The sequence below is a fragment of the Desulfosporosinus sp. genome (genome assembly GCF_014237355.1).
Taxonomy (GTDB): Bacteria; Bacillota; Desulfitobacteriia; order Desulfitobacteriales; family Desulfitobacteriaceae; genus Desulfosporosinus.
This window is the reverse complement of record NZ_JABZFS010000010.1, coordinates 1-57671: the sequence shown is the minus strand read 5'-3', so window position 1 is coordinate 57671 and position 57671 is coordinate 1. Positions and strand designations below refer to the sequence as shown.

The following is a 57671-nucleotide window of genomic DNA, read 5'->3' as shown; positions in this document are numbered from 1 at the left end:
GAGAATTACTATCATTGACCCAAATTTTGGGAAGTAGTTTGATTTTATTGGGAGTAGCCTTGCTTCAAATGAACGCCCTGAAGCGGAGTGGTGATCAAATCTATCCCCCTAAGCCAGAATTAGCCCTTCGTCAAAGTGGGAACTAGATATCAACAGTGTTAAAATTTAGAGGTTCTTAGAGCCTTATATAGTATAAAAAAGAGAGTTCTTGCGGTTAGAAAAAACGGCAGGAACTCTCTTTTGTCATAATAGTATTTCTTAGGACCATTTTTTAATTCCTTGCATATGCTGTCAATACACACTAAGAAGAAGCATGAATATACACGAAAGTTGTCAGTAAATATTTTCCAAAAAATGAAAGGAAATGTCGTTAGCTAAGAGAATAATTAAGCTATAAGGAGTGGGACCAGAGTGAAGTAGGTGTAAAGTTATTTATGAAGGATACGAAGTTCTTTCTTGAATTGGATGAACTATATCTGTTTAATCGAGGGGAACTGTACCACAGTTACTTAAAAATGGGTGCACATATCCTGGAACAGGGCGGAATCCGTGGAACAAATTTTACTGTTTGGGTGCCTGATGCTGAGCGGGTTTGCCTCGTAGGAGAGTTTAATGATTGGTGTTCCACAGGAAGTTCGATGATTGAAACAGGGAGTAGCGGGGTTTGGTCACTCTTTGTGCCTAAGGATCTCGAAGGACAGTTCTATAAATATGAAGTTCATACCAAGGACGGACGAGTGTTTCTTAAATCTGACCCGTTTGCCTTCTTTACAGAATTAAGACCGGCAACTGCTTCGATCGTTTGGTCACTAGAAGGGATTAAATGGCAGGATCAAGCTTGGATGAAGCATCGAAAAGAGATTAAGGTTAAGGAAATGCCGCTTTTGATATATGAAGTTCACCTGGGTTCCTGGAGAAGGAAAAAGGATGGATCCTTCTATAATTGGAGAACGTTAGCGGTTGAGTTACTAGACTATGTTCTTAAGATGGGGTATACACATATTGAGCTAATGCCTATTGCGGAACATCCCTTCGATGGTTCGTGGGGATATCAAATAACAGGGTATTACTCCTGTACGAGTCGCTTCGGCACCCCAAAAGATTTTATGTTTTTTGTCAATCAATGTCACCTAGCGGGCATAGGGGTTATTCTCGATTGGGTGCCTGGTCATTTTTGTAAGGATGCTCATGGACTAGGGGAGATTAACGGATCACCTGTGTATGAAAATGATAGAAATGAACAATGGGGAACTTACAACTTCAATTTTGAGAAAACTGAGGTTTGGAGCTATTTAATTTCTAATGCAGTGTTTTGGTTTGATAGATTTCACGTTGATGGGTTACGCGTGGATGGAGTCAGTAGTATGCTCTATGCTGACTACGGAAAGCCTGATACATGGAGACGGAACATTCATGGGGGCAGAGAGAATCTTCAGGCAGTTGCTTTTTTGCAGCGCTTAAATGAAGTCGTCTTTCAATATTTCCCCGATGTCCTTATGATTGCCGAAGAATCGACTGAGTGGCCACTTGTATCCTATCCCACAGACGTAAATGGACTGGGTTTTAATTATAAATGGAATATGGGTTGGATGAACGATACCTTGCGATATATAAGTCTCGATTTTCCTTTGCGTAAAGCAAATCATCGATTGTTGACCTTTTCAATGACTTATGCGTTTTCTGAATGTTTCATTTTGCCTCTATCCCATGATGAGGTTGTCCATGGAAAAAAATCGTTAATTGATAGAATGCCGGGGGATTACCTGCAAAAATTTGCTGGACTAAGAGGTTTATTGGGATATTGGATGTGCCATCCGGGTAAAAAACTATTGTTTATGGGTGGGGAATTTGCCCAGTTTATTGAGTGGAATGAAGGGGCGGAACTAGATTGGTTCCTTTTAGACTATGAGATGCACAGAAACCATCAGACCTTTGTAAGGGATCTAAACAAACTTTACATTAATGAAAAGGCCCTCTGGGAAAATGACCAAGATTGGTCAGGTTTTGAATGGATTGATGTGCAAAACCATGAACAGAGCATTTTGATCTTCTGCCGAAAAACACGAAATACCGAGGATTTTCTAATTATCTTAATCAATTTCCAAACCAACTGTTATGAGAATTTTCGTCTTGGTGTCCCCAAGCAAGGAAACTATCAGGAACTATTCAATTCTGATCAAGAGATTTATGGAGGGAACAATTACACTAATCAGTCGTTGCTCAAAGCTGAAAAGGTTTCTTGGCATGGGCAAGGATTTTCAATAATCATTAAGGTTGCTCCCTTAGGATTCATTGTTTTAAAACCAATCTCAAATAGTCAAGAATTGGAGGGACATAATGCATGTTTACCGACAAAGAAAGCTTCAAACAAGCCTATCTGATGAAGTTGATTGAGGGGGAGGGAATCACTGCTGATGAAGCGACCCCTTGGGATAAATTTGTAGCCTTAGTCATGTTGCTCAAAGAAAAAATGAGCTATTACCGAGCTATTAACAAAAATTCTATCTCCCAAGGAAAACAAATCTACTACTTTTCAATGGAGTTCTTAATTGGCAAACTTCTGCATAACTATCTGGTTAACTTTAAGATAGAGAATCTTGTACGAGAGGGTTTGTTAGAGCTGGGTATTAATCTTGATGAACTCTTAGAGCAAGAATCTGATCCTGGTTTGGGTAACGGAGGATTAGGGAGACTGGCGGCGTGTTTTCTAGATTCCATGGCTTTCTTAGGAATAGATGGACATGGCAACGGAATTCGCTATAAGTATGGATTATTTGAACAAAAGATTGTCTCAGGCAATCAAGTAGAAATAGCTGACAATTGGTTAAAAAATGGTTTCCCTTGGGAAATTAGAAAGCCGGATAAAGCGGTTATTGTTAAATTCAAAGGAACGGTGCGACCCGAACTTAAAGATGGGCGGGTTGTGTTTAATCACGAGAACTATGAACCGGTTTTGGCGGTGCCTTATGATGTACCCATTATGAGCTATAATAATCCCAGCTATATAAACAATTTAAGGTTATGGAGTGCAGAAACAATTTGCAGTGAACTTGATTTGGCCTGCTTCAACCGTGGGGAATTTAATCAGGCTACAAGTTTTAAGTCAGAAGTTGAAGCGATTTCATATATCCTCTATCCGGATGATAGTAGTCGTGCGGGAAGAGAGTTAAGGCTAAAACAAGAATACTTTTTTGTGGCAGCAGGGTTAGGGACTATTGTACGAAGCTATAAGAAAAAGAACGGTTTAAGTTCCTTACATGACTTCTCAAGGCGTGTTTCAGTTCATATCAATGATACTCATCCAGTTTTATGTATCCCCGAATTAATGCGTATATTAATCGATGAAGAAGGTATGGGATGGGATGAGGCTTGGAATATAACCGTCAACACCATGTCCTTTACCAATCACACGATCATGCCTGAAGCCATGGAAAAATGGCCCATCGATATGGTCAAAACTCTTTTGCCTCGGATCTTTATGATTATTGAAGAGATTGATCGAAGATTCAAAGAAGATTTAGTTGAACGTTTTATGGATGATGAGGAAGTAGTAAGTAACACCCATATATTAAAAGATGGGTATATCTTGATGGCTAACTTAGCCATTATCGGCAGCTCATCTGTCAACGGGGTTGCGCAATTGCACACTAAAATTCTTAAAAATGAAGTGTTTAAAGACTACTTTAGAGTTTTTGGGTATAAATTTAATAATAAGACCAATGGGGTTAATCACAGGCGATTTCTTTTGGCCGCTAATCCTAAACTGTCTCATCTAATCTCAGAAGCAATCGGACCAAATTGGAAGGAAGATGCTGGGGAACTCAAGAAACTTCAGGCCTTCAAGGAGGACCAGAGTTTTTTGGAACAGCTCGCCAAAGTGAAGTACGAAAACAAATGCCGATTGGCCGACAGGGTCAATTCTAACTATGGGATTATTCTCGACCCTGAGTCAATTTTTGATGTTCAAGTAAAACGAATTCATGCTTATAAACGGCAATTGCTCAACGTCCTAAAGATCATGCATTTATACAATAAGGGTGTGAATGAACCTCAGGGGTTGTCGGGGTCCCAAACGTTTATCTTCGGTGGAAAAGCAGCTCCAGGCTATCACTATGCTAAAACCATTATTAAATTAATAAATTGTCTTAGCAAAAAAATCGAGCAGGATTCAAGGGTTTGTCAGAACTTAAAAGTTGTTTTTTTGGAGAATTTCAATGTATCCCAAGGGGAGTTGATTTATCCAGCAGCAGACATTAGTGAACAGATATCCACTGCCAGCAAAGAAGCCTCAGGAACTGGAAATATGAAATTCATGATGAACGGGGCTCTTACCTTAGGTACGTTAGATGGGGCTAATGTGGAAATTAAAGAGGCAGTTGGAGAGGAGAATATTTTCATCTTTGGGCTTACTGCTGAACAAGTATTAGATTACACCCGTAATGGTGGGTATAAACCCTGGGATGAATACCACGAGCACTCTGATATACGAAGGTGTGTTGATCAATTGAACGCTGGTTTTTTCGATAATATGGGGGATGAATTCAGGACATTATACGATTCTCTAATGATCTATAATGATGAATTTTTTATCCTAAAAGATTTCCCCTCATACATCCAAACCCATGATAAACTCCAATCTCTATATTTGAGTCAAAAGGATTGGAATAAGATTTCCTTGCTGAATATTGCAAATTCTGGAGTATTCTCCAGTGATAGAACGATAAGAGAGTACGCGGATTGGATATGGAAAATTCGCTACCGTACCATTAATAGAATTTCTTCGACCTGAACACTATTAGCTAATAGTTCTAGATTCTTAAGGGGGAGGGATAATGTATGAAAAGGCAGGAATGTATTGCCATGCTATTGGCTGGTGGGCAAGGAAGTCGATTAGGAGGTTTAACAAAAAATCGTGCAAAACCAGCGGTTTCTTTCTGTGGTAAGTATCGTATTATAGACTTCACTTTGAGTAATTGCACAAATTCAAACATTAACACAGTTGGTGTTCTCATTCAGTATAAGCCATTTCTGCTCAATTCATATATTGGCTTGGGTTCAGCCTGGGACTTAGATAACCCTTTTGGCGGAGTCCATATCCTTCCCCCTTTTCTCGGAGAAACTGAAGGAAGTTGGTATAACGGAACAGCTAATGCCGTGTACCAGAATTACGAGTTCATCGATTATTATGATCCGGAATATGTGATTATCCTTTCAGGAGATCATGTCTATAAAATGGACTATACGGATATGTTGAGGTTTCATAAAGAGAAGAAATCGGAAATAACTCTCGCCACGATTCAAGTGCCATGGGAGGAGGCTTCCCGGTTTGGGATTTTAACGATAGATACAGATGCCAGGATTACTAAATTTACGGAAAAGCCAGCTGAACCAGACAGTAATCTGGCTTCGATGGGGGTTTATATCTTTAACGGTTCAACACTTAAACAAGCGTTAATTGCCGATAAGGGAGATTACCTATCGCAAAACGATTTCGGAAAAAACATCATTCCCCATCAACTCAAACAGAAGAAACGAGTCTATGCCTATAAATTTAATGGGTATTGGCGAGATGTCGGTACTATTGAAAGCTATTACCAGGCTAATATGGAGTCCTTAAGAGATGGACACTTCCTTAACATTTTTGATCCCAAGTTTAGGATCTTTTCTAATGAAGATATTTTCCCTCCACACTTTGTGGGGGAAACAGCTAAGATAGAGAATAGTTTAATTTGTAATGGGTGCATTGTGCATGGGAACATCATTAATTCAATCTTAGCCCCGGGGGTTTATGTGGGTGAAGGGGTAGAAATTAAGGATTCAATTGTATTACCTTATGTAAAAGTGCACAAAGGATCAAAGATTTATCGGACGATTGTTGGAGAAAATGCGGAGATTATGAGTCACTGTATTATTGGTGCGGAGGGAAACATCTCTCCTGCGCAAGAAGGGATAGCAGTTATCGAAGATTTTCATCAGGTTCCTGAAGGAACTGTTATAGATGCTGGTATGAATGTCTACAGGAGTCGGTAGATTTAAAGGGGGAAATTTGATGTCAAACGCTATAGGGATAATTTTTGCTAATAGCGGATCTGACAACTTGCAAGGGCTTGCCTTAGAACGACCAATAGCGGCTGTTCCCTTTGGAGGCAGATACCGTATTCTCGATTTTGCCTTATCGAGCATGGTCAATTCTGGGATCAGGACGATTGGATTAGTTACACCTCACCAATATCGACCGCTTTTAGATCATTTAGGGGCTGGAAAGGACTGGTTTCTAGAACGTAAAGACGGAGGTTTGTTTATCTTACCGGGAGTTATGCATGCCTTGACAGGAAACAAACATACATTTTGCATTAAAGACTTAGAGAATAACTTGGAATACTTACAGAAGGATTTTGTTGAAAATGTGCTCATTAGCAGTGGGGATCAAATCTTTAATATAAATTTTAGAGATACCCTAGAAGAGCACAAGGACAAGCATGCAGATGTTACCCTGATTTACAAAGATAATAATAACTCTGACAACGACCCTAATAGTGAAATTTTCCTAGAGTTAGACGAAGATAGAAGAGTCTCAAATATTCAAGATAAAAACGGAGTCGAAGGAAATGACCTTAGCCCTTCTCAATTTGTGAATATTTTACTCATACGTCGTGAACTATTGTTAGAAATTATTAAGAAATACAGTTCTTTTGGGTGTATAGACTTAATGACGATTATTGCTGTCAATCGAGGAGTTCTCAAAGTCTTTGGCAGTCCTACAAGTTCACTAATAAGTACAATTCGTACGATAAAGGATTACTATGACCGAAGTATGGATCTATTAAACTTAAACGTTCGTGAACAATTATGGTTGGGTGTGGATCGCACCCATACTAAAATTGTGGACAATCCCCCTACTAAATACACATCTAAGGCAAAGGTACAGAATTCTTTGATTGCCAGTGGATGTACCATAGCAGGAGAAGTCATAAACTCCATTGTTTTTCGTGGGGTAATTCTTGAGCAAGGATGTAGAATTCAAAATAGTATCATCATGCCGAAATGTCATATTTATGCCAATGCACAAACAAACTTTACAATTCTTGATAAATCAGTAAGAGTCCATGGAGAAAATGTCTTAAAAGGAAGTGAGTCTCACCCTTTGGTGATTCTCAAAAAAACAGTGATCTGAAAGGTGGGAGAGTATGCAACTGGTTTTTGTAACTGCAGAGGCAGATCCGTTTGCTAAAACCGGTGGTTTAGGAGAAGTTGCTGGTTCATTACCAGCTTTCTTGCATAAACAGGGTATTGATGTACGGGTTATTATGCCGAAGTATAGTAATATCTCCGCAGAATTTAAAAAGGAGTTCAATCATCTTGCTCATTTTGATGTCCCGGTCGCTTGGCGTAAACAATACTGCGGCCTGGAGGAGATGGTCTACAATGGAGTTCCTTACTATTTTATTGACAACGAGTACTACTTTACACGCCCTCAAGTCTATGGAGAATATGACGATGCAGAGCGATTTGCCTTTTTCTCACGGGCTGCTCTTGAGAGCTTAATACACATCCCAGGGTTTAAACCTGATATCCTGCATTGCCATGATTGGCATACAGCATTAATTCCGCTTATGCTGAAAGAGTTCTATAATCGGCAGCCCCTCTACTATCCCATAAAAACAGTCTTTACGATTCATAACCTGAAATATCAGGGGGTTTTTCCTAAGGATGTACTGGGAGATGTTGTAGGACTTGGAATGGACTTTTATAAGGAAAATGGCTTAGAATTTCATGGGGCGATCAATTTCATGAAGGGTGCGCTATTGTATGCAGATCAGATTACGACGGTAAGCCCGACCTATGCTGAGGAAATTCAAAATCCTTTTTATGGGGAAAACCTGGATGGTCTGTTAAGAAAACGAAGAGAATTCCTAACGGGTATTCTGAACGGCATTGACTATGAGGCCTATAATCCATTGAATGATTCTCATCTTGTAATGCCTTTTCATGACTTGGATGTTGCTAAGAAAGAAAACAAAAAACATATCCAAACTCTTATGGGACTGCCGGTTAGAGAAGATAGTGCTGTACTAGGGATGGTAAGCCGACTCGTCGACCAAAAAGGCTTGGATCTCTTGGCCCATGTTCTTGAGGAACTACTGGAACTGGACATTCAAATGGTAATCTTGGGTACAGGGGAACATAAATACGAAGAAATGTTAAAATCTTATGCTTCAAACTATCCAGAGAAACTTGCTATACGATTGGAATTTTCCGATCAACTAGCCCATCAAATCTATGCTGGAGCGGATATGTTTCTTATGCCCTCACGATTTGAACCCTGCGGTATAGCGCAAATGATAGCTATGCGTTATGGTACCATACCAATTGTACGTGAAACCGGAGGATTAAAAGATACAGTCTTTGCGTATAACGATATTACTGGAACAGGAAATGGATTTAGCTTTATGAATTATAACGCCCATGAATTACTATTCACAGTGCAACGTGCCTTGAGTATCTATCAAGAAAACAAGTCTATCTGGAACAATCTACGCCTAAGGGGCATGGAACGTGATTTCAGTTGGAACCGATCAGCCGAAGCTTACGTCGAAATCTACAAGTCCTTATTGCACATTTCCTAACGCCCAAAAATGACAAGGTATAGGTGAGAAAGTATGGATTTTAAGGCGTTTCATGATTCTCATGATTTGTTTTACCGTGAACCATTTGGTGCAGTTAACTGTGATCAGCGAGTCACCATTCGCTTAAGCACCTTTTCCCCAGAACCTATTGAAGCTTGCATTCTTCGGCTCTGGGAAACAGACCATGAAATGACTAATCTCATGCATCAAACTGTCGAGAAGAGTATTCATAAATCTGCATATAAATTAGTTGAAGACTCTACTGAGGAAGAAACCTATGAGGTTGAGTATAGAGTGCCTTACACCCCTGGACTAATCTGGTACTACTTTATTATTAAAACAGGCTCTCGAACCTATTATTATGGAAATAACCTAAATAGTCTGGGTGGGGAAGGAAGTCTCTGGGAACAAGAACCACCGGCCTATCAAATTACAGTTCATAAGCCGATTGAAGTCCCTGAGTGGTATAAGCGAGGGGTAATGTATCAGGTTTTTGTGGATAGGTTTTTTAATCCTCACCAAACCAGGTTCAACGACTGCCCCAAAAGGAATGCTCTGCTGCATGCCAATTGGTCTGATCAACCAATCTATATTAAGGACGAACAGGGCAGAGTAACTGATTGGGACTTTTTTGGAGGCAACCTGCAAGGAATCCTTGAAAAGTTGCCCTACTTTCAAGAATTAGGGATTAGTATTCTTTACTTTAACCCTATTTTTGAAGCCTCTAGTAATCATAAATATGACACAGCTAATTATCTCAATATCGATCCGATGTATGGAAACGATTTAGTGTTCAAAGACTTGCTCAATACAGCGAAACAATATGGAATTGCTATTATTCTTGATGGGGTCTTTAGTCATACAGGTAGTGATAGTATCTATTTCAATAAATACGGCAACTATCCAGGCGTCGGTGCCTATCAATCGACAGATTCTCCCTACTTTACCTGGTACAAATTCAAAGGGAACCGTGACGTGTATGAATCCTGGTGGGGGGTTGATGCCCTTCCAGAAGTGAATGAAATGGACGCTTCCTACAGACAATTTATTTATGGTTCGGAAAATAGTGTTATTCGCAAGTGGCAAAGCCTAGGTGTTGCCGGTTGGAGGTTAGATGTCGCTGATGAACTCCCTGATGAATTTATTCAGGAACTTCGGCAAGCCATTAAAGGCATTAACCCCGATGCTGTGTTAATTGGGGAAGTGTGGGAAGACGCTTCAAATAAAATTAGCTATGCTAAACCTCGTCAGTATTTTCTCGGAGATGAACTAGATGGGACGATGAACTATCCTTTCCGGGATAGCTTCTTGCGCTTTATTCTCGGTCAGAGTGATTCCAAAGATCTTCATCAAGAAGTGATGAGCTTATTCGAAAACTATCCACGAGAAAATTTCTATGCTGCCATGAACTTGATTGGTACTCATGATACCATACGTATTTTAACCCTTTTAGGAGAAGCACCACCAGAACAGAGCTTGACAAAGTCAGAGCAGAGGACCTTTAGGCTTTCATCAACTGCACGGCAATTAGCTGTCCAGAGGCTCAAACTCTTAAGTTTAGTTCAAATGACCTTTCCTGGAGTTCCCAGTATATATTATGGAGATGAAGCAGGTGTGGAAGGATACGCCGATCCATATAACCGGGGAACCTATCCCTGGGGCAGGGAAGATAATGAAATTATTGCTTGGTATCGGCGATTACTGCGCATGCATGCAGAATATGAGGTGCTCCAAACGGGTGATTTTAAATCACTGTCTTTGGATGCTGATGTTTATGCTTTTAAGCGTGTAGGGGATGATGAAGAGATTTGTGTCCTTATTAATCGCCATCGAGAGGAATCAAAAACCGTTGACCTCAGTCAAAGACTTAAACTTCCGTCTTCTACGTTTGTTATTGACTTAATCGATGGCGAAGAGCTCGATGCGGAAACGCTTCGTGCTTTGCCTATCAATGCTCTAAATGGAAGGGCGCTGCTTATCAAAAAGAATCCGCCTCAGGATCTGCAGCTTCAACCTTCATGTGGAGTTTTATTACATATAAGTTCCTTGCCCTCTGATTGGGGGTTGGGGGATTTAGGAAAAGAAGCCTATGACTTTGTCGATTTCTTAGCAGAATCAGGGCAATCAATGTGGCAGATCCTACCACTAAATCCTGCGGGAGTAGGGGATTGTCCTTATCAAAGTGAGTCAGTGTTAGCAGGAAACTCGATGTTTATCAGTCTTGATCATTTGATTCAGGAGGGTCTCTTAGATCTAACTGAGACTCGAGATAAATACAATCATTTAATAGAAATTGGACTCAGAGAAAGTTTATTAAACGAAGCGCTTAAAGAATTAAAGAGCTCTTTACTCAAAGAAGCTTACCGAATATTTTTAGAGCAAATTACAAACAGAGACAATTCTTCAATCTATGAAAGTTCGGAACATCTATTTCCTAAAGACTCAGACTATTTATCGCGAGAAAACTATGCGAAGTTTAAAAGGAAACATCAAGAGTGGCTTGAGGATTATGCTCATTTTCGTGCACTAAAGGTTCATTTCAATAATACCCCCTGGTTTGAATGGGACTCGGAGATTGCTTTGCGCGAAACCGAGGCCTTAGCTAAGTATTCTTTGCTGCTCTGTGAAGAGATCGGATTTATAGAATTTATTCAATATACGTTCTTTTATCAATGGGATAAGCTTAAAACTTACGCTAAGAGTAAGGGTATTAAAATGATTGGGGACATACCTCATTTTGTAGCTGCTGATAGTTGCGATGTTTGGGTTAATCGCAAGCTGTTCATACTCGATGAACAGGGGAGAATTGCTAAAACCGCAGGGGTACCTCCCGACTATTTCAGCAAGACAGGACAATTATGGGGGAACCCAGTTTATAATTGGGGTGCTCATGAAATAACGGAGTATGCTTGGTGGAAAATGCGCTTAAAGTTAGGGCAAGAGCAATTTGACTACATTCGCTTGGATCATTTTCGTGGTTTTGAAGCTTTTTGGGCGGTGGATACTAGTGAAGAGACAGCAGAAAAGGGACGTTGGATCAAAGGACCGGGGAAACGTTTTTTTGAAAGTATTTATACCACCTTTAGGAACTGTCCATTTATTGTTGAAGACTTGGGGGTTATAACTACTGAGGTTAATATTCTCAAACAATTGTTTGGCTTTCCCGGAATTAAGGTCCTTCAGTTTACTCCACTCAAAGAAGTATCAAAAACGGAGACAAATTTCGTTTACTATACAGGTACCCATGATAATAATACCTTGTTAGGCTGGTATGAGAAGAAGAATTCCTCAGGTGAAGGCAAGTTTGACAGAACTCACTTGCAGAATCAAACAATCGACCAACAAGTTATCCGACAAGCCTGCAGACGGTCCATTGAGGAGGTCTATCTGAGTCAAGCGGTGTGGGTTATCTTACCAATGCAAGATATTTTGGGCCTGGGTGAAGATGCCCGTATGAATGTACCAGGAACGATCTATGGAAATTGGAAGTGGCAGATGGCTAAAGAATATAATAGCGGTGAACTAAAGATTTGGCTGCGAACCTTAGCGGAAAAAGCTAAGAGATAAAGTGACAACTGAAATTTGACATTAAAGGTATTTCATAGAATAATGTGTAGTAGGATTTAATTGCATAAATTTAACATACTAGTAAAGATAGTATGGAAAAATGGAGAGAAGAATTTGAAACACTTTATCGGAATTTTCCTAAAAGGCTTACTTGTAATAGCTCCTATAGCACTAACCTTCTATATTCTCTATAAAATGTTTTTAGTAACGGATGGATTATTTAAGGGTGTACTAGAGAAGGCAGGACTATATTTTCCCGGATTTGGAGTGATCGTAACACTTACTGCAATTTTTCTAGTGGGTTTACTGGCCTCAAACTGGCTTACGAATCGCTTATTAGATTACTTGGATAAAGTTCTCATTAAAGTTCCCTTACTTGGTACTATTTATGGAGTTATAAAAGACACTGTTAATTCCTTTTCTGCAAATAAAAAAGGCTTTTCCCGTTTAGTCATGGTTCATATGTCTAATGAACTTAAACTCTTAGGATTTCTTACAAATGATGAAGAAAGCGCATTTATTCCTAAAGACTATGTGGCGGTCTACTTAATGCAGTCAATGCAATGGGCCGGGAATCTGATTGTTGTGCCCAAAGATCAGGTTCAACTTCTGGATGTCTCCTCTGAAGAAGCCTTGAAGTTTATAGCCTCTGCGGGGCTTTTAAGTAAAAAAGCCGGTGTAGACTAAACTCTGAACGATAGATGGACGAAAACATAGTGTTAGAGATAATAGGGAAGAGGTCACATCTAAAAGGCTTGCCTAATAAATAGACAAGCCTTTATTTCTTGCTTAAAGATTTAGATAAGAATGTTATTTTTTATTCAGGAAGAAATGTTGCACAGTCTGTCATTTCAGTGGTACTAGCATTAGGAGACTGGACTTCGATTTTCTCTGCATAGCAGTGATCTCCGGAACCATAATAATGGCAGGTATTGACTACGCATTTAATCCCATTGTTTGGCTGAGACATTTTGTTAACTCTTTCTGGCATCTGTAGCCCTCCTTAAAGTAAATTCCTAGTCTAATATCTCCGAAAAAATATGTTTTTATGTAGCGAAATTTAGAAATCGTTATAAAGGGTAAGCTAATAGAGATTAGAATATATAAATTAACATGCACTTTCGCCTATAGTTCGAATAAAAGGAGAGGAAACTAAAATGGACATAAACAAACTCACTCATAATAAATTAGGACCTTTTCAAGAGATTGCTAAGGAGTATATGAACGATAAGAAAAAATCTATAGGTCTTCTTAATGAAGCTCTGAGAAAGGCTAACACAAAGCGAGGTGCACTAGGTGAAGCATGGGAGAAATTCCAGCTTTTATTCGGAGTGTTTAAAGACTGGATAAATGGCAACTATAAGGAAATGCCTACACGCTCGCTTCTCATGATTGTCCTTGGCATCGTCTATTTTGTGTCCCCCATCGACGGGGTATTCGATTATATCCCTTTTGCAGGCTTGGTTGATGACGCCGCCGTAGCCGGCTTTGTTATATCCCAAATAAGTGCTGATCTTGAACGATATAAGCTCTGGAAAGGACAAGTCGAATCTGCCTCTCGTGTTAACCCTGATCAAAAACAATAATTGACATTTGGCATAGAAATGTAATAAACTATATTATACCTAAAAATGAGAGGATGGTTTTTTTGTTAAATGTGTCTGTAATGGTGATTTTCAACTAAACAGTTGAGAGAGGTTACTTTATAAAACGTAGGTGTTAAACCTGCTTTTTTAAGTGCACCTTTCTGAAAGCGCAAACCTTTGCGTTTTTGGATAACGCCTTACAGATTACGTCCTACAATAACCATTTGAGTTATAGCAGTGTCACCCTTTGTCGATAAGGTCAACAAAGCTGACATTGAAACTATGGCGATTATTATCGTATAGTTTTGTAGAGTGTAACAGGCATGTCCTGTTGCACTCTATTTATTTTTCTCAATAGCGTTATGTGATTTTATACGTCAGTTGAAAATCACTGCCCACAGGAGTATTCTGCGTATTTTTGGGAATCAAATGAATCCTAAAAATAAGGTAATCTCTCTTGTGGGCATTTTAATTGTTATAGGGAGGATTTTTGATGAACGCAAACAATACATTGGAATTTAATATTATACTTGAAACTTTAGCCCAACACGCACTTTCTCAAAAGGCAATGGAAAAATTGCTCTTACTAAAGCCATTTTTAAATGAACGAGAGTGCAAATCCAAAATTCAGGAAACAACAGAGGCCCGCAAAATTTTAGAGGGTATAGGTACGCCGCCCCTAGCCTCAATGAAAGAGCTGGATAAAATTCTGGACCTAACAGTAAAAGGAGCTATGCTGATCCCGGAACAGCTCACAAGTATCTGTGGGTTTATTTCTTCCTGCAAAAGAATGAAGAAATATCTTGAAAAGGCTGAAGCTTTCGATACGGATATAGGGTTTTATGGTCATTCTTTCAGTCCGCTGAATATGCTTTTTGAGGAAATTGAGCGCTGTATAAGAAATGAAGCGGTTGATGATGGTGCTTCTCCAGTCCTTCGTGATATACGAAGAAAAATAGAAAACACAAAATCTGCCGTTAAACTAAAGCTTGAAGGTATACTTCGCAGTAAAAAGGAATGGTTTACAGATGGATACGTTACCATCCGTAATGGTCGGTTTGTCTTGCCGGTTAAAAAGGGCTATAAAAATCAGTTAAGCGGAACAGTCATTGATACTTCAAGTACTGGCAGCACCTGTTTTATTGAGCCCACTGCAGTGAGAAAGCTGCAGGAGGAATTAGCGGTTTTGCAAATTGACGAAGATAATGAGATTCGAAAAATATTATACACCCTTACAGTACTTGTTGAAGAGCATATTAATGAGTTGAGAATAAACAAGGACTGCATGGAAGCATTAGACTTTATATTTGCCAAAGCAAAGCTGTCTATCGAGATGAAAGCAGTTCCTGTGTCCATCACAACGGAACGAGAAATCATCATAAAGCAAGGAAGGCACCCTTTATTAAAGCCAGATCTATGCGTTCCCCTTGACTTTGAAATCAGAGGGGGGATGGGTGATGACGCTATTAACGGTGTAGTGATTACTGGGCCAAATACCGGGGGTAAAACCGTTGCCTTAAAAACCATTGGCTTACTGTCAATGATGGCCCAAAGTGGACTTCATGTTCCTGTGTCGGACGGCAGCGTATTTTGTATGCACAATAACATTTTTTGCGATATCGGGGATGGGCAAAGTATTTCCGAAAATCTATCTACTTTTTCGTCCCATATCCAAACTATTGTAAGTATTTTAAAAGGGGTATCAAGGGAAAGTCTCGTTTTGCTTGATGAATTAGGCTCCGGTACAGACCCTGCTGAGGGAATGGGGCTGGCAATCGCAATTTTAGCGGAATTAAATCAAAGAGGCTGTCTTTTTGTTGCCACTACTCATTACCCCGAAATAAAGGACTTTGCCAAGAACACCAAAGGACTTATGAATGCCCGAATGGAGTTTGATCGAGAAAACTTACAGCCGTTATACAAGCTGCAAATTGGCGAGGCAGGAGAAAGCTGTGCCTTATACATTGCCCAAAGATTGGGTTTTCCGGGGCATATGCTGAAGCGAGCCCAAATGGAAGCCTATGGCGGCAGATCCTCTGGGTCAAACGATGTACCAATAATTCTGTTAGATGGGGATAACCCCAGGTTAGATACTGTTTCCTACAGCAAAATTCAAAAAGAAATTCTGAAGAAAAAGTCACCCTCACGGAGCGAAAGCTTCAATATAGGCGACTGTGTGAGGGTTTACCCTCAAAAATGCCTGGGCATTATTTACAAGAGGACCAATGAAAAAGGCGAGCTTGGCGTGCAGATCAAAGATAAGAAGCAACTGATTAATCACAAGCGGCTTAAGCTTTTTCTTCCTGCCAGCGAACTCTATCCGGAGGATTATGATTTTTCGATTATTTTCGATACAGTGGCAATCCGCAAGGCCAGACACCAATTAGAAAAAGGGCACGATGTAGTGCTAGAATATGAGGAGGATTAAAATTTCAACAGGATTATTATGTAGCTTCTGATGCGGAAAGTTGACGTAGGGTATGACTGCTGTGTGAATTCTAATAAGGTAAGTCGAGGTACTATATACTTCGGCTTACCTTTTTGAATTGTAAAGAAGAGCAATGTTTGTTCAGGGGATCTATAAATTAGAAAAGTCAAAATATTTAATTATTAAACAAGGATATTACTAACCGTTATAGAATAATATGTAGACTGAAAAATATAGGAATTAAGTTAGAATGTGGGTGAAAGTAAGAGGATGTCAGTATCTAAATTATCGTCACCGATGTCTGAATTAAAGATTAATCAATCCTATGTCCAAAAAATTGCTGAAGTTATTGCAGCAGTCATTGAATTTGAAGTTGCTATTATTGATAAGAACTTAGAAGTTATTGCGGGTACTGGAAACTATAAGAGCGAAATTGGTTTTGTTTATGGAAAAGGATCTATAACAGGGCAGATCATTCATAGTGGTGATAATTTTATCTTAGATGATGAACCTCTCCATCATGATATTTGCCGAGAATGTAATCAGAATGTTATATGTAAGCTTAAATCAGGAATCATGTCTCCTATATTATGGAACGATAAAGTCATTGGCACACTTTCAATTTTTGCCTTCGATGATAAGCAAAAAAACGAGTTGCTAACTAACCGTGATAAGTTTCTAGATTTTCTTATGAAAATTTCGGCTCTAATAAGCAGTAAAATAGGAGAGAATGAAATGCATGCTCGCCTTTCCTTGATGGCAAATCAATTCAGCGCAGTCATTAATTCTATTGTCGAGGGCCTTATAGCTATAGATCAAGCAGGTTTTATTACGGACATTAACAAGTCTGCGGAAAAGCTATTAAATATTTCTTCTCTGGAAGCATGTGGGCAACATATCAGTGATATTTTTCCGGAATTTTCAGCTCCCAAAGTGCTTAAATTTGGACAACAATATGCTGAACAAGAAATCAAGTATAAGAATAAGGATGAAATAAGCCTATTTATTAGTACTATTACACCGATAAAAAAGGATCAACATATTATTGGTCTGGTTATTTCCTTCCGAACTATCCGTGAGATGCGCAAGTTAGCAGGTCGATTGATTAGAGAAGACCGCAAATATTCTCTCGATGGGATATTAGGGACAAGTAATTGCATGACCATGCTAAAACAAAAAATGCAGCTTGTCGCTGGGACTGACTCGACAATTTTGATTACTGGGGAAAGCGGAACTGGTAAAGAGCTATTTGCGAGAGCAATTCACGAAGAAAGTCATCGCAAAAACGGTCCATTTATCGCCATAAACTGCGGGGCTATTCCAGAAACTCTCTTAGAGAGCGAACTTTTTGGGTATGAAGAGGGAGCATTTACTGGGGCTAGTCGAGGTGGTAAACCAGGGAAATTCGAACTGGCGAATGGCGGCACAATATTTCTCGATGAGATTGGCGACATGCCAATGCATCTTCAGGTGAAGTTGTTACGGGTACTCCAAGAAGTCGAAATTGAACGGATCGGAGGAGTAAAACCTGTATGGGTCGATGTCCGGATTATTGCCGCAACAAATCGCAATCTTGAAGAAATGATCAAAGAGAAACTATTTAGAAGTGATCTCTTTTATAGATTAAGTGTTATTCCTTTTTATGTTCCTCCTTTGCGCGAAAGGAAAGAAGATTTAATTCTTCTTCTCCATCATTTTTTAGATAAGTATAATCTAATATTAGGGAAACAGGTAACTGGTTTTACACAAGAAGTCCAGAGAAAAATGCTCGCCTACCCTTGGTTGGGGAATGTCAGGGAACTGGAAAATGCCGTTGAGTATGCAGTAAATATAGCCACCAAAAATGTTATCGACAGCTCTTTTTTGTCTTCCCGAGTCAATGATTATTTTGAGCATAATGCCAGTTTATCAACGAGTGATAATCAATTAACGCTAGCCGAGCAAGAGAAACATGCGATTGAAACTGCGTTGAAAAAGTTCGGTAATACTCGTAAAGCTAAAGAAAAAGCTGCCGATAGCTTAGGCATGAGTCGATCTACTTTTTACAGAAAGATAAAAAACCTAGGTTTAAACACAAAAGTTCCAAATAGAATAACAATCTCAAATTAAGATAATTCACAAAAGCTTTTCGGATAGTTATAAATCTATCCGAAAAGCTTTTTCTATTAATTATCATTATTCGTCAACTCTTGCTTCAAATGGGAGCTATTACGTTTATTTGTAAAAATATTTGAAAATAAATTGCTTTGTCTTTTGATATTGAAATTGTACCACTGTTAAAATCCTAAAACAGGACTATCAAATCCTATTTTAGGATAATTAGGAATCGAGAATCCAATTGGTTTTTAGAATTTTAGCAATATGAAAATCTCAAATTAAGATTATTACATTTTGCTTATAACCCTTGACAGGCTAATAACCGAGATTATTCGTATTTTACTAATTGGCACAATTTTTGCAATAGTCAAACATAACAAACAAGCGCAATTAATTAAACAGGGGAGGTAGAAAAAGAAATGCCAAATAATTATGAAGAACTTTCTCAAAGCATTATTAGTGGTCAATTAGACCGAGTAAAATCCCTCACTCAACAGGCTATTGGAGCTGGGGATAATCCTGTTGATATTATCAACCAAGGATTAATACCAGGGATGAGTGTCGTGGGAGCACGGTTTAAGTCCGGTCAAATGTATGTACCGGAAGTCCTAATGTCGGCACGGGCCATGGATGCTGGAATGCAGCTCGTTAAACCTTTAATTTTAAGTGAAGATATCCCTTCAGCCGGTAAAGTGGTCATTGGAACAGTCAAAGGAGACCTCCATGATATTGGTAAGAACTTAGTCAGCATGATGCTGGAGAGTGCCGGGTATACGGTCATTAATGTCGGAGTGGATGCAGGACCAGAAAAGTTCTTACATGCGGTAAAAGAACATCAGCCGGGAGTCATCGGAATGTCCGCCCTGTTAACAACAACCATGCTGGCCATGAAGGATACTATTGAACTTCTTAAAGAAGAGGGCCTGCGGGATAGAGTAAAAGTAATCATTGGCGGTGCCCCCATATCTCAGGATTTCGCCGATGAAATTGGCGCCGATGGGTTTGCCCCGGATGCAGGCTCTGCCGCGGATCTTTGCAAGAAACTTCTAGCCTAATAGTTTAAGGAAGGAGAGTGTGTGACTTTGTCAAAAAGCCAATACGTAAGGGCCAACTATCAAGTTAACGCAACACCACAATTGAAAATGTTAAGTGATGACCAATGTGAAAATATCTTGAATGGTGCCCTCGAGGTGCTGGAGCGAACAGGTGCGGAGATACACAGTGAAGAGGCTTTAGAGATTTTCAAAAAAGGAGGATGCTGGGTTGACGGAAACATAGTGCGTTTCCCGTCGCACCTAGTCGAATGGGCGATTCGCAGTGCACCTTCACGAATTGTTATTTCGAATCAAAAGGGTGAAAGAACCTTGTTCTTGGAAGGGCAAAACGTTTACTATGGTCCAGGTCCCACGAATACCTACACCATTGACCCATTTACAGGAGAACGACGTCGTCCCAGGAAGTCCGATACGGTACGGGCTGCAAAAGTCATCGATGCCTTGCCTAATATCTCCTATGCCATGGATTGCGGAACAGTCATGGATGTAACCCCTACGTTATCTGATGTACATGCCTTTCAAGCTATGCTGGAAAACACGAACAAACCCATAATCCACTGGGGTTTCGGTATTGATCAGTATCAGGACATCATTGATATGGCTGCAGTTGTGGCAGGCGGACTAGAAGCCCTGCAAAAGAATCCATTTATTCTCCTTTACTCAGAGTCCAGCCCTCCTTTAAGACATTCAGCTGAGGCTATTGATAAAGCAATCTTTGCAGCCAAGAACAATATCCCCATTGTTTATACCCCCTGTACCTTTGCAGGAGGTGTGGCTCCTGCAACCATGGCAGCAACTCTCGTGATCGCTGTTGCTGATTCCTTGGTCGGACTGGTGGCGGGTCAATTAGTACGTAAAGGTTCAGGCTTTGTAATGGGTGGATTAATTTCCACAATGGATATGTCAAGTACTATTCTGTCCTACGGTGCCGCAGAATTAAGCTTGCTTTCCGCCGGATTAACGGCAGTCGCTCGCTATATGAAAATACCAATGTTCAGCACAGGTGGTTGTACAGATTCCAAAGTCATTGATACCCAGATGGGACTCGAAGCTGCATTTTCGATCTTGGTCGCAGGCTTAAGCGGCGCAAATCTTATTCACGACTGCAGTTATATGGAGTATGGTGCAACATCATCCTTAGAACTTATGACCATGGACGATGAAATCATTGGCATGGTGAAACGAATTTTAGAGGGTGTTAAGGTTGACGATGAACACTTAGCGCTTGATGTCATCAATAAAGTTGGTCCGGGAGGCCACTACTTAGCTGAAGATCATACGATGGCCCATTTCCGTGAATTTTGGTCGTCATCCCTTATCAACAGACTTAGATATGATGGCTGGAAGGCAGAAGGATCTAAAACCATGGGTCAGCGTGTCAAAGAAAAAACCCAAGACATTATCAATAATCATAAACCCGAGCCAAAACCCGACCATGTTTTAAGAGAAATTCAAGCCATTGTCGATAGAGCCGAAGCACGGGAAGCAAATAAACAATAGGAGGTAGACAACTAATGTCAAATTACTATGAAGAACTTTCTCAAAGCATCATTAGTGGTCAATTAGACCGAGTAAAATCCCTCACTCAACAGGCTATCGGAGCTGGGGATAATCCTGTTGACATTATCAACCAAGGGTTAATACCGGGGATGAGTGTCGTCGGAGCACGATTTAAGTCCGGTCAAATGTATGTACCGGAAGTCCTAATGTCGGCACGGGCCATGGATGCTGGAATGCAGCTCGTTAAACCTTTAATTTTAACTGAAGATATCCCTTCAGCGGGTAAAGTGGTCATTGGAACAGTCAAAGGAGACCTGCATGATATTGGCAAGAACTTAGTCAGCATGATGCTGGAGAGTGCCGGGTATACGGTCATTAATGTCGGGGTGGATGCAGGACCGGAAAAGTTCTTGCAAGCGGTAAAAGAGCATCAGCCTGGAGTTATTGGAATGTCCGCTCTTCTCACGACAACTATGCTGGCCATGAAAGACACCATTGAACTTCTGAAAGAAGAGGGCCTGCGAGATAAAGTAAAAGTAATCATTGGCGGGGCCCCCATATCACAGGACTTTGCTGATGAAATTGGCGCTGATGGGTTTGCCCCGGATGCAGGCTCTGCCGCGGATCTTTGCAAGAAACTTCTAGCTTAATAAGTTTAGAAAGGAGGATGACAATGCCTGTAAGAAGCAATTACGTAGAAAATACTAGTCCTATGTTCAGGATTCTTTCCCCCAGCCAGTGTGAAGAAATACTTCTAGCCGCTCAAGAGGTTCTAGAACGTACGGGTGTGACTGTATATGATGAGGAAGCCCGCGATATCTTAAAGAAGGCTGGTTGTTGGGTAGACGGTATCCTGGTTCGTATCCCTTCAGCGGTAGTGAACAAAGCCCTAAGATCTGTGCCTAAACGGGTCACGCTTTGTAATAGCCGTACCGGCTCCAGGGATGTGCGCTTAGAGGGGTACAACGCTTATTTTGGTACCGGTTCCGATACTCCGTTTACCATTGATCCCTACACTGGAAAGCGCCAGCGTTCCACCAAAGAGTCCGTCAGTAATGCGTGTAAGGTTATTGATACCCTAGAAAATCTGGACTTTGTCATGTCCTTAGGTATTGTTCAGGATGTTCCCCTTCTTATCTCAGACCGCCATCAGTTCGAGGCTCAAGTCCTTAATACCAGTAAGCCGATTGTTACGACAGCCCATGATATTTATGGTTTTGCCGATATTATTGAGATGTGTGAAATAATTGCAGGCGGTGTAGAGGAGTTACGGCGTAATCCATTTATGACCCTTTATGCAGAGCCAATTTCACCCTTGCAGCATGCCTGGGAGGCAGCTTCCAAATTAATTCTGGCTGCGAGAAAAGGTCTGCCCGTTGTTTATACTCCTTGCGTGATGGCTGGTGGAACAGTACCGGCGACAATGGCTGGCGTACTAACCCAAGGGTTAGCGGAATCTTTAAGCGGATTAGTTATTAACCAATCCACCAGAGAAGGTTCGCCCTTTATTATGGGCGGTGTCTTTACCATTATGGATATGTCCAGTACCATTTTCAGCTATGGTTCGCCGGAATTTAATCTTCTGATGTCTTCGTTAGCGGATATGGCCCATTACTTAAAATTACCGATGTTTGGCACGGCTGGCTGCTCTGACTCTAATTTAGTGGATGAACAGGCAGGCATTGAGGCCGCAATGTCTATTGCTATGACTGCTCTTTCCGGTCCTAACCTAAATCATGATGTCGGATACATCGAATATGGTTCCACGTCATCGTTAGAATTTCTGACGATTAACAATGATGTAATTGGGATGGCTCGTCGATTAGTTCGTGGTATCGAAGTGAATGATGAGACCCTTGCTTTAGATCTTATCCATAAAATTGGTCCCGGAGGACATTTCCTCTGCGAAGATCATACTATGAAACATTTTAAAACTGAGACGTATTATCCAAGCTTGATTGATCGTCAACGTTATGAGTCCTGGATGGAAAATGGTTCAAAAACTTTGTTCCAACGTGCCAATGAAAAAGTCAAGGATATTATTGAAAATTATGAACCTGATCCACTCCCGAAGGACGTACAACAAAAAATCAGAGCGATTGTTGAACGGTCTGAACAAAGTATCGCTAAGTAGTAAAGTGGTTCAGAAATGGAGTGACAGAAAATGCCCTTAATACTAGGGATTGATACTGGCGGAACCTTTACAGATGGAGTGCTGCTTGATTTAGACAGCAAGGAAGTAAAGGAAAAGGCCAAGGCATTTACGACACGTGAGGATTTATCCATAGGAATTCGAAACTGTATCGAAACTATGGTTGAATTAGATCCACGTCAAGTTCAGCTCGTATCTCTGTCAACGACATTAGCAACGAATGCCATTGTTGAGGGTCGAGGTTGTCGGGTTGGCTTAATTCTAATTGGGCATGAGTCAACCGGCGACCTCCCTGCTCAGCAGGTATTTGTGGTTAGAGGCGGACATGATATTAAGGGGATACCCGTTACGGAACTCGATCTGGAGGCTATTCGAAAAGCAGTAACAGAAATGCGCGGACAAGTAGATACTATTGCCATTTCCGGTTATCTTAGTATTCGAAATCCAGAGCATGAACAGACTGCTCAAGGACTAATCCAAGAGCTGTGGGATGTGCCGATTGTCTGCGCCCACCAACTCACAACTGCTCTTGGTTTTCATGAGCGGACAGTTACGGCTTGCCTAAATGCCAGACTATTACCGATCATTGCGGAACTTCTTGCGGCAGTAAGAGCTGTTCTTAAGGAAAGGAACATTACATGCCCTTTGATGATTGTTAAAGGGGATGGCTCACTGATGAGTGAAACCATGACTCGAGAGAAGCCTATTGAAACGATACTTTCTGGGCCCGCGGCCAGTATTGTTGGAGCCGTATTTCTAACCGGGACCGAATCTGCTCTGGCCTTAGATATGGGCGGGACGACCACTGATATAGCTATCCTAGAAAATGGGCGCCCCCGGATGAACCGTGAAGGAGCAACCGTTGGAGGATGGAAAACCCGGGTTGAAGCTGCAGAAATCAGTACATTTGGACTGGGTGGAGACAGTTATATTCAAGTTTCTAAGGATCGAAAACTAATCATTGGCCCGAAGAGGGTCTGGCCCTTGTCTGTCATAGCGAACAAGTATCCTAATCTAATTGAAGAATTGAAAAGGGTAGATCCCAGCAGACAGATAATCGATGCCCAGCCCGTTGATTGCTTTATGTTGGTCAAAAAACCAATTAATAATGATCAGTGGAATGAAACCGAATGGAAAATAGTAAACGCTCTTGAAGAGGGTGCTCATAATATTATTGCCCTTGCAGAAAACGTTGGACGAGATCCCAACTTATTGCCATTAAAAAACTTAGAGCAGGCTCAGGTAATAGGAAGGATTTCCTTTACCCCCACGGATTTACTGCATGTCCTTAATACCTTTACGGATTATAACGTTGCAGCGGCTCAGGAAGGAGCCAGAATTCTAGCGCATCGATTGGGATTAGAACTGGACAAATTTGTAGAGAACGTCTTGAGTGAGATTCACGCCGCACTTTGCATGACGATTTTACAGAGCTTTGCCTACCGAGAGGGGTTAAGAATTAATCTTAGCGCAGAGACGAGCGTTGCATTTCTCTTAAGATCTCTATTAAATGGAACCCACAAGCGCGGATTCAAGTCGGAGATTACCCTGGATTATCCGATTGTTGCTTTAGGAGCTCCGGTTTCAGGCTATCTTCCAACAGTAGGGAGAAACTTGAATACCCCGGTTTTAATACCGATGCATGCCGAAGTAGCGAACGCGGTGGGGGCTGCCGCTGGTCAGGTCGCGGAACTTATTCGTATCTTGATTAAACCTGGAGTAGCCGGGGGGTATGTCGTCCATGCTCCTTGGAAACGGGAAGCTTTCTTGTATCTGGATGAGGCCGAAAGGGATGCGTTGGCCAAAGCAAAGGAAGCTGCTCTTGAGAGAGCACAACGGGCAGGAGTGGTTGATCCTAAGTTGCTAGTCGAGAAAGAAGAGGTAGTTAGCCATACATCTGGAGGGGATGATGTTGTCTTTCTGGAGACGCGTATTGAGGTCACGGCCATTGGTCATCCCAGTTGGGAGGAGTAAGGGAGGAGAAACATGTTAATCATTGGAGAACTTATAAATACCAGCAGAAAAGCCGTTAAACCAGCTGTTGAACAAAGGGACGTCGCTTTTATTCAGGAGCTGGCGAAAAAGCAAGTCGAGTCAGGGGCTCATTATGTTGATGTCAACTGCGGTACTATGGTACATGATGAGGTTGAGACGATGGAATGGCTCGTTCGTACGATTCAGGAAGTCGTTTCCGCACCGCTGTGTATTGATACGCCCAGGACAGAGGCTATGGAGGCCGGACTGGCAGCTGTGAAAAATGGTCAACCCATGGTTAATTCCATTACGGCTGAGAAAGAACGCTATGCCACAGTGTTGCCTTTAGTTCTAAAATACAAGGCTAAAGTTGTTGCTTTGTGTATGGATGATACCGGAGTTCCAACCTCTGCAGAGCAACGGATTGCAATTGTAAGAAAGTTAGTTGGAGATCTTACCGCAGCTGGAGTTCCAGAAGATGATATTTATTTAGATCCGCTTGTCACACCCATCAGTACCGGGGATAATTGTGGTAATGATGTACTTGATACTGTTCGTTTCATTCGCCAAGAATATCCTCGAGTTCACGCCGCTTGCGGTCTTAGTAACATTTCTTATGGGTTACCTAACCGAAAGATCTTGAATCAAGCTTTCATGATCCAGACAATGGTTGCAGGCATGGATGCCTATATTTTAGACCCTCTCGATAAATCCATGATGGGCTTTGTTTATGCCTCGCAAGCTTTATTGGGACAAGATTCTTTCTGTATGCAGTATTTGACTGAGCATCGTAAAGGGTTGTACGAATAGAATGATCTTATGGGGCTATTGTGGTCTAAATAGTTGTCGTGTTTATTTCGAAATATTGAAGGAATCAGCCCCAGGAAGCACCGGGGCTGATTTTTTTGTACTAGACAGAAAGTATAACTCTTGTTCATACTTTCTGAAGCATAAGCGCAACTAAGGCGGCCGCCTGCGCCTACGGCTTGGCGCCAGCCAAGTTTTCTTTATAGTTTGCCTTCTCGTCATCCATGGCTACATGAGGAAAATCCCAAAATAGGACGATAATATCTCAAAATAGGATAGCATAATTTCATTATGAGATTGACAGGAATACAGCCGTTTTGGATACTACGTGGGAATCTTCGTCCGAAAATGAGATGATTTTATTGTAGATGGACAAAGAGACCGCTCAAATACAGGTCTCAAGCAAACTATATAGATGGCATAGCTATTGCATTATAAGTTTCTGGACCTACTCATTTTGAGTAAAAGGAGGAAATGTTGTCATGGGTGAGGTTATTAAGGCTACTAGGGATAAACTATGTTCACCCTTCATGTCAGAATTGAAAACATACCAATCCTATGTCCAACAAATAGCAGAAGTTATTGCTGCGGTGATAGAATTTGCAGTAGTAATCATTGATAACAACTTAGAAGTCATTGCAGGGACCGGAAAATATCAGAGCGAAATTGGGTTTATTTATGGGAAAGAATCTATAACAGCTCAAATCATTAATAATGGCAGTAATTTTGTTTTAGATGATGAGCCTCTTAATCACAATATGTGCAAAGATTGTAAGCAAAAAATCATCTGCAAAATCAAAGCTGCAATACTTTCTCCCATAATATTGGACGGAAATGTTATTGGCACAATTTCAATTTTTGCTTTCGATGAAGTGGAAAAAAATGAGTTGCTTGCTAACCGTGACAAATTGCAAAACTTTTTAACGAAACTTGCAGCCTTAACAAGCAGCAAAATTGACGTGAATGAAATGAACAACCTCCTTTCCTTAATGGCAAACCAATTCAGTGCAGTCATTAACTCTATTGTCGAGGGACTAGTGACTATTGACCATGTCGGCGATATAACCCATATTAATAAGTCTGCCGAAAAGTTATTGAGTATTTCTGCCCAGCAAGCCTGCGGGCAACATATAAATGATATTTTTCCAGAGTTTTCTGTTCCTAAAGTTCTTAAATTTGGACAACAATACGTCGAACAAGAGATTAAGTATAAAAGCAAGGAAGAAACTTGCCTTTTTATTAGTACCATTACCCCCATCAAAAAGGATCTGGAAATTATCGGTCTGGTTATTTCGATTCGAAGTATCCGCGAGATGCGCAGAGAAGAGCGTAAATATTCTCTCGATGGGATATTAGGGACTAGTAAAACTATGATCATGCTAAAACAAAAAATGCAGCTCGTTGCTGGGACTGACTCGACAATCTTGATTACTGGCGAAAGCGGAACCGGTAAAGAGTTATTTGCCAGGGCCATTCACGAAGAAAGCCATCGCAAAAACGGTCCATTTATCGCCATAAACTGTGGGGCTATTCCAGAAACCCTCTTAGAGAGTGAACTTTTTGGGTATGAAGAGGGAGCATTTACTGGAGCTAGTCGAGGAGGTAAACCAGGGAAATTCGAACTGGCGAATGGTGGTACAATATTTCTCGATGAGATTGGCGACATGCCAATGCATCTTCAGGTGAAGTTGTTACGGGTACTCCAAGAAGTCAAAATTGAACGGATTGGAGGAGTAAAACCAGTATGGATCGATGTCCGGATTATCGCTGCAACAAATCGTAATCTTGAAGAAATGATCGAAGAAAAATTGTTTAGAAGTGATCTCTTTTATAGGTTAAGTGTCATTCCTTTTTATGTTCCCCCGTTGCGCGAAAGGAAAGAAGATTTAGTGCTTCTTCTCCATCATTTTTTAGATAAGTATAATCTAATATTAGGGAAACAAATAACTGGGTTTACACAAGAGGTACAAAGAAAAATGCTTGCCTACCCTTGGCTGGGGAATGTCAGAGAACTGGAAAATGCCGTTGAGTACGCAGTAAATATTGCCACCAAAAATGTTATCGACAGTACTTTTTTGTCTTCCCGAGTAAACGATCATTTCGAGGATAATGCCAGTTTATCAACGGGAGATGATCAATTAACACTAGCTGAAATAGAAAAAAACGCGATAAAATCTGCGTTGAAAAAGTTCGGTAATACTCGTCAAGCTAAAGAAAAAGCCGCCGATAGTCTAGGTATGAGTAGATCTACTTTTTACAGAAAGATAAAAGACTTGGGGCTTGATACTAAAATTCCCAAATAGAAAAAGCTAATCCTAAATTGAGAAACCCTATAAGACTTGAACTGTAAAGGTTTTAGAGAAGGCATTACTTTTTGCGTTCTTATAATGAGACAACTTTTTGGATAGAAAAGCTTTTTGGACATGATTAATTTAGTCTGTCTAAAAAGCTTTTCTAATTTATCGGATATATTTTAAGAATTATTCACTTTGGTATTTTTCGAAACTTTGAGCCCTTTAGCCGAAAACTACTGATTTTTACAGGATTCTTTAAGCATAAAAGGATTCACATAAAAGAATTAGCCCTAAAAAATAATGAGATTAAACCATAATTTGCAAGTTTGGCATACTTATTGCAATATACTTAAAATTCAGAAAATATAATTTTTTAAATCACAATTCGATGAATTGTAGTGTTAGAATGAAAGGAGGTTAAGCATCTTTTTAACTACAAAATTAAAAAGGAGGTTATTTAGTGGATTTTCTAAAAAAATTAGACAAGAAAGTATTTTATCCTTCTGCTTTAATCTGTTTAGTTTTTATCGTTTGGATGGCTTCAATGCCGGAAGCTGCGGGAAAAGCTATTAACGGAGCTTTGAACTTTATTAATACTACTTTCGGATGGTTATACCTCTTGCTTGTAAGCATTTTTGTTCTTGTCTGTTTTATCCTTGCTTTCGGTAAGTATGGAAAAATCAAATTGGGCAAAGACGATGATGAACCTGAATATTCTACTTTTAGCTGGTTTGCTATGCTGTTCAGTGCCGCAATGGGGATTGGTTTGATTTTCTGGAGCATTGCTGAACCCATGTCGTATTTGGCTGCTCCTCCGGTAGGAGAACCGAATACAGTTGCGACTGCTCAATGGTCTTTAAGACAAACCATTTTTCACTGGGGACTGCATCCCTGGTCGGTATATGCGATAACCGGTATGGCCCTTGCTTATGCTGGATTTAGAAAAGGTCTGCCGGCTAGAATCAGTTCAATTTTTGAACCGGTTTTAGGAAGAAATAATTTGGATGGCGGATGGGCTAAAGCAATTGACGTCTTCGCGGTCATAGCTTCTATCGCCGGTGTGGCAACTTCTTTAGGTTTTGGCGCTATGCAGATTAACGGGGGATTAAATTATCTGGCCGGTATATCTGTAAATAATACTATAACAGTTGTGATCATTGGGATTGTTACATGCTTGTTTATAATTTCAGCAGTAACAGGGATTAAAAGAGGAATTTTATGGCTAAGCAATATTAACATGTCCCTCATGGGAATTATGATGGTATTCTTGTTAGTTGCCGGTCCTACCTTGTATATTTTAAATTCCATTGTATCAGCAACCGGTGATTATCTGCAAAATATTGCTTGGTTAAGCTTTTATGCCGATCCTAATGGAGTATATGCAAAGCAAGCCGGCTACGATTGGGTAGGAGGCTGGACTGTATTCTATTGGGCCTGGTGGATATCTTGGGGCCCATTTGTCGGTGGATTTATTGCCAGAATTTCGAAAGGGCGTACTGTAAGAGAATTCGTTCTTGGTGTGTTAATTGCCCCGGTAATGTTAAGTATTCTGTGGCTTGGAATTTTTGGTTCAACGGCTATTCATATTGACCTCTTTGGAGCGGGGGGAATTGGTGAGGCTGTCAGCAAAGATATGACCAGCGCTTTGTTTATTACATTAAGTAATATCTCCGGCGGCCATGTATTCGCCATAGTGGCAACAGCCTTAATTGCTACTTTCTTTATTACATCGGCTGACTCTGCTACCTTCTGTATTGGAATGTACTCTTCCGGTGGCGATCTTGAACCGGATGCCGGATTAAGAGTATTCTGGGGAATGATTGTAGGAGCTGTGACAGCAGCATTGGTAGCATCCGGCGGGATTGCCGCGTTGAAGGCATCGTCAATTTTGTCGGCCTTTCCATTTATGCTGATAATTTGTGGGATTATTTATTGTATGTTTAAGTCTTTTAACGAAGAATTTGCACCCCAAAAAAACTTAACAAAGGATGCTCCTATAGCAAATAGGGAAGCAGCAAGAGGATAATAGAATAAATACCTTCATTGGAGGGAACTGAATCTTTGGGAAGCAAAGGCCTGCATCGAAAAAAGTGTGAGGTCTTTGTTTCTCAATTAAATTTTATCATTGGTTATCCCAGTCATGGATTAACTGCCCTTCATTATGGGTTATACGAATAGACGTCAGCCATCGCATTGCTTAGGGGAGGGAAAGATTTTGACAAAACCAACTCTTTTGACACTAGTACCTGAAGAAATTAACAAAATAAAAGCAGCTAGTCTGGAAATATTGGAACGTACCGGAGTTAATATTGATCATGCCTATGCTAGAGAAGTTTTACAAGCTGCCGGAGCTAAAGTAGATGGAGAACGAGTCTACTTCCCACCTAAACTGGTCATAGAAGCTATAGCTAAAGCCCCCCGACAGTTCAGCATTTATGCCAGAAATCCTAAGAATAGCATTATAGTTGGTGCTGGAGATCCTGTTTTTGCTCCGGGATACGGAGCACCCTATGTTACTTTAGCTTCAGGATTGAAACGCAAGGCAACCTTTGCTGATTTTATTAAACTTGCTAAGCTTTCCGGCTCAAGTTCTAATATGGGTATCTCTGGTGGTGTGCTTGTAGAGCCCAGTGATATTCCTGAGCAAGACAGGCATAACGTTATGTTGTATGCTTGCATGGTTAACTCGGATAAACCATTTATGGGCAGCGCGACTGGAGAGAAACATGCTAAAGATTCATTGAGGATGGCTGCAACGCTTTTTGAAAGTGATAACGGCATTCCGAAACAACCCGTTATGATAAGCCTGATTAACACAATCACTCCTCTGATGTTGGATGAACGAATGGTCGGGGCCCTGATAGCTTATGCAGAAGCGGGACAACCGGTAATTATTGCGTCCTTAGGCATGGCCGGAGCAACCTCACCGACTACTCTGGCGGGTACGCTGGCCTTGCAAAATGCTGAAGTACTCGCAGGAATTACCCTTGCTCAAACTATTCGTGAGGGAACTCCGGTGATTTATGGCTCAGCATCGTCAATTACAGAGATGCGAAACGGGTCTTTAAGTATCGGGGCGCCTGAGGGAGCCTGGATCATTGCTTCGGCAGTACAAATTGCCCACTCCTACGGTTTGCCCTGCAGAGCAGGAGGATGTGTGACCGACAGTAAAACATTAGATCTTCAAGCTTCCTATGAAAGTATGATGAACCTTCAGGTTGCAGGAATGGCCGGAGTGGACTTTGTTCTCCATGCAGCAGGTATCTTGGAATCTTATATGTCCGTCTCTCTGGAAAAATTTATTGTGGATGATGAAATTTGCAGTATAGTACGTCGTTTTCTGAGAGGAACTAAGATCGAGACTGAAGATTTAGCGGTACAACTGATTGATGAAGTGGGTCCGGGGGGCCAATATCTAACAGCAGACCATACGTATCAAAATTTCCGTACAGAGTTTTGGCCGCCGACCCTCTCGAATCGAGAGACTTATGATCAATGGAGATTAAACGGATCTTTGCCAATGATTAACCAAGCTGAAAAACGTGTCAATGAAATTATCGACAATTACGAGATCCCATATTTGGATAAGTCAATTGAGCTGAAACTAAAAGAAATGGCTGGAATTTAGGATTAGACAGCATCAAGATTACTGGTACAGACAATTTAGCTCCTATAAGACTGAGTGTCAAAAATAAAATCTTGTAATCTAATGCTTCTTGTATTAAACTACAATTAATTAAATATTGATTTGTTACTGGTGCCCTTTAGAGGGAGAATAGGGAACTGGGTGAGAATCCCAGACGGACCCACCACTGTAAAGAGGAGGCTTATGCACTGCCACTGGGAAACCGGGAAGGCGCATAAAGTTGATGAATCTAAGTCAGGAGACCTGCCTGTAACGTAAGTATGTCATGAATAAAGGTAAAGTTCATGGTCAATCCTCATTTTCAATCGCTAAATTGAACGTGTGGATTAGACTGTGAACTTTTTTGTGTATTTTTCGCAAAGTCCCTTAAGTTGAGCTGACAAGTTTATGAATATCCTATCAGGAAAGGAAAGGAGGTGAAATGATTGGGATATCTTGGTCGGGATGTTGAGGTTGTTTCGATAAATCCTGAACAATATCTGGTGGGTTCCTGTGATTCTTGTGGTGCCATTGGTATGAAGGATTTAGATGCTTATAAGATATCAGGGATTATTACTGGAAGGTTAACCACACGCGTGACTTTGATGGAAGTCCTTTCAACTGGAGCTGCAGTAAAGATGATGACAGTAGCAATTTCCAATGAGCCTCATCCGACAGCTGATAGGATTTTAGAGGGGGTAAAAGAAGAGTTAGACTCCGCGGGTTTGTCGGAGTTACCTATGGCCATCAGCACAGAAAAAAACATGATCACACAGCAGACAGGGCTTGGAATCAGTGTGGTTGGAGTAGTCGAGAAGAATCAGTTGCGCATAGGTACTGCTCAACCAGGTGATGACATCTTTTGTTTAGGACTTCCGAAGGTAGGTCCGGAAATCACGAATCCTGATGATCCTGAAATAGTACAAATTAACCATATCCAAAGCCTCTTGGGAATTTCAGGAGTCTTTGATATTATCCCTGTTGGCTCAAGAGGAATTCGTAGAGAAGCAGAACTACTTGCTGCCGGTGTAAACACCCGCTTACACATTGAACCTACTTGTTCTCTCGACTTGGATAAATCAGCTGGACCTTCTAGCTGTCTGATATTCTCTGTTAGGTCTTCGTTCCAGTCAGAGATTTCAGAGGGCGTCTTGAATCAGGTATTAACTAAATCTCCTCGATTGCCTTTAACTAAAGTCGGTAACTTATTCAAAATTTAAGGAGGAATCGTCATGAATACTATGGAAACAAAGACCCAGGACGTAAAACTCTCTGCTTGGAATGTCAAAAGACTATCGATTATGGCCATTTTTATTGCTTTAAGTGCTGTGGGAGCCCTCATTAAGATACCAAGTCCTGTAGGAACCATTGGTATGGATTCAGCGCCTGGATTTTTCAGTGCATTGGCCTTCGGCGGACTTACAGGTGCGGTCGTCATTGCCTTTGGACACTTGCTGACGGCTGCAGTTATCGGATTTCCTATGACGATTCCGATCCATTTGTATATTGCTCTACAAATGGCTTTATGGGCTATTGCTTATCGTTGGGTAAATGAGAAGCTCGGTTTGATCCCTGCAGTCATCGTTGGAATTATCCTTAATGGGGTCGCATCATCCTATGCCATGTTGCCAATGATGGGGATGGGTGGGGTTCTGGGATTAATGCCTTTTCTCGTCGTAGGAGCAGCTCTGAACGTTATCATTTCAGCAATAGCCTATAAAGCAATTAAGGGAAGTCGGCTTATTTAGTCAATGAGGTGAAAACCGTGAACGTGGAGATCCAAACAATGATCGAAATCGAGGAACTAACGTATTGTTATCCAAATTCAATAGATCCAAGTTTAAAAAACATAAGCTTAACCGTAGAAAAAGGAAAATTCATACTTATTATGGGATCAACGGGAGCGGGGAAGACGACCTTTAGCTTATGCCTTAATGGTCTCATTCCCCAACTTCTGGAGGGGAATCTAACTGGACAGGTAAGCGTAGCTGGTAAGAATGTAGGGAAAACCAAGGTACAGGTCCTGTCTAAGGTTCTTGGGCTGGTACAACAAGATCCAGAGACTCAAATTATCGGCCGAACGGTTGAGGAAGACACGGCATTTGGCCCTCGAAATTTCTTAATACCATTCGAGGAGATTAAACAGATAGTCAATCAAACCTTAGAAAAAGTCCGTCTTAAGGGATATAATCATCGTTTAACCGAAGAACTCTCAGGTGGTGAAAAACAACGCTTGGCGATAGCAGGAGTCCTCGTAATGGAACCTGAAATCTTGGTGTTGGACGAACCAACGTCAGAGCTTGATCCGATCGGACGATCAGAAATTTACGCAACACTGGATGATTTACGGTGGAAAAAGGACCTGACTATTCTATTAGTCGAACACTCCATTGAAGAACTGGTTCATAAGGTAGATGAGGTCGTGGTACTTAATCAAGGAGAAGTGGTCTGGAGAGGAGTTCCGACAGAACTCTTTCGCAATATTCCTCTCTTGCTTCAGTGGGGAATAAAGCCTTTGCCCGTCAGTCAGATCGGATGGGATTTTTATGAAAAGGGGTGGATCTCCTTTGCTGAAATCCCGTTAGATATGCCCTCTGGAGAAGACATGATACGAACCTTGTTACCCAAATACCGACATAGGCATACGAATACGAATATGAATACATGTGCAGATACACACTCACAGGGACTAGCACTAGGACTAGCACAGGGCCACACACCAGGACAGAGAAAAGATCTCATTTCACCGCAGAAACTTCACCTACCTAAGAAAGAAATAGTAGTTCAAGTTAGTGATCTTATATACCAATACAACTCAGACCAGCCTGTGTTGAGAGGGGTTAATCTGACGATTGAAGCGGGTGAGTTCGTGGCTTTAATCGGACAAAACGGGGCTGGAAAAACAACTTTAGCTAAACATTTTAATGGACTTTTAAAGCCTACCGGTGGAGAAGTTATCGTTGGGGGCCGGAACATCCTACAGTGTGATACGTCCGATTTGTCAAAAACCATTGGCTATGTTTTTCAAAACCCGGATCATCAAATATTCTCCGTTACAGTCGAGAAAGAGCTGGAGTTTGGGCTGAAAAATGCAGGATTTAGAGGGGAAGAGATCAAAGAACGAGTTGATGAGGTCCTTCAGTATACTGGATTAGATAGGTACCGCAGTGTTCATCCCTATAGTTTGGGCAAGGGAGAACGGCAAATGATTGCAGTGGCTTCAATTCTGGTCTTAAAGCCTAAAGTGCTGATCATTGACGAACCAACCACTGGCTCAGACTGGGCAGGAGTTCAGACCATGATGGCTTTAATTCGTAAACTTCACGCTGCAGGGACAACAATTATCATGATTAGCCATGATATGGACTTAGTAGCCCAATATGCCAAGAGGGTAATTGTTATAAAAGAAGGGGATATTTTGTTAGAGGGTACTCCTCAAGACGTTTTTTCGAAGGAACAAATCCTCCTCGACTCTGCCATTATCCCACCCCAATTATGTAGGCTCTCCTTCCGTTTGAAGGATATTTTAGGTGATGTTACTTTCATCGAATCAAGTGAGTTTACGGCGATGTTCGAAAGGGAGAAGAGAGGATGCTTATAGAGTATTTACCGGGTGATAGCTTACTCCATCGTCTGGATGTTCGGACTAAAGTGCTCGGTTTCTTAGTATTTATAATTCTGTCCTTCCTGTTTCAAGATCCTAAGTTTCAACTCTTACTTGTCCTCTCTACAGGACTTTTAGCCTTTTGGATAAAGATCCCTTTGCGAAAGATTTGGGGAATGTTGCTCCCCTTGATTCCTATCATCTTATCGATTATTCTGATCACAGGATTTTCATTTGCACCAGAGCGCTTTGATCGTGTTTCGAGCCAAGCGATCCTCTTTTATGCCCTGCCAGGAGACAGACTGGGGGCTACTTTAGGAGGATTTTTGATGGGTACAACGTTTATCTTTCGTCTTTTTAGTATGATGCTTGCTTCAACTGTATTGACTTTGACCACATCAATCGATGATTTCACTCAATTCTTTCATAAGATGAAGGTTCCTGTTGAGGTATCCATGATGCTGACAACAGCGATACGGTTTATTCCCACCCTGGATAAAAAACGGCGTCAAATTCTAGAGGCTCAAAAAGCACGTGGAACGAAATTCAACGAGAAGGGGATCATCGGTTCCATCCGCTCCTATCTGCCGATTATGGTTCCTTTGTTTATAAATTCAATAATGATGGCTAACTCATTATCGATGGCAATGCTGAATCGGGGGTATGGTTTAACGCGTACTTGGACTTCAATGCGCGAAATATCCTTTGCTCCAAGGGATTATTGGGCGATGACGTTTGTTTTGCTGTTATTAATTTTAGGTGCTTATCTTCGATTTGGACTTGATCTAGGGATATTATAGGTCATAGCGACACGGTGTTTATGTTATTTGTTTATGTTAGTTAGTTGAACTAAGGCCTTACATGACATATACTTTCTTTTAAGTACTTTGTAGTGAATGAATAATGTTTTTTCATAATCTTAAGCGGATTAGCGAGTATCACTCCCCCTTGAAATGGGAGTCACACGAGTGGACAAATGATTTCCGGAATTAATATGAATGTGGGAGAGAAACGATGGCACGAGATAAGGATCGACATACTTGGCGTGAAGGTTATACCACAGGTAGTTGTGCAGCAGGTGCAGCAAAGGCAGCTTGTTTACTTCTTAAAGGAGACAGTATAGCTGAGAGAGTAGAGATACCACTGCCAAATTCCGCGCGCTTGACGATACCCATTCACGGGGCAGAAACTAACCACCCTATGGCTAGGGCAATTATTCTCAAAGACGGCGGAGACGATGCAGATATCACCCATGGACTTGAGATCCATGCCATAGCACGTCTCCTTTCTCCTCAGGGAGAGGTTCATATTCGAGGAGGCCAGGGAGTTGGGACCGTCACTAAAAAAGGATTGGCTCTCTCGGTTGGGGAAAGCGCCATTAACCCGGTGCCTCGGAGGATGATTCGTGAAGCTGTTCGGGAGGTATTCCCTGAGGAAGAACTCGAAATTATTATCGAAGTTCCTAAAGGGGAAGCTACTGCCTTGCGCACGCTTAATCCGAGATTAGGGGTCATAGGCGGAATTTCAATCCTTGGGACCAGTGGGATTGTCCGACCGATGTCCGAGGAAGCGTTTAAAACGTCCATCCTGCCGGAGTTGGATCAGGCAGTCGCCTATGGGCATAAAACCATTGTGCTCACCCCGGGGCACTACGGATATAGGGTTGCTACTGAACGCTTTAAGGTTCCCACCGAAGCAATCATACAGATGAGTAATTTCGTCGGCTATATGTTAGAAGAAGCAGCCTACCGTGGAATCGAAAAAGTAATTCTTTTAGGGCATGTTGGCAAGCTCATTAAGGTTTCGGGCGGTATTTTCCATACCCACAATCGTGTCGCAGACGCTCGAATGGAAGTTTTGCTGGCACATGCTGCATTAGCAGGGCTTAATCTCGAAACTCTGAAACATCTGTCAGAGTTTCCAACGACCGAAGGGGCTACCACAGAACTTTTACACCTTGGAGAGCAAAAGCTGCTTCACCATCTTGCACACTTAGCGAGTGAAAGAGCCCAAGCGTTCACTTTTGGACGTTTAAGCGTTGGAACGATCATGACCTTATTAAATGGTCAACCGGTTGGCTGGGATCAGGGAGCTTTTAAGATGGTGGAGGAACAAGGGTGGGCGTGGTCTATTGAGCCTTAAACGTAGGCAATTTACACGCTTTGCTTGATACAAAGAGACAGGCTCATTGATTTTCTGAAATAACTAGCCTGTCTTCCTTGTTTCTTCTTAGCGGAAAAGTAGCGCTTATAAAAACAAAAAACAGAGAAAAAACAGAGGGAAAAAAACAGAGGGACAGGTTTATTGTTTCAAAACAATAAACCTGTCCCTCTGTTTTTGTGTCAGAAGTAGAAGATAATCCCAGCCCTCTTTGGCAGAGAACTGGGATGTTAATTTGTATTGTTCAGAAATAGCTCGGGCGACATTCGTACTTTCAATGGTATCCTGCTCTCGTGTCAAAGCATCCTGGAGATTGAGTTAATAATATGTGGAATCCCCTTGGAATGAAGATAAACCGCTTATTAACATATGCGTTCGACCAGTTAAACTAGGATCTAATTCTAAATATTAAAAATAATAAATTTATTCAGAATACTTGAAGGAATATTGAAAGAGAAAGCGAATATAATCATTAGAAAATTGTTCAGACCAATATTGGACCAAGGGAATTCCTATATGTAAACCTCTGTTTTCAAAGGGCTTATATTGAAATAAATGTTCAAGAAGAGGGGGTTAAAATGATGTAGATTTATGGGAGTTATGGGTACTAATTCTTAAAACCTTTCAGCTCAAGGGTATACCCTTATTCGCCGGGTCATCAATAAATATTTTTAGGGAGGTATTTTGAAATGTTCTTCAAAACTAAGAAAAACATTACACGGATTTTTGTTACTGGTCTTGTGTTATCTCTAGTTCTGTCTGGATGTGGAACAAAAAGCGCTTCTACCGATAGCCAAAAAACTGAAAACGGAGATAAAATAAAAATTGGCTTAGCAGGACCGTTTACTGGGGCGATCGCTGAGACCGGGGGGACAATCAAAAAAGCTGTCGAATTGGCAACTGAGCAAGTCAACGAAGCAGGTGGAATTAATGGCAAACAAGTAGAGTTGATTGAAGCAGATGATAAGGCAGATCCCAAAGAATCAGCATCAATTGCTAATAAGTTTGTAGCAGATCCTACTGTTCTGGGTGTTCTTGCAAATTACACCAGTTCATGCACATTAGCTGCAGCACCTGTATACAATCGAGTTGGATTATCACATATTGCATACGGCTCAACGTCACCTGCAGTTACAGCTGCTGGTCCATTTACGTACCGGGACATAACTACGGATGCTTACGATGGTGAATTTGTTGCCCAATGGACCATAGACGAAGGTTATAAGAAAATTGCCATCCTTTATGAAAACGATGATTATGGTAAAGGTTTGGCCGATGTTTATAACAAAAAGATAACAGAATTAGGCGCTAAAGCCGTGATGCAGGAGCCTTACAATCTTGGTGAAACTAAAGACTTCAGTGCAATTCTAACAAAATTAAAGAATGCTGGACCTGATGCTTTGTTCATCGCAGGGCAATACAATGAAGCTGCGATGATTGTCAAACAGGGTAAGCGGCTTGGCATAACTCTTCCTGTATTTGGATCTAATGGTCTTTATTCAGATGCCTTAATTCAGCTTGGAGGGGCAGAAGCTGAAGGCATTAGGGTTATTGGAGCTTTTCATAGTACTGCTGACTATCCTGAAGCCAAGGCTTTCATTGACTCCTATAAAACTAAGTGGGGGCAAGAACCGGATATTTGGGCTGCGTTCGCCTACGATGCTGCCAACATTATGTTTACCGCAGTCAAAAATGCCGGTGAGGATCGTAAAAAAATCAATGACTGGTTAACTACATTGAAGGATTTCAAAGGTGCCACCGGAATCACAACCTTTGATCAAAATGGAGACTGCTTAAAGCAACCATTAAAATTAATTATTAAAAACGGTAAGTTCGAAATTTATAATAAGTAGATAAAGAAAACCCGGGCTTCGCCGAGCCTCGGCGAGAGCGAAACCGTTGGTTGCACTTATGCTTAGAAAGTATAATAACGTAAGTTTTATACTTTCTGGTAGTATAAAATAAGGTCTACGGTTTATCAGACAGGAGTGTGGATGAAACTTCATGCTCCTTTAGATAAACTATCATCCGGAAAAGAGGTGCGCTATGTTTTCACAGCAACTCGTTAATGGCATTACTGCTGGCGGGATGTATGCTCTGATTGCCCTAGGCTATACAATGGTATATGGCATATTGAAAATCATCAACTTTGCTCATGGGGACATATTTATGATCGGTTCATTTATTGGTTTGTTCCTAGTAAAACAGATACACTTGGGATTAATACCAGCTATGTTAATATCCATGGCCATTGTAGCTTTCCTGGGGATTGTCGTAGAGAGGGTTGCCTATCGCCCACTTCGAAATTCTGCAAAAATTGCTCCCTTATTAAGCGCTTTAGGGGTTTCTATTTTCCTAACTAACTTTGCTCAATTAGTTTGGGGTACTCAAACCCGTGCTTTTCCATCTTCCTTTCAGATAAAGACGTTCCAGGTTGGTAATGTGGCTCTAAGCAGTATGCAGATATACACCTTATTGGTTTGCATTTTACTTATGGTTGGGTTGTATCTATTTGTTCAGAAGAGCAAGTTGGGAGTAGCTATGCGTGCCACTTCACATAGTGTGGAAAACGCCAGATTAATGGGTATTAATGTAGATACCATTATTTCCTTAACCTTTGGTATAGGCTCGGCTTTGGCAGCTGCAGCCGGCATTCTTGTTGGGCTTTACTATGATGCCGTATACCCTGTCATGGGATACACTGCTGGACTAAAAGCCTTTACTGCAGCCGTGCTGGGTGGAATCGGCAGTATTCCCGGAGCCATGCTTGGAGGGCTATTGTTAGGTGTGTTTGAAAACCTGGGAGCTGCTTATATATCGATGGGATACCGGGATGCGATTGCTTTTGGATTACTGATTATTATTCTACTGATCAAACCTACAGGTCTACTCGGTAAAAACATTCAGCAGAAAGTGTAGGTGAACGTGGTGATAGAAGTAATCAAAAAAGTGGTCATAAGGCCTCAAACTTCCTTGGGTTTGTTGGTGGTATTAGCGATTTTACCCTTAGTCATTAAAAGCGACTACTTACTGCACGTACTAATTACTGTCGGTCTTTATGTCGTGCTTAGTCTTAGTCTTAATTTGGTATCCGGCTTTACCGGACAGCTATCAATCGGTCACGCTGCTTTTTATGGAATTGGTGCTTACGTCACAGCATTATTAATGCTGAGGCTCAATATGCCCTACTGGGCCACTATTCCCCTTGCCGGGATTATTACAGCTCTATTTGGTTTAATCCTGGGATTGCCGACCCTGCGGCTGAGGGGCGACTACTTGGCCATCGTCACTTTGGGATTCGGAGAAATAGTTCGCTTGGTATTTTTAAATTGGGACAGTTTAACCCGTGGACCGATGGGGTTACCAGGTATTCCGTCGCCTCAGCTTGGCAGCCTGATTTTTACCAGCAAAATCCCATTTTATTTCCTGATTTTAATGATATTGGTAATAACAGTGATCTTTATGGTAAGAATTGCGGAATCTGAGTTTGGTTTGAGCCTAATTGCTGTAAGCCACGATGAATTAGCAGCCGAAGCTGTTGGGATTCCTACCTTAAGGGCTAAGCTGCTGGCATTTGTTTTTTCTGCTTTATTTGCAGGTATTGCAGGCGGTTACTATGCCACTTATATTTCATTCGTCAGCCCGGATTCCTTTACGTTTATGGATTCGGTAACGATTCTATCCATGGTTGTATTGGGTGGACTGGCCAGTATTCCAGGTGTTGTAATTGGAGCCATTGTTTTGGGTTTAGCGCCGGAAGTTCTGCGCTTTATGGCTGATTACCGCATGCTGTTGTACGGTGCTTTAATGGTAATTATGATGATTTATAAACCTGACGGATTTTGGGGAGCGAAACATAGAGTGCGTAATGCTATACTGAAAAATCTGGAAAAAAAACCCACCCGAGTGAAAAGGGGTGAGCCCATTTGATTCCAAATAAGTTGGTTGAAATGGATAATGTAACTATTCAGTTTGGGGGCCTCCTAGCTATCGATAATGTATCTATATATGCTTATGAGGGGGAGATATTGACGATTATTGGTCCTAACGGTGCCGGTAAAACGACACTTTTTAACATCCTGTCAGGTGTTTATCAGCCGACGTCCGGAGAGATAAGGCTGAAAGGAAAGTTGGTCAAAAATCTCACACCTCATGCGCTTGTTAAAAAGGGTATAGCCAGGACGTTTCAGAATATCCGTTTATTCCCAATGCTTACCGTATTAGAAAATGTCATGCTTGGCCACCATTGCCGGAATAAGGAAGGATTGCTTGGAGTATTGTTCCACGGCAGGAAAGTAAACGAACAGAGGCTAAAGTCGATTAACTACTGTAAACAGCTCCTGGGAGTTGTAGGTTTAGAGAACCTTTTGGAAGAACTTGCGAGCAATCTGCCTTATGGTAAACAAAGGTTGTTGGAAATAGCCCGTGCTTTGGCCACGGAATGTGACGTTTTACTGTTAGATGAACCAGCAGCAGGGATGAATACCCAAGAAAGAATAGAATTGGTTAAGCTTATTCGGCGTATTAGTAAAGAAATGAACAAGTCAATTATACTAATTGAACATGATCTGGACCTGGTAATGGATATATCAGATCGTATTGTAGTATTGGACTATGGCTGTAAGATTGCGGAAGGCTCTCCATTAGCTATTCAGAATGATCCGAAAGTAATCGAAGCGTATATAGGGAGCAGTGACGAAGAGGGGGATGACTATGCTGTCATTTGATAGTGTTAGTGTACATTATGGTGTGATTCCCGCTCTAACAGGGGTATGCCTCCAGGTTAAACCCGGTGAAGTCGTGGCGTTAATCGGTGCCAATGGAGCAGGGAAGACTACCACTTTAAAAACAATTTCAGGTTTGTTGCGACCGAGCCATGGTTCCATCATGTTTGACAGTCAAGATATCACTAAACTCTCCGCTGACAAAATTGTAAAATTAGGCATTATCCATGTTCCCGAAGGGCGCGGCGTATTCCCTAATTTGACGGTGAAGGAAAACCTCATGCTCGGTGCTTATGTGCGCAAAGATAAAGCCATAATTGCAAGAGATTTAGAAAATGTGTTTACTAAGTTTCCCCGTTTGCATGAGCGTAAAGAACAATATGGAGGAACTTTAAGCGGTGGAGAACAACAGATGTTAGCAATTGGACGCAGTATAATGGCAGCACCCAAATTATTATTGCTAGATGAGCCTTCCATGGGTCTGGCTCCTCTGGTTGTAAAGGAGATATTCCGTACGATCAGAGAGATTAAGAAAAGCGGTACAACTATTCTTTTGGTTGAGCAAAATGCCAACATGGCCTTGGCAAATGCTGACAGAGCTTATGTTATTGAAACAGGCAAAATTGTGATTGAGGGAACTGCCAGTGATCTTAGAGCTAACCCAGAAGTGCAACAAGCTTATCTGGGGTCACACAAAAAAGAGGGGATCGCACTATGAGCAGCGATTAAACGTAAGTTTCACTGTTCCCAGCGGTACCAAGGAATTGCGAGCGATCAGCAATTTAACATTGGCACTATTGCTTGAAGAGGAATCCTTGCATTTTGACTTTTGCTTGTGGTATATATAAGTATGCGTCTCAAAGGTAGGTATTTCACACTAGTTGATTAAATTTTAGACTTAAGCGAAAGACCTCTTTGTGAAGCTGGACCTTATATTATTAAAGGCTTAAAGGAGAATTTACATGGATCTTACGCGCAAAAAGCGAACGCGTCTATATGAAGAAGTTGCTGAAAAGATTAGAAGTTTAATTCAAGACGGTACTTTGTCAACAGGAGACCAGCTATTACCGGAAAGACAATTGGCAGAGACATTGGGTGTAAGTCGATCAGCTGTGCGGGAGGCACTAACCTCTTTGGTGTCTCAAGGGTTGTTGGAGATTACTCCCGGGAGCGGTGCTTATGTTAAAGAGGTGAATATAAAGGACCTAATTGATCCTTTTGCCAACATAGTTTTGAAAGAGATAGATGGTATTTTTGACCTATTGGAGGCCAGGCTGGTGATTGAATCTGGTGCTGCGCGCATTGCGGCTAAACGTGCTGATGGGGCAGACCTGTACAGTATGTATGAACTAGTGTGCAATATGGAAAATGATGTTAAAGAAGGGCGGAATACTGATGACTCTGACAGCAAGTTCCATTTCAGCGTAGTCCGTGCAGCTCACAATCCAGTACTTCAAAACTTAATGACAGTGTTAATGGGATTAATGAAAGAGTATTATAGTCCGAGCCGACAAAAACTCGTTGAACAGCAAGAAAACCGCCAGCTATGGTCTCAGCAACATGGACGGGTTTACGAGGCTATAAAGAATGGTGATGCGGAAGCAGCGGTGGCGGCGGTCAGCGAACACATTAATACATCGATTCAGGAGTTGAAAAAATTAAAAGGAATTGAGGAATAATATCCAGTTTCATTTATAAAAAGGACATAAGCAGAAATACCTAAGCTTTGTCGTCCTGCAAGGTAAGTTATTAATGCCGAGTGTATTCATGCGGATAAGAATAAGCAAATACCCAGAAATTTTCCTAGAAGAATATTCAAAAAATTTGAAAATATTTGGATTTAGGAGGGTATTATGACTAAGAAATTCGATTTGATTATTGTTGGTGGCGGGATCATGGCCTCAAGTTTAGCTTATAACTTGCGTAAAGACGGATATACAGGCAGCATTGTTGTATTTGAAAAAGATAGGATGTATGAGTACACTTCCACTCCACGCAGTTACGGAGGAGTTCGACATACCTTTAGTATTGAAGGGAATATCCGATTATCCCAGCTTAGTATACAAATCTATGAGAAATTTGAAAAAGAGATGGCCTTGGACGGAGATCCAGCAGTTATTGATTTTAATCAACACGGCTATCTATATTTGGCAAATGATCAAGTACTATCCATGTTGAAAGAGAACATGAAATTACAAAAAAGTTTCGGTGTAAATATTCAGTTAATGACTCCGGAAGAAGTAAAGTCCTTTGTTCCGGAGCTGATAGTTAGCGATTTAGAGGGTGCTGTTTTCGATGTGGCCGCAGGAAACATTGATCCTTATTCAGTCCTGCAATGGTATGTAAAACATGCAAAACGGTTAGGTGTAGAATATATATATGAAAAGGTTCAAACAATTTTAAGTGATGGTAATCAACAAATCAGCGGCGTTAGATTAGAGAGCGGAGAAGAATATCAGGCATCAATTGTAGTAAATGCTGCGGGAGCTTGGTCTGGTGAATTAAGTAACACTGTTGGATTAGATATTCCAGTACGACCGCTTCGGAAACAAGTTTATTGTGTTGATTTGACAATTCCATTTAAACAGCGAATCCCCTTTATCTTCGATACGCTGACAGGTACTTACTTCTTGGGCGAAGGCGTGAAAATAATAACAGGTTCACGTGAAGGCTCTCATATGGTGGAAAAGAAAGATTTCAAGTATGAATATGATTTCCATTTGGATAAATCATATTTTACTAATGAAGTATGGCCGTTACTGGCTGAACGTTCCCCAAATTTTGAAAGGCTTAAATTAGAACAGGGGTGGGCTGGTCTCTATGAATATAACTATATCGATCATAATGCAATCATCGGTGAACACCCACAAATGAAAGGTTATTATTTGCTCACTGGTTTTAGTGGTCATGGGTTTCAACAGGCGCCGGCAGCAGGTAAATGTTTATCAGAGCTTATACGCTTAGGAAAGTATGACACAATTGATTTGACACCATTTTCTCTGGAGCGATTTACCAAAAACCAATTGTTGTTAGAAAAAGAAGTATACTAGAGTCATTAAGCAAACTTATAGGATAGGTGTTTTCTAATTGGTCATACCAAGGCATGTTAGTATCAAGACCAAGGGTTGCTTTGGAGACACGGATGAGTTGAGTGAAGCAGATTCGAAGCTACCCGTGAACGATTATTAGCTATATAACTGGAGGAGAGTGGGCTTATGAAACTAGGTAGTGAGATTCTCTACTTGTCCAGAGACAATATCGGTGCTTTAAGTATTGGTATGTCTGATGTTATTAGCCTCTTGGACGAGTCATTTCTGGAAAAAGCCAAGGGAAACGTAGATGCCCTGCCTAAGATTGAATTGCATCCTAAACGGGATGACAATTTTATCAATGCAATGCTCTGCAGTTTTCCTAAGTTTAAGGCCGCGGGGCTTAAATGGATCAGTGCCTATCCGGGTAATAGGGAAAAAGGTTTGCCGTATATCTCTGGATTGATTATCCTAAACGACCAAGAAACAGGGTTTCCTATGGCAATCATGGAAGCAGGTATTTTGACAGCCATTCGTACAGGGGCAGTTACAGGGCTATCTGCCAAGTATCTGGCACGAAGTAATAGTGAGATCGCAGCAATTCTTGGTTGCGGAGTTCAAGCCCGTACTCAGTTAGAAGCAGTCCTGGCGGTCTGTCCGGATATTAAGACCGTTAAAGCCTACGACATTAACCAGGAGGCTCTTACTCGTTTTGCTCAGGAAATGGAACAACAATTTAAGGTTATAGTCGAACACGCTCTTAATCCGCAGAAGGCAGTAGAGGGTAGTGACATAATTATTACTGCCGGTCCCATTCTCGCTAATCCTGAACCCGTAATCGAAAGTTCCTGGCTAAAGGAGGGCTGTTTTGGCGCCCCTATTGATTATGACTCCTACTGGAGAAAAAGCAGTTTCGAAGCTGCTGAGAGGATTTATGTTGATGATGTACCGCAATTTGAAACACATCGCAAAATGGGCTACTTTAGCTCTGTGCCAACGGTTTATGGTGATCTCACAGACCTTGTCTCAGGTAAAAAATCTGCCAGACTTAATGATTCGGAAAGAATCATTGCGATCAACTTGGGATTGTCGCTCGAAGATATTGCTGTAGCTGCTTTAGTATGCGAGCATGCCGAAAGAAAAGGTCTGGGGCAGCTTCTTTCTATTTAGAACTCGTTCTTTGAATTTTTGCCCTAGCTTGGGGTGTACATTGCAATAAGGAAAAAGGTTGGGGATATTGGCAAATACTCTGTCCTCAGGTTTTTATTGTCTATTCTATTAGTCTTTAACTTGCGAAAGGTAGGTTTATTATGAAAAAAGATGCCTTCGATGTAGCACTTGAACAATTGGCTGAAGCCATAAACTACATGAAACTGGAATCGGAAATTCATGAGATATTGAAAGAACCCATGGCACAGTTAACGGTGAGGATTCCTGTACGGATGGATAATGGTAAAGTTGAGATATTTACTGGTTTTCGTTTTCAACATAATACAGCTTTAGGACCAACACGGGGAGGAACACGCTTTCATCCGGAAGAAACGCCGGAGGATGTCAAAGCCTTGTCTCTTTGGATGACCTTGAAAAATGCCTTGAACGAAATACCCAATGGAGGGGCCAAAGGCGGAGTGATTGTTGACCCGCACAAGCTTTCCCGGGAAGAACTGGAACGCTTGTGCCGCGGATATATCCGTAAAATTGCTCCAATTATTGGGGCCTGGAAAGATTTCCCTGGAGCAGATATAGGTACATCTGCTCAAACTCAGAGCTGGATGATGGACGAATGGGAAGCCATGAATATGCATCATGAAGCAGGCGGGATCAGCGGCAAAATGATGGTGCTCGGAGGATCCAGAGGTCGACAGGAAGCGACTAGCCGGGGCTTATTGTTTGCTACTCGAGAATTAGTCAAGGCCAGACGGAGTGAGATGAAAGGCCTTACTGCAGTAATCCAGGGATTTGGTAAAGTGGGATGGCATTTAGCGAAATTGTACCAGATGGATGGTGTAAGGGTTTTAGCAGTTAGTGATGTCTTCACGGCCATATATGATCCTAAAGGCTTGGACATTGCAGATGTTCATGCATATGTAGAGCGTTCTGGTACTTTACGGGGCTATTCAAAAGCTATGGAAATTGGCAATGGGGAATTGTTGGAATTGGAATGTGATGTTTTAGCACCCTGTGCGGTACAAAATGTAATTACGGAGGAAAACGCACCTCGGATCAGAGCTAAGTATTTGATTGAAGGCGCTAACGGCCCTACAACACCAGAAGCAGAGAAAATCCTCATTGACAAAGGGGTATTTATCGCGCCTGACATCTGGGCTAACTCAGGGGGCACACAAGTAGCTCACTTTGAAAGAATTCAAAATTTAAATGATGATAATTGGAGCGAAGAGGAAGTAAACACTAAATTAGAAAGAATTAATCACAAAGTATTTAACGAAATCTATACCTTGCATACCGAAAAAAATATTTCGATGCGTCTTGCTTGTTGGATAAAAGCCATTAGCAAAGTTGTTGAAGCAATGAGAGCTCGTGGGTGGGTATCAATACAAAATAATTTGGAAGTTACTAAAGGCTAAGTGGTCCATAGTTGGAATCTTCCAGTGTAACATAAATAAAAATTGGAGGGGAAAACTTATGAATCTTGAAGAAATAAAAAATTCTCATAAACTTCTAGGCACATTTAATTATCAACTCGGTCAAATAGACAAGGGTTATACTAACCGCACATTATACGTCAATCTTTCTGCAAACACTTTTGCCGAAAAACCTGTCACTAAATTGATGAAACAGAAGTTTATTGGAGGAAGGGGCTTTGGTTTAAAACTGTTGTGGGATAGTATCAATGATAATACCAAATGGAATGATCCTGAGAATGAGCTGATTATAGCTCCTGGTCCGATTGGCGGCATAACTCAATACCCTGGTGCTGGTAAATCCTATGTAGTCGGTTTATCTCCCTTGACTCAATCGGCAATGGATAGTAACGTGGGGGGGTATTTTGGCCCATTTTTGAAATTCTCCGGTTGGGATGCGCTTGAGATCCAAGGGAAAGCCGAACGTGACGTTATTCTGTTTATTGATGGTACTAAAGGAACAGTAACCCTTGAGGAAGCTCCTCTTGAAGAACTTAACAGCCATATCCTGATTGAACAATTAACAGAAATGTATGCTGAAAGCGAAGAAGATAAAGTAAACGTTTCGGTGGTAACTGCTGGAGAGGCCGCTCAACATACCTTGATTGGACTGCTTAATTTCTCTTTTTACGATACCCGCCGAAAAGCGGTGAGAATAAAACAAGCCGGCAGAGGAGGCTTAGGAACAGTTTTTCGAGATAAGAACATTAAAGCTTTAGTAATAAAGAGCATTAAAATACGAGGAGATTTAAACAACCCCCATGACCTTTCCACACTAAAAAAAGTGGGTAAAAAAATGCACAAGGAAATCTTAAGTCAAGATGATTCCCAATGCCAAATGAGAAAAGCCGGAACAACTCATATCGTAAAGATCATGAATGATTATGACCTTTTACCCGTCCGTAATTATAAGTTTGGTTCTGATCCAAATGCAAATAACATTACTCATACTGTGCTAATTTCCAAGTATTTTGACCTTAATGGTCACGACGAATGTTGGTATGGCTGTACTCTATCTTGTGCCAAAGTTATCAATTCGTTTAAGCTTAAAACTGGGCCCTATAAAGATAAAGACGTTATTGTTGATGGTCCGGAATACGAGACGCTTTCTGCGGCGGGTAGTGTCTTAGGTGTTTTTGATCCGGAATTTGTGATCGAAACTAATTTTTATTGTGATACTTATGGAGTCGATACAATTTCCTTCGGGACCCTTACAGCCTTTGTGATGGAATGTTACGAAAACGGAGTTATCAATCAGGATATAACAGGCGGACTAAAATTAAACTTTGGTAATGCTGAAGCTGCTTTAGAGCTGCTTCACCAAATGGCCAAGGGTGAAGGTTTTGGCGTGATAGCCGGGCTGGGTATCCGTAGAATGAAGAAATTATTTATTGAGAAATATGGAGCTAACCCTGATTTTCTACAAGACATTGGTATGGAAGTCAAAGGGCTTGAGTTCTCAGAATATGTGACAAAAGAATCCTTGGCTCAGCAAGGCGGGTATGGGCTGACGAATAAAGGACCTCAACATGATGAGGCCTGGGTCATCTTTATGGACATGGTCAATAATCAAATACCCACCTTTGAAGATAAAGCCGAAGCGCTGTTCTACTATCCCATGTTTCGGACCTGGTTTAGCTTAGTTGGGTTATGCAAGCTTCCTTGGAATGATATCGTTCCAGCTGATAATCACACCACTGCAGAGCCTGCTAAAGTCCCTGAACATGTACAGAATTATGTCGAAATATATAACGGCGTGACTGGATCTGATATAGACAATAATGAGCTTATTAGACAGTCGGAAGTTGTCTATAACTTCCACAGGGTGTTTAATCTGAGAATGGGTTATGGTACTAGAGAATTTGACCAAGTACCTTATCGAGCCGTCGGTCCTGTGACAGCAGAGGAATACGAATCCAGGCAGGACAGGTACGACAGACAGTTGAAAGAAATTTTGGATTTAAACACAGCGGAAAAAACGACTGAGGAAAAGGTCCAGATTTTAAGAAACTACCGTGAAGAACAATATCAGAAATTATGTGACGCGGTCTATCTGCGAAGGGGTTGGAACTCCAATGGTATTCCAACTTTGGAGACATTGCAGCGACTGGGTATAGATTTCCCTGAGGTAGCAGAAGTGGTGAAGAAATACTCCTAAATGATATGGGGCGAGGAGTAAGATGATTAAGGTTAATGGCAGGGACTATCCTTGGAGAGCAGAGCTGTCTGTAAAACAGTTATTGGCTGAAATGAACTTCACTTTTCCGCTAATAATCATTGTTATTAACGGAAAAACCGTCCCGAAAGATGAATTTACTTGTACGGTAATTGAAAACGGAGACGATATTCAAGCGATCCATCTCATATGTGGAGGATGAGGTTTAGTAACATTCCGCTTTAATAAGGAGGACGTATGAGCTCTACAGATAAAAGAGTTAAGATAACGATTGATCCCATATGTTGTAAAAAATGTGGACTCTGTCAGGCATTTTGTCCGCAAGAAGTTTACACTTCAGCTAAGGATATGGCCCCCCTTGTAACCTATCCAGAAAAATGTACCTGCTGCCGTCTGTGCGATCTGCGATGCCCTGATTTCGCTATAACATTGGAGGTGCTAACGTGATGAGACCATATGGAGTACAATTCATGCAAGGAAATGAAGCTTGTGTTTATGGGGCCATTGATGCCGGGGCTAGATTTTACGGGGGCTATCCGATTACACCATCCTCAGAAATAGCAGAACTTTCAGCGGAATTATTACCTCAAGTAGATGGTATTTTTCTTCAGATGGAGGATGAAATCGGAAGCATAGCTACAATCATAGGAGCTTCAGCTGCCGGTAAAAAATCCTATACAGCAACAAGCGGCCCAGGATTTTCACTTATGCAGGAGAACTTAGGGATGGCGGTCTATGCTGAGGTTCCCATAGTGCTTATTAACATTCAACGGAACGGACCGAGTACAGCCCTTGCGACTCGACCCGCTCAAGGAGATGTGATGCAGTCACGTTGGGGCACACATGGAGACCACCCAATTATTGTTTTAAGCCCTGCATCCGTCCAAGAATGCTATGACCTAACCGTGCGTGCTTTTAATTTATCAGAAAAGTATCGAATTCCGGTTATCTTATTGGGGGATGAAGTTATCGGGCACATGAGAGAGAGTCTGATAATCCCTGAACTAGATGAATTAAAAATTATTAACCGAAAAACGCCAAGTGCACCAGCTGAAGGATTTAAACCTTACACACCGGGTGAGGATGATATACCGGCTATACCGCCTTATGGGACAGATCATATTGTACACATTAGCAGTTCTTGTCATGATGAATCGGGTTATTCCCATAATGCCCCACAAACGGCGGACAAATTAGTTCGACGCTTACACCGTAAGATAGAAAACAATAAAACCGATATCGTTCAGGTTGAATGGTTTGGACCAGACGATGCAGAAGTTACCTTAATTGCCTATGGAGTCGTATCCCGTGCAGCAAAGCAAGCGGTGATTGATGCCCAAAAAGAGGGACTTTCTGTAAATCTCCTTAGGCTTATCACACAATGGCCCTTTGCTGATGAACAAGTCAGAGAAGCCCTGAAGAAAGCTAAAGCGGTTATCGTACCGGAACTTAATCTTGGGCAAGTAGTTTTGGAAGTAGAACGCACCAATTCGTTTAAGACGCCTGTTTTCCCGCTATCTCGCATTGACGGTGAAATTATCTTACCTTCACAGATCGTGGAACGAATTAAGGAGGTGCTGAAATAATGGCAGTGCGACGTTATCAGGATTATTTGGATAAAAACAGATTACCTCACATGTGGTGTCCAGGCTGTGGGGATGGCATTATCTTGCGCGCCTACACTGAAGCCCTGGTAGAGCTTGACCTTGCACCGAAAGAGGTCGTCACTGTCACCGGGATCGGTTGTTGGGGAAAAGCCGATGATTATTTGACCACACAGGCTTTTCATGGAACTCATGGACGGGCTTTAGCCTTTGCTACCGGAATAAAATTAGCAAACCCGGATCTGCACGTCGTTACCTTAATGGGAGACGGTGATGCCGTCACCATAGGAGGAAACCATTTTATTCACGCAGCTCGCCGGAATATCGATCTTACGGCCATTGTGACAAATAACTACAACTATGGAATGACTGGGGGACAGTATTCAGCCACCACTCCCTTGGAAAGTAAAACCACAACCTCTCCTAAGGGAACACCTGAACCCGGTTTTAATGTTTGTTTACTCGCAGAAGCTGCAGGGGCAAATTTTGTAGCCAGGACAACGGCTTATCACGCAACCGCGCTCAAAAACCTTATAAAAGAGGCCATTACCCACAAAGGATTCAGTTTAGTAGAAGTCATCAGCCCTTGCCCAACGTATTTTGGACGATTCAATGGCAATTCCAGCGCAGTGAACATGTTTAATTGGCTAAAAGATAGCGCAGTTCCTATCTCTAAATATGGGAAAATGACTGCCGAGGAACAAGCTGAGCGTTTTGCGGTAGGAACCTTAGTAAAGAAAGAAAGACCCGACTTTTACACCACCTATCGGAGGATTCATAGAGCAAGTCAACAACCTAAGGGGGGAGAATAGATGGCAGGGAAAACGTGGCAAATCGTCTTAGCGGGTACAGGTGGTCAAGGGTTGATTTTAGGAGGGGTAACCCTGGCAAAAGCGGCAGTATTGGAAGGAAAAAATGCAGTACAAACTCAAACATATGGAATTCAGTCACGGGGAGGGTATTCACAATCCGAGGTAGTTATCAGTGAAGAAGACGTCTATTTTCCCAAGTGTGATCGGCCGGACTTAGTACTTGCTTTGAGTCAGCAAGGATATGAACGTTACAGAACTATTGTAGCGGATGAATGTATCATTCTTTATGACCAGGATGTTGTGAAAAACACTAAGCGCTCTCATGATGTGGGATACCCTTTTAGTACCAGAGTAATGAATATTGGGAACGTTAAAGCCATTAATTCCTTGTTTTTAGGCAGTGTACTGAAACTTTGTCCGGTAGTTTCCATAGAAAGCCTTACAAAGGTCTTAGAAGATTCATTGCCCGCTAAGATTTTAGCCATAAATCTAAAGGCATTGAACATAGGGTATGAGGAGATTGGCTAAGGTTAAGAAAGGAGACTTACTCATGCTTGAAAATTTAAGTACAGATGAAATCATTTCTCGCGGAAAAACTGCGTTGATGAACACCTATAACCAAGCTCCGATAGCCTTAACTAAGGGTGAAGGGGTATGGGTTTGGGATACAGATCACAAGCGTTATCTGGATTTTGTAACTGGTATAGCTGTCAGCTCTTTAGGTCACAGCCATCCTAAGGTGGTAGAAGCGATCCGGAGGCAAGCTGGGGAACTTATACATACTTCAAATTTGTATTGGATTCCTAATCAGGTTTCTCTTGCAGAACGTTTAATAGAAAATTCCTTTGCAGAAAAGGCATTCTTCTGTAATAGTGGGGGGGAGGCTAACGAAGGTGCTCTAAAGTTGGCTCGCAAATATGCTAAAAAGAACTATGGTACCCATAAATATGAAGTAGTTTCGTTAACTAGTTCTTTTCATGGACGGACATTAGCGACCCTTACGGCCACGGGGCAGCCTAAGTATCATAAAGATTATGAGCCCCTTCCGGTAGGATTTTCCTATGTTGCATTGAATGACCTTAAGGCTTTGGAAAGTGCAGTGAACGAGAATACGGCGGCAGTGCTGATTGAACCGATCCAAGGGGAAGGTGGGGTTTATCCAGCAACTGATGAGTTCCTGCAAAAATCTAGGGAATTATGTAATCGCTTTAATGCCCTGCTTATTTTCGATGAAGTGCAGTGCGGGGTTGGAAGGACGGGAAAGTTGTTTTCCCATCAATGGAGTGGTGTGACGCCGGATATCATGACCTTAGCAAAAGCACTTGCAGGTGGTCTTTCCATTGGAGCTATAATGTCCACCGCAAAGGTAGCTGCTGCCTTCGAACCTGGGGATCATGGTACGACCATTGGAGGAAATCCTCTAGCTATGGCTGCAGGTTGTGCGGTACTTGATGTAATGTTAGAAGATGGATTTTTTGAAGGTGTTTTAGAACGTTCTGAGTATTTATGTCGTGGGTTAAACAAATTAGCAGAAAAATATGGTATAGTGGGAAAAGTGCGCGGTCAGGGTATGATGTTAGGGTTGACCGTAGGTGAAAAGGCTCCCCTAATAATGAATAATTGCCGTAAAAATGGCCTATTGATTAATTGCGTAGAAGGCAAAACATTTCGTTTTCTGCCACCATTAATTGTGGATAATACAGAAATAGACGAGGCTTTGGCCATCATGGATAAAACTATTTCTATGGTTTTATGATGGAAAATAAATTTCACATGGAGTAATTATTTTGGAGGCATATATAATGATAGAACAGAACAGACAATATAGATATCTTACTCCCAGTAATAGTAAAGTAAAAGTCCGCATGATGAAAGGGCAGAACATTGCCGGATTTCCCATCGGCATCATATATATTGACGATGTGTATTATCCAATGATGCCGGGCAACATTGTCAACGGTTATACATTTAATTTTCCTGTAAGGTTAAAAGCAGTAACGGGACTAGATATTCCAAATCTGTTCAACGCCGGAGATGACGTGTTCTATCAGATACTGAAGGCCTGTGAAGAATTAAAAAAGGAGGGCGTGCGTGCCATCAGCTCTGCATGCGGCTTCTTTGGCAATTATCAGGACAGGGTAGCAGCGGCAATGGATATACCGGTCGCCATCTCAAGCCTGGTACAGCTTCCTTGGATAGCATCATTGCTCAAACCGGGGCAGTCGATGGGTGTACTGACGGCAGATAAGGCATCCCTGACGGATAAGCTTCTAAATGCCTGCAGTATCTCGGATGAACTGAAAAAAAGATTAATAATAAAAGACTTACGTCATGAACAGGAATTTTCCTGTATCCTAGAAGGCCGCGGTGAATTCGACAACGGCATCGTGGAGCAGGAAGTAGTCCGCAAGGCACTTGAAATCATCGAAGAGAATCCTGATACGGGTGCCATTTTATTGGAATGCTCGGACATGCCGCCATATGCTCATGCGGTACAGGCAGCAACTCAGCTTCCGGTGTTTGATTTTACGACGTTAATCAGATGGCTGCATTCTGCAGTATGCCAGACGCCATATTATGGATTTATTTAAAAAATTACACAAATAACGTCTAATGACTTAACCTCTATAAACAAAGCCTATTTTAGATAAATTATACTCTCATTAAACAACGTCAACGGTTCCAGTCCTTTTTCTCCCACAACAAAAGTGTTTTCTATCCCCACAGCACCTTCTGGGAAAATAAATTTTGGCTCTATGGCTATTACCATATTTTTCTCCAGTGTTGTTTTAAAACCTAAGGCTAACACTGGCCATTCATTAAGTTCTATACCTAGGCCATGTCCAATAAAAGGCACGGGCTCAGAAAAACCCATAAAATGCTCTCCGTATCCGGATTCGGCCGCCATATTAAACGCATGCCGGTAAATATCCTCGCAGGACGCACCCGGCACAGCCATCTGTTTAACGGCCTCTTGAATGAGTAAAGCTGTCTCATGAGCATGTACAAGTTTATCCGGCAGTTGACCGATACAGAATATCCGGGTCTGGTCTGCCAAATAACCGTCTTTAACCCCTACAAAGTCAATCATAATTGGCTCATTTTGGGTTATTTTTTTATAACCTGCTCCTTGTGGAAAGGAGATGCTTATTCCCAGTCCACCGGTAGGACTTTCCATACAACTAGGTATGGCCCCATTAGCGCCGGACAATACGTGGCCATAATAAACTTCCTGGTCAAATCCCCGCATTTTTACTCTGCCCGAGTGCCCTGCCAGGCGATACACCATCTCTAGCTGACCCGCCAGCTCTAATTCAGTAATACCCTCTTTTAAATAGTCCTTGACCCGGTAAAACAAAGTGTAGTTAAGTTGGGCTGCGTCCCTGAGCACCTCTAGCTCATAAGATGACTTAACCATGCGCACAGAACGAATTAGTCCACTGATATCTACAATTTGAGTACCTTCAAATAGCTTTTGAAAAAGCAGATACTGGGCCGCAGGCAATACGTCCAACTCAAGACCCAAGGTTGTTATGTGATTATATCCATACTCATTCAGCATTTTTGTCAAGTCTTTTACATTAGCCAACGGAATGATATCTTCCAGAGCCGATTCTCCTTGGGCACGGGTAAAACTTCTTTTCACCATCAACAAAGGTTTGCCCTCTGCAGGAATAAACAGGTGGCCACGATGAGCTGTGCCAGCAAAATAAAACATATCTGCGCTATCCACAATTAACGCACCGTCAACGCCTTTTTGCTGCAACCGTTTTTGAAATGCGGTAATCCGCTTTGTCAGTTCACCTGCTGGTGTCATCCTCATTATACAACACCTTCTTTTCATTCAATTTAAATAGCGAAGGTACGAAAACAAAAGCCCTTTTAGGAATAACTACTTGTTGTTGACTAAACCTTTAGCCAGGGTTTCGTGGAAAGATATAACCATTGCTACCATTTCTTCCTTAGTTATATCCTTTAATACGATCCATTTGAACAACAGAAATTTTTCTACTGCTAGTATGGCGTGGGCGATGGGAGGGACCGAAACGTTATTAAAGGCCCCCTTATTAATGCCATACTCAATATTCCTGATATAAAAATCAATTAGTTTATCCTCAAACTGCTTCAGGCAATTGTCAATTGTTTGGCTTGTGCCCGCTACTCGACTATATATTTCTGACAGTTTCTCGTTCTGGGCGAAGATTTCCATGGTTACACGTTTTGTTTCTATAAATCGTTTGTACAAATCTTTTTCCGTTGTGTAATAGGTACTAACTCCTGAAATAATCTGTTCTGCGAATTCTTCCAGAAGCGCTTTCAAAATATCCTCCTTATCAATAAAGTAATTATAAAAGGTACCAGTCCCAAAACCTGATTTAACTATTATTTCGCGGACTGAAGTGTTAAAATATCCCTTTTCAATGAATAGATCTATAGCACATTCCGTAAGTCTTTGTCGACGTTCTTTGTTTTGCCTTAGCTTTGGAATAGGCATCTCTATACCCCCCCGTTCCGAGTGTATGTTCGTTCACTTAAATTATATTATGACTTCTAAAAAGGGTCAATTTAAAATTCGAACTTTATGTTTTTAGTATAAATGTTGTTTTAATAGAGATGGTAGATCTAAGACAGAAACAAACCTTTCGTCTCAATATAGAGTCGAAAGGTTTGTTACTCTCGCTTTTAAGAACATAAAAGCAACAAGAGTTCTTGATACAACAAGTAACAAGAAGGGGACCTAGACTTAAAACGTTTCATACCAAACAGTGTTTTCCAGACTTTTTCGTAAGGTGTCATGTCTCTCAGGAGATAATGGCTCACCTTCGGCATATCCAATAGCTAGAATATTAATCGGTTCATAGCTGTCAGGTAATTTAAATTCAGTTCTCATAACCTTAGCATCGAAATAACAAATCCAACATGTCCCTAGCTCTAACTCTGTCGCTTCTAGCATCATATGATCGGTCACAATACTCGCGTCGATTTCGGCAATATCTTTTTTATCAAGAGGTCTTTTCCAGGAAACACTATGATCTGCACAGATGATTAATGCTAAGGGGGCGTTGTAGATATTCGCACACTTTGCCAGTCTATTGAGTCCTTCTTTCCCTTTAACTACAATAATCCTTTGAGGTTGAGTATTTGCCCCAGTGGGAGCGATTCTGCCTGCCTCAAGGATTTTAAGCAATTTTTCTTCTTCTACCTGTT

The 57671-nt window shown here is 41.4% G+C and carries 47 protein-coding genes and 1 riboswitch (1 of these 48 running past the window's edge); of the genes, 42 read left to right on the top strand and 5 right to left on the bottom strand.

Annotation, left to right across the window (positions count from 1 at the left end; all coding sequences use genetic code 11):
* The 8 genes from HGJ98_RS01905 to HGJ98_RS01870 form a co-directional block, all read left to right on the top strand.
* Positions 1-146, top strand: partial view of a DMT family transporter gene (locus tag HGJ98_RS01905; RefSeq protein WP_291349300.1) — the end only. 817 nt of this gene lie to the left of the window's left edge; 146 of the gene's 963 nt are visible here — the last part of the coding sequence; the start codon falls outside the window, past its left edge; its stop codon occupies positions 144-146.
* Positions 147-434: 288 nt separating this feature from the next.
* Entirely contained in the window at positions 435-2381 is a 1947-nt protein-coding gene (gene glgB / locus HGJ98_RS01900) for a 1,4-alpha-glucan branching protein GlgB (RefSeq protein ID WP_291349299.1), read from the top strand.
* The gene (locus HGJ98_RS01895) at positions 2342-4789 is read left to right on the top strand and encodes a glycogen/starch/alpha-glucan phosphorylase (RefSeq protein WP_291349298.1); all 2448 of its coding nucleotides are present in this window, start codon (positions 2342-2344) and stop codon (positions 4787-4789) included. The genes glgB and HGJ98_RS01895 overlap by 40 nt, the downstream gene beginning before the upstream one ends.
* 47 nt (positions 4790-4836) lie before the next feature.
* Positions 4837-6030: a glucose-1-phosphate adenylyltransferase gene (locus HGJ98_RS01890; protein ID WP_291349297.1), complete on the top strand. Its 1194-nt coding sequence runs from the start codon at positions 4837-4839 to the stop codon at positions 6028-6030.
* A gap of 19 nt (positions 6031-6049) precedes the next feature.
* Positions 6050-7174: a glucose-1-phosphate adenylyltransferase subunit GlgD gene (gene glgD, locus HGJ98_RS01885; protein ID WP_291349296.1), complete on the top strand. Its 1125-nt coding sequence runs from the start codon at positions 6050-6052 to the stop codon at positions 7172-7174.
* Positions 7175-7187: 13 nt separating this feature from the next.
* Positions 7188-8627 (top strand): glycogen synthase GlgA, encoded by a 1440-nt coding sequence (glgA, locus tag HGJ98_RS01880; protein ID WP_291349295.1) that lies wholly within the window; start codon positions 7188-7190, stop codon positions 8625-8627.
* Positions 8628-8660: 33 nt separating this feature from the next.
* A complete protein-coding gene (locus HGJ98_RS01875) occupies positions 8661-12194 on the top strand; it encodes a bifunctional glycogen debranching protein GlgX/4-alpha-glucanotransferase (protein ID WP_291349294.1) in 3534 nt (1177 codons plus the stop codon).
* Positions 12195-12308: 114 nt separating this feature from the next.
* Positions 12309-12881 (top strand): DUF502 domain-containing protein, encoded by a 573-nt coding sequence (locus HGJ98_RS01870; protein ID WP_291349293.1) that lies wholly within the window; start codon positions 12309-12311, stop codon positions 12879-12881.
* Between the two features lie 130 nt (positions 12882-13011).
* Here HGJ98_RS01870 and HGJ98_RS01865 read toward each other — a convergent pair whose 3' ends face one another.
* Positions 13012-13185, bottom strand: coding sequence for a DUF1540 domain-containing protein (locus tag HGJ98_RS01865; protein WP_291349292.1), 174 nt, complete (start codon positions 13183-13185; stop codon positions 13012-13014).
* A gap of 166 nt (positions 13186-13351) precedes the next feature.
* Here HGJ98_RS01865 and HGJ98_RS01860 point away from each other — a divergent pair, with 166 nt between their 5' ends.
* The 17 genes from HGJ98_RS01860 to cbiD all read left to right on the top strand — a co-directional run bounded on the left by HGJ98_RS01860 (position 13352) and on the right by cbiD (position 37458).
* Positions 13352-13780: a YkvA family protein gene (locus tag HGJ98_RS01860; protein ID WP_291349291.1), complete on the top strand. Its 429-nt coding sequence runs from the start codon at positions 13352-13354 to the stop codon at positions 13778-13780.
* Between the two features lie 493 nt (positions 13781-14273).
* Positions 14274-16208: a DNA mismatch repair protein MutS gene (locus tag HGJ98_RS01855; RefSeq protein ID WP_291349290.1), complete on the top strand. Its 1935-nt coding sequence runs from the start codon at positions 14274-14276 to the stop codon at positions 16206-16208.
* 270 nt (positions 16209-16478) lie between these two features.
* On the top strand, positions 16479-18317 hold the full coding sequence (locus HGJ98_RS01850) for a sigma 54-interacting transcriptional regulator (protein WP_291349289.1): 1839 nt from the start codon (positions 16479-16481) through the stop codon (positions 18315-18317).
* A 407-nt stretch (positions 18318-18724) separates the two neighbouring features.
* Entirely contained in the window at positions 18725-19360 is a 636-nt protein-coding gene (locus HGJ98_RS01845; RefSeq protein ID WP_291349288.1) for a B12-binding domain-containing protein, read from the top strand.
* A 27-nt stretch (positions 19361-19387) separates the two neighbouring features.
* Positions 19388-20860, top strand: a complete 1473-nt coding sequence (locus tag HGJ98_RS01840; RefSeq protein WP_291349287.1) for a trimethylamine methyltransferase family protein — start codon at positions 19388-19390, stop codon at positions 20858-20860.
* A 14-nt stretch (positions 20861-20874) separates the two neighbouring features.
* Positions 20875-21510 (top strand): B12-binding domain-containing protein, encoded by a 636-nt coding sequence (locus HGJ98_RS01835; protein WP_291349286.1) that lies wholly within the window; start codon positions 20875-20877, stop codon positions 21508-21510.
* Between the two features lie 23 nt (positions 21511-21533).
* Positions 21534-22994 carry a trimethylamine methyltransferase family protein gene (locus HGJ98_RS01830; RefSeq protein WP_291349285.1) on the top strand — a complete coding sequence of 487 codons (1461 nt, stop codon included), beginning with the start codon at positions 21534-21536 and terminating at the stop codon, positions 22992-22994.
* A gap of 30 nt (positions 22995-23024) precedes the next feature.
* A complete protein-coding gene (locus HGJ98_RS01825; protein WP_291349284.1) occupies positions 23025-24986 on the top strand; it encodes a hydantoinase/oxoprolinase family protein in 1962 nt (653 codons plus the stop codon).
* A 12-nt stretch (positions 24987-24998) separates the two neighbouring features.
* Positions 24999-25796, top strand: a complete 798-nt coding sequence (locus HGJ98_RS01820) for a methyltetrahydrofolate cobalamin methyltransferase (protein WP_291349283.1) — start codon at positions 24999-25001, stop codon at positions 25794-25796.
* Between the two features lie 479 nt (positions 25797-26275).
* The gene (locus tag HGJ98_RS01815) at positions 26276-28096 is read left to right on the top strand and encodes a sigma 54-interacting transcriptional regulator (RefSeq protein ID WP_291349282.1); all 1821 of its coding nucleotides are present in this window, start codon (positions 26276-26278) and stop codon (positions 28094-28096) included.
* A 451-nt stretch (positions 28097-28547) separates the two neighbouring features.
* The gene (locus HGJ98_RS01810) at positions 28548-30113 is read left to right on the top strand and encodes a BCCT family transporter (RefSeq protein WP_291349281.1); all 1566 of its coding nucleotides are present in this window, start codon (positions 28548-28550) and stop codon (positions 30111-30113) included.
* Positions 30114-30302: 189 nt separating this feature from the next.
* Complete coding sequence (locus HGJ98_RS01805; protein WP_291349280.1) at positions 30303-31715, top strand: trimethylamine methyltransferase family protein; 1413 nt, start codon at positions 30303-30305, stop codon at positions 31713-31715.
* A gap of 110 nt (positions 31716-31825) precedes the next feature.
* Positions 31826-31999: riboswitch (cobalamin riboswitch) on the top strand.
* Between the two features lie 159 nt (positions 32000-32158).
* Positions 32159-32932 (top strand): alpha-ribazole kinase, encoded by a 774-nt coding sequence (locus HGJ98_RS01800; protein ID WP_291349279.1) that lies wholly within the window; start codon positions 32159-32161, stop codon positions 32930-32932.
* Positions 32933-32944: 12 nt separating this feature from the next.
* The gene (locus HGJ98_RS01795; RefSeq protein WP_291349278.1) at positions 32945-33460 is read left to right on the top strand and encodes an ECF transporter S component; all 516 of its coding nucleotides are present in this window, start codon (positions 32945-32947) and stop codon (positions 33458-33460) included.
* Between the two features lie 17 nt (positions 33461-33477).
* Complete coding sequence (locus tag HGJ98_RS01790) at positions 33478-35313, top strand: ABC transporter ATP-binding protein (RefSeq protein WP_291349277.1); 1836 nt, start codon at positions 33478-33480, stop codon at positions 35311-35313.
* Positions 35304-36116, top strand: coding sequence for an energy-coupling factor transporter transmembrane protein EcfT (locus HGJ98_RS01785; protein WP_291349276.1), 813 nt, complete (start codon positions 35304-35306; stop codon positions 36114-36116). Before HGJ98_RS01790 ends, HGJ98_RS01785 begins: the two co-directional genes overlap by 10 nt.
* A 214-nt stretch (positions 36117-36330) precedes the next feature.
* Positions 36331-37458, top strand: a complete 1128-nt coding sequence (cbiD, locus tag HGJ98_RS01780; RefSeq protein ID WP_291349275.1) for a cobalt-precorrin-5B (C(1))-methyltransferase CbiD — start codon at positions 36331-36333, stop codon at positions 37456-37458.
* A gap of 159 nt (positions 37459-37617) precedes the next feature.
* Here cbiD and HGJ98_RS01775 read toward each other — a convergent pair whose 3' ends face one another.
* Entirely contained in the window at positions 37618-37776 is a 159-nt protein-coding gene (locus HGJ98_RS01775) for a hypothetical protein (protein ID WP_291349274.1), read from the bottom strand.
* A gap of 389 nt (positions 37777-38165) precedes the next feature.
* On the opposite strand from HGJ98_RS01775, the gene HGJ98_RS01770 reads away from it, so the two are divergent.
* The 17 genes from HGJ98_RS01770 to HGJ98_RS01695 all read left to right on the top strand — a co-directional run bounded on the left by HGJ98_RS01770 (position 38166) and on the right by HGJ98_RS01695 (position 55054).
* Positions 38166-39329 carry an ABC transporter substrate-binding protein gene (locus HGJ98_RS01770; RefSeq protein ID WP_291349273.1) on the top strand — a complete coding sequence of 388 codons (1164 nt, stop codon included), beginning with the start codon at positions 38166-38168 and terminating at the stop codon, positions 39327-39329.
* Between the two features lie 193 nt (positions 39330-39522).
* Entirely contained in the window at positions 39523-40395 is an 873-nt protein-coding gene (locus HGJ98_RS01765; RefSeq protein ID WP_291349272.1) for a branched-chain amino acid ABC transporter permease, read from the top strand.
* Positions 40396-41406: a branched-chain amino acid ABC transporter permease gene (locus tag HGJ98_RS01760; RefSeq protein WP_291349271.1), complete on the top strand. Its 1011-nt coding sequence runs from the start codon at positions 40396-40398 to the stop codon at positions 41404-41406.
* Positions 41403-42203 carry an ABC transporter ATP-binding protein gene (locus tag HGJ98_RS01755; protein ID WP_367142648.1) on the top strand — a complete coding sequence of 267 codons (801 nt, stop codon included), beginning with the start codon at positions 41403-41405 and terminating at the stop codon, positions 42201-42203. Before HGJ98_RS01760 ends, HGJ98_RS01755 begins: the two co-directional genes overlap by 4 nt.
* Entirely contained in the window at positions 42190-42918 is a 729-nt protein-coding gene (locus tag HGJ98_RS01750) for an ABC transporter ATP-binding protein (protein ID WP_291349270.1), read from the top strand. Before HGJ98_RS01755 ends, HGJ98_RS01750 begins: the two co-directional genes overlap by 14 nt.
* A gap of 244 nt (positions 42919-43162) precedes the next feature.
* Complete coding sequence (locus tag HGJ98_RS01745; protein ID WP_291349269.1) at positions 43163-43879, top strand: FadR/GntR family transcriptional regulator; 717 nt, start codon at positions 43163-43165, stop codon at positions 43877-43879.
* Positions 43880-44053: 174 nt separating this feature from the next.
* Complete coding sequence (locus tag HGJ98_RS01740; protein WP_291349268.1) at positions 44054-45250, top strand: FAD-binding oxidoreductase; 1197 nt, start codon at positions 44054-44056, stop codon at positions 45248-45250.
* Between the two features lie 165 nt (positions 45251-45415).
* Positions 45416-46399, top strand: coding sequence for an ornithine cyclodeaminase family protein (locus HGJ98_RS01735; RefSeq protein WP_291349267.1), 984 nt, complete (start codon positions 45416-45418; stop codon positions 46397-46399).
* A gap of 140 nt (positions 46400-46539) precedes the next feature.
* Entirely contained in the window at positions 46540-47814 is a 1275-nt protein-coding gene (locus tag HGJ98_RS01730; RefSeq protein WP_291349266.1) for a Glu/Leu/Phe/Val dehydrogenase, read from the top strand.
* Positions 47815-47872: 58 nt separating this feature from the next.
* On the top strand, positions 47873-50029 hold the full coding sequence (locus tag HGJ98_RS01725; protein WP_291349265.1) for an aldehyde ferredoxin oxidoreductase family protein: 2157 nt from the start codon (positions 47873-47875) through the stop codon (positions 50027-50029).
* A gap of 22 nt (positions 50030-50051) precedes the next feature.
* Complete coding sequence (gene thiS / locus HGJ98_RS01720; protein ID WP_291349264.1) at positions 50052-50249, top strand: sulfur carrier protein ThiS; 198 nt, start codon at positions 50052-50054, stop codon at positions 50247-50249.
* Between the two features lie 35 nt (positions 50250-50284).
* The gene (locus HGJ98_RS22305; protein WP_367142647.1) at positions 50285-50494 is read left to right on the top strand and encodes a ferredoxin family protein; all 210 of its coding nucleotides are present in this window, start codon (positions 50285-50287) and stop codon (positions 50492-50494) included.
* Positions 50494-51633, top strand: coding sequence for a 2-oxoacid:acceptor oxidoreductase subunit alpha (locus HGJ98_RS01715; protein ID WP_291349303.1), 1140 nt, complete (start codon positions 50494-50496; stop codon positions 51631-51633). Before HGJ98_RS22305 ends, HGJ98_RS01715 begins: the two co-directional genes overlap by 1 nt.
* Positions 51633-52463, top strand: coding sequence for a 2-oxoacid:ferredoxin oxidoreductase subunit beta (locus HGJ98_RS01710; RefSeq protein ID WP_291349263.1), 831 nt, complete (start codon positions 51633-51635; stop codon positions 52461-52463). Before HGJ98_RS01715 ends, HGJ98_RS01710 begins: the two co-directional genes overlap by 1 nt.
* On the top strand, positions 52464-52991 hold the full coding sequence (locus HGJ98_RS01705) for a 2-oxoacid:acceptor oxidoreductase family protein (RefSeq protein ID WP_291349262.1): 528 nt from the start codon (positions 52464-52466) through the stop codon (positions 52989-52991).
* Positions 52992-53013: 22 nt separating this feature from the next.
* Positions 53014-54219: an aspartate aminotransferase family protein gene (locus HGJ98_RS01700; RefSeq protein WP_291349261.1), complete on the top strand. Its 1206-nt coding sequence runs from the start codon at positions 53014-53016 to the stop codon at positions 54217-54219.
* A gap of 46 nt (positions 54220-54265) precedes the next feature.
* Positions 54266-55054 (top strand): aspartate/glutamate racemase family protein, encoded by a 789-nt coding sequence (locus tag HGJ98_RS01695; protein ID WP_291349260.1) that lies wholly within the window; start codon positions 54266-54268, stop codon positions 55052-55054.
* A gap of 47 nt (positions 55055-55101) precedes the next feature.
* Here the strand turns inward: HGJ98_RS01695 and HGJ98_RS01690 are convergent, their stop codons facing one another.
* The 3 genes from HGJ98_RS01690 to HGJ98_RS01680 form a co-directional block, all read right to left on the bottom strand.
* Complete coding sequence (locus HGJ98_RS01690) at positions 55102-56286, bottom strand: Xaa-Pro peptidase family protein (RefSeq protein ID WP_291349259.1); 1185 nt, start codon at positions 56284-56286, stop codon at positions 55102-55104.
* Positions 56287-56355: 69 nt separating this feature from the next.
* On the bottom strand, positions 56356-56958 hold the full coding sequence (locus HGJ98_RS01685) for a TetR/AcrR family transcriptional regulator (protein ID WP_291349258.1): 603 nt from the start codon (positions 56956-56958) through the stop codon (positions 56356-56358).
* Between the two features lie 249 nt (positions 56959-57207).
* Positions 57208-57671 (bottom strand): nitroreductase family protein (locus HGJ98_RS01680; protein ID WP_291349257.1); only part of this gene is annotated, 464 nt, incomplete at its 5' end.

Coding starts and splice junctions, on each gene's coding strand:
- glgB (WP_291349299.1), top strand. CDS start 435: ATGAAGGATACGAAGTTCTTTCTTGAATTGGATGAACTATATCTGTTT.
- HGJ98_RS01895 (WP_291349298.1), top strand. CDS start 2,342: ATGTTTACCGACAAAGAAAGCTTCAAACAAGCCTATCTGATGAAGTTG.
- HGJ98_RS01890 (WP_291349297.1), top strand. CDS start 4,837: ATGAAAAGGCAGGAATGTATTGCCATGCTATTGGCTGGTGGGCAAGGA.
- glgD (WP_291349296.1), top strand. CDS start 6,050: ATGTCAAACGCTATAGGGATAATTTTTGCTAATAGCGGATCTGACAAC.
- glgA (WP_291349295.1), top strand. CDS start 7,188: ATGCAACTGGTTTTTGTAACTGCAGAGGCAGATCCGTTTGCTAAAACC.
- HGJ98_RS01875 (WP_291349294.1), top strand. CDS start 8,661: ATGGATTTTAAGGCGTTTCATGATTCTCATGATTTGTTTTACCGTGAA.
- HGJ98_RS01865 (WP_291349292.1), bottom strand. CDS start 13,185: ATGCCAGAAAGAGTTAACAAAATGTCTCAGCCAAACAATGGGATTAAA.
- HGJ98_RS01860 (WP_291349291.1), top strand. CDS start 13,352: ATGGACATAAACAAACTCACTCATAATAAATTAGGACCTTTTCAAGAG.
- HGJ98_RS01855 (WP_291349290.1), top strand. CDS start 14,274: ATGAACGCAAACAATACATTGGAATTTAATATTATACTTGAAACTTTA.
- HGJ98_RS01850 (WP_291349289.1), top strand. CDS start 16,479: ATGTCAGTATCTAAATTATCGTCACCGATGTCTGAATTAAAGATTAAT.
- HGJ98_RS01845 (WP_291349288.1), top strand. CDS start 18,725: ATGCCAAATAATTATGAAGAACTTTCTCAAAGCATTATTAGTGGTCAA.
- HGJ98_RS01835 (WP_291349286.1), top strand. CDS start 20,875: ATGTCAAATTACTATGAAGAACTTTCTCAAAGCATCATTAGTGGTCAA.
- HGJ98_RS01830 (WP_291349285.1), top strand. CDS start 21,534: ATGCCTGTAAGAAGCAATTACGTAGAAAATACTAGTCCTATGTTCAGG.
- HGJ98_RS01825 (WP_291349284.1), top strand. CDS start 23,025: ATGCCCTTAATACTAGGGATTGATACTGGCGGAACCTTTACAGATGGA.
- HGJ98_RS01820 (WP_291349283.1), top strand. CDS start 24,999: ATGTTAATCATTGGAGAACTTATAAATACCAGCAGAAAAGCCGTTAAA.
- HGJ98_RS01815 (WP_291349282.1), top strand. CDS start 26,276: ATGGGTGAGGTTATTAAGGCTACTAGGGATAAACTATGTTCACCCTTC.
- HGJ98_RS01795 (WP_291349278.1), top strand. CDS start 32,945: ATGAATACTATGGAAACAAAGACCCAGGACGTAAAACTCTCTGCTTGG.
- HGJ98_RS01785 (WP_291349276.1), top strand. CDS start 35,304: ATGCTTATAGAGTATTTACCGGGTGATAGCTTACTCCATCGTCTGGAT.
- cbiD (WP_291349275.1), top strand. CDS start 36,331: ATGGCACGAGATAAGGATCGACATACTTGGCGTGAAGGTTATACCACA.
- HGJ98_RS01770 (WP_291349273.1), top strand. CDS start 38,166: ATGTTCTTCAAAACTAAGAAAAACATTACACGGATTTTTGTTACTGGT.
- HGJ98_RS01765 (WP_291349272.1), top strand. CDS start 39,523: ATGTTTTCACAGCAACTCGTTAATGGCATTACTGCTGGCGGGATGTAT.
- HGJ98_RS01750 (WP_291349270.1), top strand. CDS start 42,190: ATGCTGTCATTTGATAGTGTTAGTGTACATTATGGTGTGATTCCCGCT.
- HGJ98_RS01745 (WP_291349269.1), top strand. CDS start 43,163: ATGGATCTTACGCGCAAAAAGCGAACGCGTCTATATGAAGAAGTTGCT.
- HGJ98_RS01740 (WP_291349268.1), top strand. CDS start 44,054: ATGACTAAGAAATTCGATTTGATTATTGTTGGTGGCGGGATCATGGCC.
- HGJ98_RS01735 (WP_291349267.1), top strand. CDS start 45,416: ATGAAACTAGGTAGTGAGATTCTCTACTTGTCCAGAGACAATATCGGT.
- HGJ98_RS01730 (WP_291349266.1), top strand. CDS start 46,540: ATGAAAAAAGATGCCTTCGATGTAGCACTTGAACAATTGGCTGAAGCC.
- HGJ98_RS01725 (WP_291349265.1), top strand. CDS start 47,873: ATGAATCTTGAAGAAATAAAAAATTCTCATAAACTTCTAGGCACATTT.
- thiS (WP_291349264.1), top strand. CDS start 50,052: ATGATTAAGGTTAATGGCAGGGACTATCCTTGGAGAGCAGAGCTGTCT.
- HGJ98_RS22305 (WP_367142647.1), top strand. CDS start 50,285: ATGAGCTCTACAGATAAAAGAGTTAAGATAACGATTGATCCCATATGT.
- HGJ98_RS01715 (WP_291349303.1), top strand. CDS start 50,494: ATGAGACCATATGGAGTACAATTCATGCAAGGAAATGAAGCTTGTGTT.
- HGJ98_RS01710 (WP_291349263.1), top strand. CDS start 51,633: ATGGCAGTGCGACGTTATCAGGATTATTTGGATAAAAACAGATTACCT.
- HGJ98_RS01705 (WP_291349262.1), top strand. CDS start 52,464: ATGGCAGGGAAAACGTGGCAAATCGTCTTAGCGGGTACAGGTGGTCAA.
- HGJ98_RS01700 (WP_291349261.1), top strand. CDS start 53,014: ATGCTTGAAAATTTAAGTACAGATGAAATCATTTCTCGCGGAAAAACT.
- HGJ98_RS01695 (WP_291349260.1), top strand. CDS start 54,266: ATGATAGAACAGAACAGACAATATAGATATCTTACTCCCAGTAATAGT.
- HGJ98_RS01690 (WP_291349259.1), bottom strand. CDS start 56,286: ATGAGGATGACACCAGCAGGTGAACTGACAAAGCGGATTACCGCATTT.
- HGJ98_RS01685 (WP_291349258.1), bottom strand. CDS start 56,958: ATGCCTATTCCAAAGCTAAGGCAAAACAAAGAACGTCGACAAAGACTT.